The following is a 57,671-nucleotide window of genomic DNA, read 5'->3' on the forward strand; positions in this document are numbered from 1 at the left end:
GATCTGCCGGGAACCGGCAGCAAGACCTGTGCATGCAGGGTGTCAGGCAGAATCGAGTCGCCTGGTTTTGCTACCGCTGCGCGGTAGATCGCGGGGCAAGCCACGCTCCTACAGGGACTGTGTCAGCCTGATGGATCTGCTTTTGATTTTGCTTTTCGACATCGATATTCCGGACACCGCAAATCGCGACTTGGGTGCAGGCTGAACGCAGGCGATGCGCAGTGGGCCGAGCGGCATGGATGCCGCGAGAGTGCCGTCAGGACATGGATGTCCGTTCGGCGCGGGCCCACGGAGCGTCGCCGGAGTGAAGGGACCCGACGCAGGAGGGCCAAACCGGGAGCCAGACACTTGGTGACTTGGTGTCTTTTCAAGTCACTCGCCGAAGGCGAAACAGGTCTGGCGTTAGCCAGACTCTAGTAGCGCCGCCGCAAGATACGGATACACTCCGAATCCAATCCAGCCCCAGCCCCAGCCCCAGCCCCAGCCAGAGAACGCTGATTACAGCGTCGGGTAATCGATATACCCCACAGCCCCTTTCCCATAGAACGTCTCGGGATGCGGCTCGTTCAGCGGTGCATCCTTGGCCAGGCGTGCAGGCAGATCAGGGTTCGCGATGAACGGCACACCGAAGGCCACCGCATCCGCTTTACCGCTGGCCAGCCATTCATTGGCGCTCTGCTTGGTGAATTTTTCGTTGGCGATGAACGCTCCGCCAAACGCCTCTTTCAGGCGTGGGCCCAGACTGTCGTCCTGCTCACGCTCACGGGCACAGATGAACGCGATGCCGCGCTTGCCCAGTTCCCGGGCGACGTAGGTGAAGGTTTCAGCCAGGTTGTCGTCACCCATGTCATGGCTATCAGCGCGAGGCGCCAGGTGCACGCCGACACGGCCCGCGCCCCAAACCTCAACGGCTGCGTCGGTCACTTCCAGCAGTAGACGTGCGCGGTTTTCCAGCGAGCCGCCGTAGCGGTCGGTGCGCGTGTTCGTGCTGCTTTGCAGGAACTGATCGAGCAGGTAACCGTTGGCGCCATGGATTTCCACGCCATCGAAACCCGCGGCCTTGGCGTTCTCGGCACCCACGCGGTAGGCGTCGACGATGTCTTCGATCTCAGCCAGTTCCAGGGCACGCGGCGTCACGTAATCGGACAGCGGGCGCACCAGGCTCACGTGGCCTTTTGGCTGAATCGCGCTCGGGGCAACGGGTGTCTCGCCGTTCAGGTAGGTCGGGTGGGAAATACGTCCGACATGCCACAGTTGCAGCACCATTTTACCGCCCGCGGCGTGCACGGCCTTGGTGATGTTGCTCCAGCCGCGAACCTGATCGTTGGACCAGATACCGGGAGTGTCCGGGTAACCGACGCCCATCGGAGTGACCGACGTCGCCTCGCTGATGATCAGGCCAGCGGAAGCGCGCTGGACGTAATACTCGGCCATCATCGCGTTCGGAACACGGCCTTCATCCGCGCGGCACCGGGTCAGCGGCGCCATGATGATACGGTTGGCCAGTTCGAGCTCGCCCATCTTGATCGGGTCAAAAATTGTAGCCATCGGGAATATCCTCAATGCATGAGTGAGTAGGTGAATCCGCAGTGTTCAAATCGTTCACGAATCAGTTCGTTGCAGCGGCCAGTTCGCCATCGCCGCGTTGACGGAAATTAATCAGGGTCACCAACAGGGCCAGTATTGCCAGGCCGCCAGCAGCGAGGGGCACGCTGGTCAGGCCGTAGCCGTGGGCAATGACACTGCCGCCCACCCATGCGCCCAAGGCGTTGCCGACGTTGAAGGCACCGATGTTCAGCGTCGACACCAGATTCGGTGCGTCCTTGCCGAAGGTCACCACGTTGATCTGCAACGCAGGCACAGCGGCGAAACAGGCAGTGGCCCAGAGGAAGAGGGTGATTTCAGCCGGAATCAGCGCAACGCTGGTCCAGGTGAAGACGGTCGAGGTCACGGCCATGGCGATGAACACGCCAATCAGCGTGGCGGCCAGACGTCGATCAGCCAGCTTGCCGCCAATGATGTTGCCGGCGGTCAGCCCCAGGCCGATCAGCATCAAGGTCCAGGTCACGCCCAGCGGCGACACGCCGGTGATTTCACCCAGCAACGGCGCGACGTAGGTGAACAGGGCGAACACGGAGGCGGCAAACAGTGCGGTCATGCTCAGCGACAGCCAGATCCCGGCACCTTTGAGGGCACCGAGTTCAGCGCGCATGTCGAGCTTCTCTTCATCGCGCTTGGCCGGCAGGAAACGGATCAGGCCGATGAAGGCAATAACGCCGATCACGGTGACTGCGAAGAAGGTCGAGCGCCAGCCCGCCTGTTGTCCGAGTGCGGTGCCCAAGGGCACGCCCAGTACGTTGGCAAGCGTCAGGCCGGTGAACATCAGCGCAACGGCCGAGGCTCGGCGGTTGGCCGGAACCAGACCGGCCGCAACGACCGAACCGATGCCGAAGAATGCGCCATGGCACAGTGCCGTAATCACGCGGGCAAACATCAGAATGTTGTAATCGGCGGCGACGGCGCAGAGCAGGTTGCCGATGATGAAAATCCCCATCAGCGTGACCAGTGCTGCTTTGCGCGGCAGTCTGGCGGTGGCCATGGCCATGAACGGTGCACCAATGGCAACGCCCAGCGCGTAACCGGTCACCAGCCAGCCGGCTCCGGGAATGCTGACGCCCAGGTCGGTGGCCACGTCGGGCAGCAGGCCCATGATCACGAACTCGGTCGTTCCGATGGCAAAGGCGCTCAGGGCCAGAATGAGTAGCGAAAGGGGCACGGTGCGTCTCCTGAAAAATCGGTGTTTGAGTGCTGCCAGCTCAAAGCTGCTGGGTCAGCTCCCGCAAAAACGCCTGAATGACGTCTTCATTACGTTTGAAAAAATGCCACTGCCCGTACTTCTTGCTGGTGATCAGGCCAGCACGTTGCAGCGTGGCAAGGTGAGCGGAAACGGTCGATTGCGACAGCCCCGCGCGTTGATCGATCTGACCGGCACACACGCCATGTTCGAGCGAGTGTTCCTGATCGGGAAAACAGGCATGAGGGGTCTTCAGCCAGACCAGGATCTGACGGCGAACCGGGTGGGCCAGCGCTTTTATTATTTCGTCGAGGTCGATAGGCATGTCGTTCTCAATCTGCGTGCAGCGTTATATCGCGATGGAACGAACTTTATATTGGTAAATCGCGATATACAAATATGAAAGGGTGCTAAGCATGGATCGAATCGGTATATCGGGTTATATCGATATGAGCGTTCCATTTTGTAGGAGCGCGCTTGCCCGCGATTGCGGTGGGGCAGTCAGTGAAAAAATATCTGACAGGTCACCATCGCGGGCAAGCGCGCTCCTACAGTCTTCGGTGTCTGCTACATTGCGGCGACTTGCAAACGAGCAACTGTTTTCATGAATTACCTCGCACACCTTCATCTGGGCGGTCAGACGCCTTCACAATTGCTGGGCAGCCTGTACGGCGACTTCGTCAAAGGCTTGCTACCGGGTCGCTTCCCTCTGGAGATCGAGCAGGCGATCCGTCTGCACCGGCGCATCGACGCGTTCACCGATGCCCACCCCGTGACCAAACGGGCAATGGGGCGCTTTCCGGCCGAGCGTCGGCGCTATGTCGGCATCGTGCTGGACGTGTTTTTCGATCACTGTCTGGCGCGGGACTGGTCGCAGTATTCGGACGTCCCGCTGGATGCCTTCACCGACAGGGTGTATCGCGTGCTGGCGAACGAGCCTGAATTGCCGGAGCGCCTGGCAGTGATCGCGCCGCGCATGGCGGCGCATGACTGGCTGGGTTCGTATCGGGAATTCGACGTGGTGGGCGATGCGTTGGCCGGGATTGCCCGACGGCTGTCTCGCCCCGAGGGACTGGCCGGCGCCATGCAGGAACTGCAGGCGCTTTATCGACCGTTAAGCGATGATTTCAGCGAGTTTTATCCGCAGCTTCAAGCGTTCGCTCAGGCAGCCCTGGCGGTTGACGCTCGTAGCTCGTCAGGCTGAGCCACCTGGCCAAACAACGCAGTCTGGACCGCGGTCTGTGCTTCGAACGCCAGTGCCGCGCGTTCTTTGCCCTGGGACGCGATCGGCTCCAGCAACTGAATGTGCACGTCGCTCACCTCGTTGGCGAACAGGCGGCGCAGGTGTGACAGCAAATCGTCATCGCCAATGAATGGCGCGATGTGATCAGGGTTGCCGTCGCGCACATAGCGGATGGCAACCGGTTGCACAGGAACCCCGGTTTCAATGGCGCTGGACAGCAGGCGACCGTGGAATGTCCGCAAATGGGTGCCGTCCGTGGTGGTGCCTTCAGGGAAGATCACCAGCGAATGGTTCCCGAGCAAGTGCTGACCCATTTGCTTTTGAATCAGCTTGCTGTCGCCCGAGCCGCGACGAATGAACAACGTACCCGCCTTCAGTGCCAGCCAACCGGCCACCGGCCAGGTGCGCACCTCGGCCTTGGACAGAAAGGAGAGCGGGGCGAGCATGCCCAGCAGAGGAATATCGGTCCAGGACACATGGTTGCTGACCCACAAGGCGGGCTGGACGGGCAAGGTGCCGCTGACCGTGACGCGGAACGGCAGCGCGGCCGTCAGGCGGGCCATGAACCAGCTCGTCCAGCGCTGACGGCGGGCCATGGAGTGGCCGACGCGCACCCGTTCCATCAGGGCGAACGTACCGGCAATGGTGAGTCCCAGACCGATGACCCACAGCACGCGGATGACGCGCGCATGACTGCGCAGCGAGCTCATCACACCGCTGCCTTGAAGTGACGAGCGTAGCGCGGGCATAACTCGTCGCGTTTGAGCAGGATGAACACGTCGGCAACCTGAAAGTCTTCATCCCAGCACGGCTCGCCGCAAATCTTGGCGCCCAGGCGCATGTAGGCCTTGAGCAGCGGTGGCATTTCGCAGATCACGTTGTTCGGAATGGCCAGGGTCGGCAGCGGATTCTTCGGCTCGGCGCGCAAGTGTTCGGTGCACAAATAGCGTTCACGCAAGCGCTGCATGATGGCGTGAGCCTGAATGCCACCGTCCTGCATCGGGATGCTGGCGCAGCCCATCAGGTAGCTGTAGCCGCCTTCGTTGAGCACTTCGGCCAGCTCGCTCCACAGCACGGCGATGGTCCCGCCGTTGCGATAAGCCGGGTCGACGCAGGTACGGCCCAGCTCAAGGATCGGACCCTGCAGATGGCCCAGGCCATGAAGGCTGAATTCTTCTTCGCTGTAGAAGCGGCCCAGGGTGTTGGCTGCCTTGTGGTCCAGCAAACGCGTGGTGGCGACAAGTCGACCGCTGCTGAGGTCACGCACGCCGATGTGCATGCAGTGAACGTCGTAATCGTCGATGTCCAGACCCCGTTCGGCACCTTTTAGTCTGGCGTTGAATTCGCCGCTGAACACGCTGAAGCGCAACGCCTGCGCTTCTTGCAGAGCGTGAGGTCCGACCAGGCGCTCGGCCTGCAGGCGGCGGTCTACGCGGGTGTCTCGAATACTGGCGATCTGAGTCATAAGGCGTCTCCGTGGGCCAGCCCTGGTCCAAGGCCGGTCGACTGAATGATTCGAAGCATTGCTGTACGAATGCAGGCTAGGCAGAGCCGATGTCACCACCATTAAGCTTTGGTGATGGTTGCGTGACAGGCGGGGCGCAGTCGCCAGAGAGGGATTCCACGGGCTGTCATCATTGCCTGCCAGGATGGGCGGAGTCCGAGCATGAGGTCAGTTCATGAGCCGTTGGCTGTTAGCACTTATCGTCTTGTCGATGGCAGGTTCGGCAGTCGCCGATACATGGCCGGACGCGCAATGGTCCGTCCGACCCCTCGTCTCCAGTCCAGCGTTGAAGGACCTCGAAACCTACGCCTTCCCGCCTCGCGACGAGCAGACCCGCAAGGGCATCCGCACCGATGCGCTGTTGATCGTCCACAACGGCGAAGTGATCTACGAACGCTATGCCGGCGTGACCCGGGCCGAGACACCGCACCTCACCTGGTCGGTCAGCAAAAGCATTCTGGCAACGGTACTGGGCGTGGCTTTTTCAGAAGGGCGGTTCAAGCTGGATGACCCGGTTGCGCGCTTTTATCCACCGTTCAGTGTGCATCCCGACATCAGGATTCAGGACCTGCTGCACTGGGCGTCGGGCCTGGACTGGCAAGAGGATTACGAATACGCGCCGCTCAACTCCTCGGTCGTCGCCATGCTCTACACCCGAGGCCGCGGTGACATGGCGCGCTTCACCGCTGAGCACCCTGTGGCGAGCGCGCCCGGCACGACTTATCGCTATTCCAGTGGCGACAGCATGGTATTGGCCGCTGCGCTGAGGGGCATGGTGGGCGAGACGGCGTACGCCGATTACCCGTGGACCGCGGTGTTCAACCCACTGGGCATCAAGAGCGCGGTCTGGGAAACGGATGGCACGGGCACCTTTGTCGGCTCGTCCTATGCCTACATGAGCGCGCGGGACCTGGCCCGTATCGGCTTGCTCATGCAGCGTGGCGGACGTTGGTGGGATGGCCGGTTGCTGGCGCAGGCCTGGGTCGATTTCAACCTCACGCCGTTCAGCGCCCAAACGGCCACAGATGAAGCGCCCGGTGGACAGTGGTGGCTTAACAGGACGGCGGATAACGCAACCGGCCCCTGGCCTGACGCGCCGCCGGACACGTTTGCAGGCCTGGGGCATTGGGGGCAGGCGTTGTATGTGATCCCCAGTGCGGGTCTGGTGATTGTGCGATACGCCGATGACCGGGACGGGAGCTACGATCATAACCAGTTGCTCAAGCGAGCGTTGAAAGCCGTGGCCGGGGAGCGTTCGCAATGACGGCAAGTAAAGGCTTTATTCGCCGTCGCCCGTTCAGCAGTGTCGCGATTCTGACGTTGCTGTTTCTACTCGCCGTGACCTGGAGCTGGCGTGTCCCGCTGCAGGCGTTCCCGAGCATCATCAGCGCCTACACCGCGAAGGAATATTGTTCCTGCCGTTATGTGATGAACAACCCGGTGGACTACTGTCAGGGCTATGTGAAGCAGTGGCTGCCGAGCACATTGACGGAAAGCCGGGCCGACAAGCGCGTCACCGCCACCGGCATGGGCCGTGAAAGCCGCGCACAATGGCAGGGGCCGCGCCAGGGCTGTCGATTATTGCCTCCCGCGCCCTAAGGGCGAACGTACCCGTTTGCCAGCGGTCTGACAGCCGGATAAGGTTGCCTCAATCGCGCCGCTGGAGTTCTCATGCCCTCTCTCACCCGTCTGCTGCTGGCCTCGCTCGCCGTGATGGCGCTGCCTGCTCAGGCGAACTGGTATCTGGATAACGAGTCCTCGCGACTGTCGTTCATTTCTACGAAGAACGCCGACATCTCCGAAGTCCATCGCTTCCTCAACCTGCACGGCAAGGTCGATCCCAAAGGCGTGGCCGAGCTGGAAGTCGAACTGGACTCCGTGAGCACCGGCATCCCGTTGCGCGACGAGCGCTTGCGCAAGCAGTTGTTTGACATAAAGCAATTCCCTGAAGCACGCATCACGGCGCAACTGGACATGCGTCCGATCAATGCGCTGGCGCCCGGCGCGCAGCTGGAGTTGCGGCTGCCGTTGAACGTGCAGATGCACGGCCAGTCGCAGAGCTACGACGCCGAACTGCTGGCAACGCGACTCGATGACCGGCGTTTCCAGGTGGTGACGCTGGAACCTTTGGTGTTGCACGCTGAGGACTTTGGACTGTTGCCGGGCCTGGAAGGGTTGCGCAAAGTCGCCGATCTGTCGGCGATTGGATTCTCGGTGCCGGTGGGTGCCGTGCTGATCTTTTCGGCGCGCTGATCATGAGAGGCGCGATTTTTCCGTGGCGTGACGACAACCGGTTCAACCTGCTCATCGACGGCCCTGCCTTTTTCCCGCGCATGATTGCCGCCATCGACGGCGCGCAGCAGCAAGTCGAACTCGAACTGTATCTGGTGGAAGCGGGCGCGTGCGCCGAGGCCGTGGTGCAAGCGCTGGTCGATGCCGCCAAGCGTGGCGTGATCGTGCGGTGCCTGTTCGACGACTTCGGTTCTCTGGCGTTCACCCTGAGCCTGCGCACGCGCTTGACCGAGGCGGGGGTGATTCTGCGCTTTTACAACCGCGTCCACTGGCGTCGCGGGATACGCAATTTCTACCGCGATCATCGCAAGCTGCTGCTGGTCGACAAGGCGCTGGCGGTGGTAGGCGGGACGGGCGTGACGGACGAGTTCTGGCGGCCCGATCAGGACACCAGCGAATGGCACGAAGTGATGGTCGAGATTCGCGGCCCGCTGGTGCTCGACTGGCAAGCGCTGTTTGACCGCCAGTTTCACGCCAACCCCCGACGCCGCGCATGGCGCCCCGCGGAAAACTTCGGTCTGCCGCGTCTGCCCAAAGCCCCCGTCAGCGGCAGTGGATTCGGCCGCGTCGCCTATGCCGACTCACGCCAGCACCGCGACATTCTGCAGTCACTGATTCGCTCGCTGAACACCAGCAGGACACGTATCTGGCTGGCCACGCCTTACTTTCTGCCGACCTGGAAAGTCCGCCGCGCCCTCAGGCGTGCCGCGTCCCGAGGCGTCGATGTGCGCCTGCTGCTCACCGGCCCGCGCACCGACCATCCCTCCGTGCGCTACGCCGGTCACCGCTATTACCCGCGCCTGCTCCGGGCCGGCGTGAAAATCTTCGAGTACCAGCCGTGTTTCCTGCACCTGAAGATGGTGCTGGTGGACGACTGGGTGAGCATCGGCTCCTGCAACTTCGATCATTGGAACCTGCGCTTCAATCTGGAAGCCAATCTCGAGGCCATTGATCCGGCGCTGACGCTGGCCGTGACGCAGAGCTTCGAAAGGGATTTTCGGGTCAGCAACGAAGTGAGCCTGGAAGACTGGAAAGCCCGCCCCCTCTGGCGCCGTGTCAAACAGCGCCTGTGGGGGTGGGTGGATCGGTTGGTGGTCAATGCGCTGGACCGTCGGGGTTGAGTTTCCTGGGCTTGCCACGACGCTGCTTCCGGGCCGCCGAGGTGCTAGAAAAACGTCAGAAAATTCCCGATAGGTCTGGCGGGTTTCATGCCCCGTGATCCAACCCTTAATGTGTTAACCCTTAACAGGTGGTTACCGGACTCATCAAGCACGCCGAGCGTAGAGGAATCTCCTCCATCGAGGTTCCATGATGACGCCGGATGGAATTTTTCCTCGTTCGCCGTGTTGAGGTGGTCTAGCCGGCTCATCACGGTCGTCCATTCAAACATCGTAAAACCGGGTTCGTCGGTTCTATTATTTGCGAACGTCCCCCTGCCTGGATTAAGCCCTATTGCCAAGCGGGTTTTTGCGGCAGGATCATCCTCTGCCAAACTGATACCCGACCGTGCGTTGGGATCACTCGCGTGGCCTAATGCGCCTACATGGGACGTTTCTTCACCGTATATATTATGCGCCTTAAGACTGTCCCTTCTCGAGAACTGAGGTAAACCTTGTATCGTCAGTCGCGGCGCGACATGGATGAATGAACCGTCATGCAATGTCAATCTTGAATAATTCGCAGCATATCGTTCGGGCAATGGAATCGATGGTTTAGCTTGACCATCTATCAAATTTTCACCCACCGAAGCAAAGTCTGGCGAACTTTGATTGGGTGCGTTTCTACCCATATTGAAGTAGCTGCCATTTATATAGGCGCTAGGTCGCACATGGCTGGCAGCTGATATCTCGGGACCCTCTGCTGTACCAAGCTTGATTGATATGTCGCCTCCAGACACTTTCCCTTTGAAGCGATTGTCCAAGGCGACATAGGTGAGTTCTCTTGCTGCTTTTGGGGAACGATCAAACATCATGCCTGCCCGCGAAAAAACAGAGTTGTCTCCTTTGAGTGTGACGCTGATAACGCCTTGCCTTAATGTCTTGACCCTAACCGGGTTAAGGAACCGTCTGACATAGCTTTGGACCTTCGTCACTGCTGCAGCGTCCTTCTGAGTAGTGCCATCGGGATCGAGCTTGTTGATGGGCGAATTGCTAACGAAGCGGTAAATATTTAAACCGTCTATGTTTCCGGATGGGTCCGGGTTGATCCAACGCATCAACCATGGCGCGTAATACCTGAACCCATAGTAATAAAGCCCCGAGACGTCACGTTCCTTGCCTGAATAGCGCACCGTCTTGTACTTCGCCTCCACCGCACTGCGCGCTGCCCACCATGCCGTGCCACCGAACGGGTAATAGCCTTCCTGGCTGATCAGGGCGCTCTGATGATCCAGTTCAAGTGCGCTCGATCCCAGGTGGTCCTGAAGGGTGTAACGCACTTGATCGTTGTCGATACCCTCAGGCTTCTCTGCGTGCCAGTGCAGGATCCTGACGCTGCTGTGTCCGGCCTGAACCGAGACGACATGTAACAGCTCACCATCAGGTTCGCTGCGAATCTCCAGGCCCGGCAGGTAACGTACTTCAGCATTAAGTGTTCGAGCGTTTGTCTGTGTCCGACGGATCTTGCGGCAGCGTTGCCCATACCCGTCGTATACGTACAGCTCATCGTCGTGAGAGCCGTCCTCGCGCTGCACGTTCGTGACCTGACGCAGCTGATTGCGCGCGTCCCATAGCAGGGGCTGGCCCCGTACGAGCTCCTGAAGATTGCCATTGGCATCGAAGCCGTTTTCGAGATCGGTCTCGAGTTCGCCTTCCGGCAGGCTGCGGTTGCTGTCGGATGCCACCTGCATGGTGCGGGTGAACGAATGATCGCCGACATGCCGCATCTGAAGCAGGTTGGCGCCGGCGTCATAGGTGTAGGTCTGGGTGTAGTTCGTCAATTGATTGGGGTCGGGCAGCAGCGGCTGCTGGTCGGGCAACGCAGGCCCATGACTGAAGCCGGTTTTCACCTCACGACCGGTCGCCTCCACCAACTGGTACAGGCTGTCATAGCGGTACAGACTGGCCGGGTCGGCGTTGATGTTTCTGGCAGTAGAGGAGGTCGCCAAGTCTTCGACCCTGACGATATTGCCCACGGGGTCATATTCATACGTCAGGTTTTGCAGCACGGTGCCGTTGGACGTCTGCGCCTTGATCCCGATGAGTCGCCCGGTTTCAGGCTCGTAGATATTTTCTGTACGCACGCCATTACCCAGGCATTCGCTGATGACTTGACCAAACGGGTTGTAGCGAATGTCGTCTATCAGCGTCTGAGGCGTCGCGCTACCGGCCAACTGAATGCTGGTTTCCCACAACAGGCCGTCAACGGTCAGTTGATGCGTCTGCTGGTTTCCCAGCGCATCGATCTGACCGATAAGGGTCGCCGTAGCATTGAAGCAGTAGGTGGTGGTGTGACCCTCTCCGGGCTCCAGTAACGCATCGCGCGCTGACGGTTCCGCCGGCCAGTCTGGCATCTGCGGGTCTAGAAGGTATCTGCGGTTATCCATCAGCACGCCGCCCGTCAGGCTGAAGGCCGAGGCTCGCCAGGTGCCCGCCGGATCATCATGGCGGATCAGTCGGCCACGCTGATTGGACGGCGCCGAAGCATCGCCGTACGTCAGTCGTTCAACCACTGTAGCGTCCGCATCCGGCGTCTGCTGCGTGATCGAAACCGGCCGCAGCAGCTCATCACACTCGGTCAGGCTGTAACGTCCTCGTCCATCCCAGCCTTTCTGCGTTTGTTCGTTTGCACCCGACAGATTCAGCCTCCACCCTGCATCGACGCTGTCTTCCAGCAATGTGCGGCCCGAGAGTGAGCGGATGACCGAGGTATTGGCGCGAGACGCCTCGGCCCACAATCGTGGGTCCCAATCGGCCACGTGCCGCCCCGCCACGTCCCAAATGCGCCGGGCCACGCGTTCTTCCGCAGGGGTGCCTGCATCGGAGCGGCAATAAGCGACCTCGCGGATCAGAAATGCCCGAGGGTCGATGACCAGCAATTGAGGCGTGTGGGTATGGAGGCTCATGGCTGACGTCCTTGTCTTGCATGGTTTAAGCGTAGGGGTTCCAACTGACGATGTGGCGATGCCTGATCAACGGTGCTGCACCTGTCCCATATGTCCGGTAAGCGAGTCACCTTTGGGCCGTAGTACTAGGCTGTTACCCATGTCGCCGATGCAGGCCCGATACTCATCGGCATTACAACGCATGACTTACTGATGAGGACCGAAAATGGCTGCCAAGAAAATTCTCATGCTGGTCGGCGATTACGTCGAAGATTACGAAGTGATGGTGCCTTTTCAGGCGCTGCAAATGGTCGGACACACCGTGCATGCCGTCTGCCCGGGTAAGAAGAAGGGCGATGTGATTCGCACGGCCATTCATGATTTCGAGGGCGATCAGACCTACAGCGAAAAGCGCGGCCACAACTTCGGCCTGAATTTCGATTTCGACAGTGTGAAGTCCTCGGACTACGACGCATTGTTGGTGCCTGGTGGCCGCTCGCCTGAATACCTGCGCCTCAACGAGAAGGTGCTGGAACTGGTGCGCGAGTTCGCACGCGATGACAAGCCGATTGCCGCTGTCTGTCACGGTCCGCAGTTGCTGGCCGAAACCGGCGTGCTCAAAGGCAAGTCGCTCAGCGCCTATCCAGCCTGCGCGCCCGAGGTCAGGCTCGCAGGTGGCGAGTACGTCGAGATCGGCATGGATCAGGCGCACACCGATGGCAAGCTGGTCACCGGGCCGGCGTGGCCCGCGCATCCGGCCTGGCTGGCGGCGTTTCTCAAGGTGTTGGGTACGCAGATCATTCTTTAAAACGGAGGGACGATGCATGTGCGAACTTTACGTAAAAGCCGACCCCATTCTGTACGAGTCCCGCTCGCGCTCATTGCGCATTTGCGGCGTGGTCACGACGCTGCGCCTGGAAAATCAGTTCTGGGACATCCTCGCCGAGATCGCTTCCCATGATGGTCTGACCACCAACCAACTCATCAGCAAACTCTACGAAGAGGTCATGGATTATCGGGGCGAGGTGGTGAATTTTGCCTCGTTCCTGCGCGTCAGTTGCATGCGCTACCTCAGTCAACACCGGGCTCAGGCGACGCCCTTGAGTCTGGTACGGGGTAATCCTGCAGGGGCAGAGAGCGTGTGGGCTGGCAAATAATCGTGACCCGCGCTCAGTGAAACCGGCCAAGCCCCAATATCGCGGCGTGTGCTAACCCCTATCGCGAGACGTTCTAATACAGCGTTAGCCAATCTCCTAGCCTGAAATCAGTCCGGTGTTAATCGGGGTTCCAGGAGAGGGATTGTCATGGCCGACGCAGATAAAAAATCGCTGATCTCGAAACTGCTCAGCGACCCTGACGCAGGGGGCGTAAAGAAAACCAGGCGAACACCCAAAAGCGCCAAGGTCAGTTTTGCAGCGGCGATGGGCGAGCTTGGTTACACCTCGGTGTTCGATATCGTCAGGGAGTCCAAAAGCAGCTTCGTCAGTCGGCTGGCCGAGCGCACCGACGCCGATGGCGATCTGGCGTATGACAACGCTCAATGTTATGCCGCGCAAATCGCGCGCTCCTGGCGCGAGCATCAAGTGTCGTCAGGACGTAAGCAATTCGCCACGGCGCGAACCGGGGTCCGCTCGCTGGTAGACGTCGGCCCGAGCTTTCCCAATCTCTTCAAGGAAAACTGGGATCAATTCTGCAAAGTCGGGGCCATCGCGGCGGTGGATTCCCCTGTGGCTTATCTGAACTCCCTGTACAGCTTCATCAAACGTGAGATCGAGCCAGGCGCCGGTACGGGGGCGATCTTGCTGGATACCCGCCGACCCGACCTAGCGGGTTTAGTGCTGGATCAGCAAAGCACGTTTACGCCGCGTCCCATGCTCGACATCGTTCATCAAGTGCTGAGCAGCGGCATCAAGGATTACCTCAGTGCCGGCGACCACCCGGACAAAGACAAGTCGATTTATGAGGTGCTCAAGGACAAACGCCATCCGTTTATCTTTCCTTATGACTTTCACCATCAGCAGATCATGTTGGGGTTGTCGGGGAAAAAACAACCGAAGTTGGGGGAGTTGAGTTATCGGGCGAGCCAACTTTTGCCGGTCTATAGTGATGTGGTAAATGTTTCGTATGGTGCCACTGTGTTGCCCGCAGTTCCTTCGTCAAACGCGCAAACCCTATTGAGCGGCTTAAGTGCAGAGCAGCAACAGATTGTTGTTTCTGAGTCATTGTTTGCGAACTTTCATTTATGCCTGAAAGACATCAAGAATGACTTTCGCGCGTCAACTTCCCATGTATTAACGCCTTGGCAATTGACGGAGCCGCGCACGGGTTTCGTCTTGCTTTCGCAGTCGGGCATTACAAAAATCAACCCTTCGGCAGCAATTATTTCAGCCGGGCAGTCGGGATATAACCATGTAACATTCGCTGCCACGGCTGATAGGGCTGAGTTTGAAGTCGGTGCCTGCACATATGTGAAGCATAACGATACCCAATGGAAAACAATCCCGACTGCCAGATACGGTGAGGAATGTCTGTCGCTATGCATACTAGAGAGCGACAAAACATTGCCTGAATCAGGTTCCGCATATTTTCAAGCCATCTATGAGGCAGAGCACTCGATCGATGGTGTAAGCGGACGGACCAAGGTCGCTGCCCTTTCGTTTGCGCTCAGTATTCGTCAGGACATGACAGACGACTATCCGCTTACCGACCTTCAACGCGCTTATTTCCTCGAACACTACGGTGTCGATGTTCCTAGCTGCACAGCTAACCCTCTGATCAGCGCCAAGACGTTCATGGCGCAAACCGGTGTAACGTCAGAACAACTGTCAGCCCTTCTTTCGATATACGACCATTACCCTAAATTCTCGCCTAATGTCTCTCGATCCCCTCATTGGGGCGATCATTTCCCTTATTCCATGAGTTATGGCGCTTGCTATGTCAATGGCACCGGTGGCTGGGAAGTGGGCGCTTTGCCGGCAGTGCGTACTCAGTTGAGTGATGCATCCATGGGCATCGAAGTCGACAGAGAGGCAACAAGCGGCGTCGTGACCAGCTATTTGACCAATACGTCGTTGAACCGCTTTGACCGGTTGCAACGCATGATTCGCCTGCAACGCTGGATGAACATCCCTTTCGCCGAATTGGATACGTTGATCATGGCGGTCATTCATTCGGAGGGTGAAAGCAATCTGGCGTGGGAACTGAACCGCAACACCCTGCGGGCCTTGGGTGTTTATCGTCACCTGAACCACCGCTACGACATTGGGCCGGAGGAGTTTGCGGCGTTTACGCACTTTCTCACTGCGTTTGCCTCGGGGGATCGTACGCCGCTGTTTGACAAGGTCTTCAACAGCCCGGCGTTGTTCGACACGCCGTTGATACTGGACGGTGAGGCCTTCAGCGCTGTTGAACCGGACGCCGACTCCCAGAAAACCATTGCGCAACTGTGCATAGGTCTGGGGCTTGCAGCCACGGACGACGAGTTCGGACAAATGGCGCGTGACACCGCGCTGCTGCTGGGGCCACCTGATGCTGAGGGAAAACCGGTGGTGGTGGAACTGAAGCGAACCCAGGCGTTCGTGTCCTCGTTCTACCGGCAGGCGCGCATTGCGCGGTTGTTCGGATTGAGTTTTCGGGACAGCCGGGCGTTGATCGACCTGCTGGGCGGGGAGGCGTATCTGAAGCGGGTGGTCACAGGGTATGTCCGTAGCATTGGGGACGAGACAGAGCAGTCCGATATCCTCGACATCCTCATGCAACTGGACTGGGCCGTGAGCTGGCTGAACGAGACCGGCCGGGATGTCAGTACATTGCGGGTTCAGTTGGGGCTTGATCCGGATCCGGTGTCCGTAACGCAGGCACTGCTTGATCAGGTCAATCAGATGAGGAAAGAGCTCGACGACGCCTTGCTCACGCGCGAGCAAATGAATGCCCTCAACCTTCCCGACGCAACCAAAGGCAGTCCGGCGGTGGCGGTCGATTGGTGGGAAGGGGTCTTGAGTACTGACGATATTTGCGATGCGAACGGTCTACTGGCAACGGTACCCGATGACAGTCTGAGCGATCCAGCCTCTTACTTTGCAACCAAACTAAACGGGCACATGACCGGTATCAGGTTCTCCGGCGATGTTGATCAACAAGTCGTATTCGAACGGGTACAGGCTCAATTGCTCGGATTCGTGACGAAGGGACGTATCGCACAACTGCGTCTCTTCGAAGGTTTTTTTCAGTCACTGTCCGGCTTGGCCATGGACCGTACCGAAGCCGTAATGCGTCTGGCGGGCACTTCGGGGGCTGCCTACATGCTACGCATGTTGATGGATCTGACCCCAGATGGAGCAAGCCTCTCGCCGCCGGTGACGGGCACCGCAAAGGCGTTCATCGAGAGAATTCAACGGGTCAATCGCTGTGCAGGTGTTGTTCAGCCACTAGGGTTATCCGCCAGTGCACTGCTGACGTTTTTGACCCACCCAGGTTGGTTAGTACCCAGTGTTCTTGATCTCACTCTGACGCTGAGCACGCTCTACATGCTTGACCGGTACAGCCAGTGGGTCAAGCAGGCTCCATTCGTCGAAGAGAAATTACTGGCGTACTTACGCGATGCGAACTGCTGGACGGGCAAAGACTGTTTTGCTCAAGAGTTGGCACTTTTGATCGGGTGGTCCGCTGGAGAGGTATTGGCCGTCATCGGTGCGTTCATGGACGGTGTCGCCAGAACCATGGCGGATGTGGACTGGGTGCGTCGCGTGAAAGCGACCTGCGAGCAAAGCAGGTTGTCAGCGGCTGCGCTGATGAAAGCTACACAGTTGTCCCCCGACAGCCCGCCTGAAGACTGGCAAGCCGTCGGCGAGGCGGCCATGGCCGCGAATCGTTGAGAGACACCAACACCACACGGTTCAGGGATGAGCAGTCGAGCCAGTGGCCGAGAATCCTTCAGGGAAGAATGCTGTCATGTCGAGCGCTATCGAGAGTCAACTCAACGAATCTTTTCGCGACGCCCTGGTGGGCTATTACCTGAGCGAAGTGGTGCCCAATCACACGCCGATTCAGGATATGGGCCTCAGCGACAAGTTGAAAACCGCCAATGATCTGTTCGAGTTTCTGCTGCTGGATGTTCAGGTCGCTCAACGCGTTGACACCAGCTATGTGGCATCGGCCATCAGCAGCCTGCAGCAATACGTCAATGCGGTGTTGATGGGCATGGAGCCCGGTTATTCGAGCCAGGTGCTCAACGCCAATCAACTGAGCGAGTGGCGTGACCAGCGCAGCCAGTACCCGATCTGGGCCGCCAATCAGAAGTTGCTTTACTACCCCGAGCTGTATATCGATCCGACGCTGCGGCTGGCCAAGTCCGGGTACTTCCAACAGTTGGAAACGGATATCAACCAGAACAAGATTGAGGTCGATACGGTGCAGGAGGCGGTCAAGGCCTATCTGGCCAGTTTCGAGGAAGTGGCCAACCTCTCTATCATCAACGGCTATATCGACAGCAATGATTTCAGCACAGGCACGTACTACTTCATCGGCAAGTCACGCGCCGAGCAGCAGTATTACTGGCGCAGCGTGAACATGAATGACCGCGCCTACCTGTCAGGCATGGACGGGCCAAAATCCGATTACCCCAACCCCGGTGCGTGGTCGGACTGGAAAAAGGCCAATATCGGGATTACGCCCCACACGCTGGAAAACACCATACGCCCGGTGTACTTCAATAACCGACTGTTCGTAACCTGGGTGGATCGCTCGGAAGTTGAACAAACGGAGGCATCAGGAAGTGGGGGCAACCTGGTCGTGAATGCTGCGCCCAAGGTGAAGCTGGTGATGAATGCAGCCTATAAAAAGTACGACGATAGCTGGAGTGCGCCTCACGCGTATATCGAGGAAATGGTCGAGGCCACCCAACTTAAGGATGACATGGGGTCGATCGCGGTATTTGATAACTCGCACTCTCCGGAAGGTTTATTTTTGGCGATTTATGCCAGTGGGAATCAGGGGAAGTACGACTTCTGGCGCATGTGCTTGGTTGATAAAAACTTCAATTCGCGGATATTGGAAAATGATCCGCCCACTGAGCCGATAAAAGTTGTCAGGGATATTTTTTCTTTGGTGAATGCTAATGCGGTGCAGTTTCAAGTTGATGCTGCTCTGAACGTAAGTCTGGTGGAAAAATATGAGACGCCAAGTGATAGTGCTATAGATTTTCTTGGTTACAAGTCCGCTGTCAATGATTCGACGTTATCGAGCGTTAAGTACGACTCTGCAAGAGGTGAGATTGAATTTACGATGGGTACAAAGCCAGTTCCCATTATAGGCGAGAAGTTTGATTTTGAGCTCCAGTTTTTTCATGGCCCTTTTATTGTGTATATTGAATTTGTGGTCTGTTTGACGCGAAGCCCGGAGCAAGATTGGTGTGAATTGGATGAGCGATCATATATAAAGAAAATCATCAACGGCGACTCGCTCGATGACCGACCTTTCGACATGTGTTGGGATATCTTTAGACCCGTTGAAACTTCTTTTTTCTTGTGGGATTACGAAGGTTATCCTGGCCCGTTAAGCGCTCATGAAGGCGCGTCTTTTAAAGGGCGTAGACTGAATCTTGAGTATTTTCGTCACGGGCCCTCATATTCTTCTTTAGTCGCTGTCATTGGGGCGGCAACCTGCCTAACTCTTTCTTCCAGAGTGCTAGAAAGAACTGCTTTGCGAATGGTGCTAGGGTTTTCCTCGGAGCCTGAAAAGCTGACAGATTCCAATATTGATATTGCCGATAGGTCAATGCCGCTTTCCGTCATAGTCGACCTAAAACGCTCGATAAAGATTCGTATTAACACACAGACGGGGCTGCCCTACTCAGGATACGTATCGTCAGCGGGAATGTTTCATGTGCTTTACGGGGTTGAGTTTGAAGATGAGGATGGTTTGGTTGTGGGGCGCGCACTTAATTGTGTAAAAATTGAATTAGCTGCAGCCCCTCCAAGTGTTGATCATTACAAATCTCCTCGTATTTTGTTAAGCGCGGAAAATGGCTTTGGCATCGCCGAATACATCGACTTCACCGGCTCAACCATCGAGTACAGCGACGGAGGCACCACCTCCAAACGCAAACCCATCCGAATGAACACCCTCTTCGCCCGGGAGCTTATAAACAAAGCCAATCTCGCTCTCGAAAACTTACTCTCCTGGGAAACCCAGCAGCTCAAGGAGCCACCACTGGGTACCGAGATGGCGCCCCCCATGGACTTCCACGGCGCCAACGGTCTGTACTTCTGGGAGCTGTTCTTCCATCTGCCGTTGATGGTCGCCCAACGCTTGAATCTCGAGCGTCAATTCGACGGCTCCGATCAGTGGCTCGGCTTCATTTTTGACCCAAGCCGTAAAGCCGATCCAACGGGGCGTCCTGATTACTGGAACGTGCGGCCGCTGGAGGAAGCGTCTGTGCGCGATTACGCCATGCGCAGACCGATTGATCCGGACGGGCTGGCGAGCAGTAATCCGGTGATCTACAAGAAGGCCACGTACGGCTATTACATCAAAAACCTGCTTGATCGCGGGGATGCCGCGTACCGGCAACTGACCCCTGACAGCCTGACGGAAGCCAAGCTCTGGTACGTGCGGGTACTGGATCTGTTGGGGCCACGCCCGGACACCCTGCTGATCAACGACTGGACCCCGGTCACGCTGGACGAGTTGCACGGGGCGACGAACACCGAGTTGCGTACGTACGAACAGACACTCATCGAGCAGGATGAGCGCTATCACGCCAGCGCAGCCGCGAACCCGGGCTACGCGCAGATTGGGTTCCGCGAGCCGCCCTTGTGCCTGAGCACCTTTGCCGTGGATCCGATGCTGGCTGAAGTCGACAATCCGCATTTTCGAGTGCCGCTCAATGCTGAGCTGGTCAGGCACTGGGACGTGGCCGAATCACGGTTGTACAACCTCAGGCACAACCTGACCCTAGACGGCAAACCCATGAACCTGCCGCTGTTCGCCGCGCCGCTCGACCCCAGAGCCCTGCTCGCGGCGTTTGCCAATGGAAACGCGGGTGGCGGGTTGGGCAGCCTGCTGGGTCAGGATGTGGGGCATTACCGGTTTGCGGTCATGCACGGTCACGCCAGTGCAGCGGTGGAGACGCTGATTCAGTTCGGCAGTAACGTTCTGTCGATGATCGAGCGCAAGGAGATGAATGAACTGCAGGAGGTTCAGCAGCATCAGGCTTGGGAATTCGCGCAATTTGCCATCGAGCTTCAGGAGCAAACTCAGAAGCTTGAATCTGAAAGTCGCCAGGCGCTGTTGGCCAGTCAGAAAATAGTTGATCAGCGTGCGGTTTATTACCATCAACTCGCCGATGAGGGTGTCAGCGCGGGTGAAAGGGCTGCGTCTGCAAGCCATTCACTGGCACGTGCGCTGGAAGGGGTGACGGCGATCAGCAGAGGCCTTGCGGCAGGCGCGCAGGCGGCAGAATTCATCGTTGGTTTTTCCAACGGCGATTTCAAAGCGCTGCGGGTGCCAGCCCAGATGGCGGCCACGTTTGGGGACTCAGCCGCGGAGGTAGCGACCCTCACCTCGGAAATACTTGAGCGCTCGGAAATGTACCGCCGTCGGCAAGAGGAGTGGGAGCACAGCCGCGATCAGGCCCGACTCGAATCCGAGCAGATCGACGCCCAGCTCAAAGTGTTCGATGAGCAGGTCCGCCTGACCGCCATTCAGTTGCGTCAGGCCAAAATCGCCTATGAACAGGCGCGGATCAACTACGAGTTTCTGTCCCGTCGCTTCACGCAATCCCAGCTCTACCAGTGGATCACGGGGCAATTGTCGAGCTTTTACTACCAGGCTTATGACGCCACGTTGTCGTTGTGCCTGGCCGCCGAAGCGTGCTGGCAGTTCGAGCGTGCCGATTTCAGTACCCGTTTCATTCGTCCCTCGGCATGGAATGACACCTACCGTGGCTTGATGGCCGGCGAGTCGCTGAAGCTGGACTTGTTGAAAATGAACGCTGCTTACCTGATGCGCAATGAGCGCCTGCTGGAGATCGTCAAGACCGTGTCGGTCAGGCAGTTGCCGGCCTCGACGGATGAAGAGCCTACGCTTAACAAAGGCTGGGATGAGGTCGTCAAAAGGCTCGAAGAAGAGGGCGTCGTCGAGTTCGAAATCACCCGGACCATGCTTGATGACGACTATCCCGGTCACTACCTGCGCCGGATCAAGCGCATCAGCGTGTCGCTGCCAGTGACGGTCGGCCCCTATCAGGACATCCGGGCGGTGCTGACGCAAACCTACAACGCCGTACACCTCACGGCTGGCGCCGAGGTCGCGCCCCGCGAAAACCTGCGAGCCAGCCAGCAGATTGCCGTTTCGACCGGCGTGGACGACGACGGGTTGTTCGTCTTCAACTTCGATGACGAGCGCTACCTGCCGTTCGAAGGCACGGGCGTCGTCTCCCGCTGGACATTGGCCTTTCCTAACCCCGAGTCGCAGCGGGACATGCTCGACTCGATCACCGACATCATCGTTCACATCCGCTACACGGCCAGAAGCGGCGGCAGTCCGTTGAGTCGCACGGTGCCCGTCGCCAAAAAGCCTCGCGGCAAAAAAATCTGAGGGATCGCTACACAGCAGGGAGCACCGATCATGGCTGATCAAGAGCAAAGCGTCGGTATCGCCGCGCCTTTGTTGCCCAAGGGGGGAGGCGCGATTCAAAGCATTGGCAAAGGCTGGGGCGCTGTCGGAACGACAGGGGCGGCGTCCCTGGAAATACCGCTGCCGATTACTGCGGGTCGGGGTTACGCGCCTCCGTTGATGCTCAATTACCAGAGCTCGGTAGGTAACGGTTTGTTCGGGCTGGGTTGGAATCTGAATCTGGGTTGCGTGGCCAGGCGCGCGAGCAAAGGCGTGCCGCTTTACACCGACGATGACGTAATCCTCGGCCCGGGCGGTGAGATCTGGCTGCCCGAGCGCGATGCGCAGGGTGTCATCCAGTACACCACTGTCAGTGCGTACAACGGCTTGACGCTCGATGCGAGCTATCAGGTGATCCGCTATTTCGCCAGTGTCGAAGGTGCGTTCGAACGCATTGAACATTGGCGCCAGGATGAGGCGGATCCGGGCTTCTGGCTGGTTCACGGGGCGGACGGCAGTCTCGCTTTTTATGGGCGCAATCCCGGTTCGCGCAGTACCGATCCAGCGGATTCGAACCACGTGGCCGAATGGTTACTGGAGGAAACCATGAACGCCCACGGCGAGCACATCCTCTACGAGTACAAAGCCGAGGATAACGATGGCCTGCCTGCTGACCATCCCCGGGACTTCATCGCGCAGTGTTACCTGTGGCGTGTGCGCTACGGCAACTTCAAGGCGCATGCACATTTGTACCTGTGGCAGCCCGATCAGTTGCCGTCGCTGCAGTGGCACTTCGATCTGCTGTTCGATTATGGCGAGCGCCGCGATAGAGAAGAGGGACCGGGCTATGAGGAGGACGTACCGTGGGAGGTGCGTGCCGATGCTCACTCTTCATTCGCCTACGGCTTTGAGCTGGGCAATCTGCGTTTTGTGCACAAGGTGCTGATGTTTCATTACGTCCCCGATGAGCTGGGCACAATGCCTGTGCTCGTCGCAGGGCTCACGTTGAACTACCTCGACCTGGAACAGCGATACAAGGTGTTGAGCTCAGTGCAGAGCTTCGGTTGCAGCCCGTCCATGACGCAGCCCGTGGAATACCGTCCGCCCGTTGACTTCCATTATCAGGATTTCACCAGCACGGGCGGTCGGTTCACCGTGTTCGATGCCATGCCGGGCCTGGATGACGGCCAGCGTTATCAACTGGTGGACCTGTACGGTGAAGGATTACCCGGCATGCTCTACCACGACGACCGGGGCTGGTTGTACCGCGAACCGCTGAGGGACACCGACAAGGGCGAAGATGCTGTGCTATACGGGCCTTGGCAGTTGTTGCCGACGATTCCGGTGGCCGACTCACGGACCGGTGTTCGGCAGTCGTTGGCCGACCTCACCGGCGACGGTCGACTCGACTGGATCATGGCGCAGCCTGGCATGGCCGGTTTTTTTACCCTCAATCCTGATCGCACGTGGTCGACGTTCGCGCCGTTCGCTGCGTTTCCCGCAGAGTTTTTTCATCCACAAGGTCAACTGGCCGATCTGGTGGGTGATGGCCTGGCTGATCTGGCCCTCATCGGCCCGCGAAGCGTGCGCCTGTATGCCAGCCGGAGGGCGGGTGGCTTTGCACCTGCCAGCGAGATTGCCCACGATGCAGACGGTGATCGACTGCCGCTGTTGAGCGACAGCCCGTCCGAGCTGGTCGCGTTCACCGACATCCTGGGCACAGGTCAGCAACACCTGGTGCGTATACGCCATGACGAGGTCAGGTTCTGGCCGAACCTGGGCAGAGGGCGGTTCGGCGAAGGTAAGCGTTTCGCCTCGCTGCCGTTCAGCTACGGCGAGTTTGATGCAAGCCGCATCCGACTGGCCGATCTGGACGGCTCCGGCGCCGCTGACCTGCTCTATCTGGAGCCCGATGGCTTCAGGGTTTTCATGAACCAGTCGGGTAACGGGTTTGCCACGCCGGTGCTCAAAACATGGCCAGACGGCGTGCGCTATGACCGTTTCTGTCAGGTCAGCCTGGCCGATCTCAACGGGTTGGGATGTTCAAGCCTGGTCTTGACCGTGCCACACATGAAGCCTGCTCACTGGCGGTTCGATTTTTCGCCGGTCAAACCCTACCTGCTGGACGAGACCAATAACCATATGGGCGCCATAGCCTCGGTGGGTTATCGCAGTTCGGCCCAGGAGTGGCTGGATGAAAAAGCAGAGTTACTCGATGCGGGCCTGCCGGCCGTGTCGCTATTGCCTTTTCCGTTGCACGTGGTTGTTTGGCAAACGCAGCTGGATGAGGTGACGGGCAATCTGCTGACGCAGCGCATGCGTTATCGCCACGGTTATTACGATGGACATGAACGGGAGTTTCGCGGGTTCGGTCTGGTGCTGCAAACCGACACCGAAATCCAGGGCGATGAGCCCGAAGGTTTTACCGCACCCGTTTTGAGCAAAACCTGGTTTCACACCGGCTGCCAGGCCACCTCGTTGCACCTCGACTTCAATGCCTGCGATCAGGGGGCGGTCGATTTGGGCGCTGATCTGTTGACGACCTATGTGAGCGGGCGCGATCACGTCATCGAGAACGCCGACGAGGTTGATCAGCGAGAGATGGCCCGTGTGCTCTCGGGGTCTGTGCGGCGGGTCGAAGTGTTTGGCCTTGACGGAGAGATCCCGCATGCGGTGCCTTATTCAGTGCAAGCGTCACGCTATCTCGTCCGTCGGCTCGAAGCGGCAGGCCCCCATCAGCCGTACGCACGGATGATGCCGCAGGTGCTGGAGTCAATCGCGTATCAATACGAAGGGCAGGCGGATGATCCCATGTGTCAGCACGCGATCAACCTGACATGGGATGCCTACGGTGTGTTGACCCATGGCGTGAGCGTGAATTACGCGCGGCGCAAGACCTCCGCCGATACGCCACCCTTTGACGACGAACACCAGCAACGTTGGTGGCAAGCGGCTCATGATGAGGCTCAGCAGCGCTACTACCTCAGCGAGGCCAAAGCCGAGGCCATTCATCTGGAGGCAGCGCAGACCTGGCGGCTGGGATTGCCTTACTTGAGCCGGACCAACGCGATGATGGTAGAGGCCAGCGCGATCGGCCTTGAAAGGATCAGCTACGAGCAATTGAGTGATCCGGCTGGCTGGTTCTCAGCCCTGCCACGGACGTTGGTGTCGCTCGCCAGGCAGCGCTACGTCAATGCGGGGGACGGCGAGGGCACCTTCGAAGCCCTCCCGGATGCCGTGGAAATCGCTGAGCTGGACGACCATGCCTTAACGGCTTACGATCGTCTGTATGAGCCGCCTTTTTCCATGACACCCGAGCAACTGCTCGCCAGGCTGGTCGAGGTGGGTTACCAGCGCATGACCAGCTTCCTGCCGGCCGACCCGCCGCTGAACCTGTGGTCGGTCAGGCGCGGGTTCAACACCTACGCCAATGCGGATGACTTCTACCGAGTCGAGGCATTCAGACCCACCAGCAGTCATGGCCTGAGCACGGTCGCCTACGACCCCTACAACCTGATGGTGACGTCGGTCACGGCGCCGGACGGTTGCACGACCTCGGCGTCCTATGACTATCACTGCCTGCAACCGCGTCAGGTGGTCGATCCCAACCAGAACACGCAGGAGGCGCTCTACGACGGCTTTGGCGTGTTGAGAATGACCAGCTTCTACGGCACGGAGCTGGGTGAAGCGGTAGGGTTCGACCCGTTGGCCGAGGTCACCGTGGCGCCGCTGACGCCGACCGAAGCCATCACCACAACCGTTGCCGCGAACTACGCCACCGCCCATTACTACGATGCCTTCAGTTGGCAGGATCATGCACAGCCGGTACACAGCATCGCTATGCAGTGGGATCGCTACCCGGATGACCCCGATCGTCAGCAGCGGATGGTACTGACCTCGGTGGACGGTTTCGGGCGTGTCCTGCAAACCCGGCAGAAAGTCGAGAGCGGTACGGCGTACGAAGTGGTGGAGGGGCGCTTGAGGGATGTAGCCAGCCAGTTGCCTGAGGTGACAACCGAGGCTGTCGTGAGCCTGATGTCGATCGACGGTTTCAGTGACATTGTGCTGCCCCTGCGCAAGGTCGGCAGCGATGAGGCTGATCACGTGGTTGACCAGTGGTTGTCGGAGACGGGCCTGGGATGGAGGGGATTCAACGCCCGACTCATCGTCAAGATGATGTCGCTGCAAGGGTTCTGGTCAGTGGTGAAACGCGTGCAAGCGATTCAAGCCAACGTCGTGGACCCATCCGAACGCGCCTGGGTCGAGCCGCGTAGCAAGACAGAACGTCTTGAAGAGGCGATCGGTGCATGGCTGGGCGGTTTGCTTGAAGTGGATGCCGAGGACCGCTGGCGGGTCAGTGAAAGTGTCGAATACAACAACAAAGGACTGCCCATCCGCATCTATCGTCCTTACTTCACCAACACCCACGAGTATGTCGACGATCGCTCGGTACGCGCGCTCAGGTACCACGACAAACAGTTCTACGACCCGCTCGGACGGCCCACTGAAACCTGGACGGCCAAAGGCTGGCTGCGCCGCACGACGTACCTGACCTGGTACACCATCAGTGAAGATGAGAACGACACTGCCGAAGAAGTAAACGCCAGGCGAGTAGCAGCCGGGTTACCTTTGCTGGACGATGGCTCGCAGGCCGGAAAAAGGAAAAAGAACCCGTTCGGGTTTTAAGGTGCAAGTTGATCCTGTTGTTGAGTGAACTCGCGTGCCGGGATCCGCACGACGGTGAGTCTGCTTCAACATTTGGAATGAAAAAAAGCCCGGCACTCAGGCCGGGCTCTCTCATGACAGCACTAAGTGCTTATTGCACTTCCACCGCCAGGCTCTCACTGATCTTCTTCTGCCAGATGGCAGGACCTGTGATGTGAACCGACTCACCCTTGCTGTCGACCGCGACAGTGACCGGCATGTCTTTCACTTCGAACTCGTAGATCGCTTCCATGCCCAGTTCAGGGAAGGCCAGAACCTGCGACTTCTTGATCGCCTGGGCGACGAGGTAGGCAGCACCGCCGACGGCCATCAGGTACACGGCTTTGTTGTCCTTGATTGCGTCGATGGCGGTCGGGCCGCGCTCGGATTTGCCGATCATGCCCAGAAGGCCGGTCTGTTCGAGGATCTGACGGGTGAACTTGTCCATCCGCGTGGCCGTGGTCGGGCCGGCAGGGCCGACGACTTCATCACCGACCGGATCGACCGGACCGACGTAATAGATGAAGCGACCTTTCAGGTCCACCGGCAGGGTCTCGCCCTTGTTCAGCATCTCGACCATGCGCTTGTGCGCCGCGTCGCGGCCAGTCAGCATTTTGCCGTTGAGCAGGACGGTCTCGCCCGGCTTCCAGCTTTGCACGTCTTCCGGAGTCAGGGTGTCGAGGTTGACGCGGCGAGCGGACGGGCCGGCTTCCCAGACAATTTCCGGATAGGCATCCAGCGGTGGGGCTTCCAGCGAGGCCGGGCCGGTGCCGTCGAGCACGAAGTGCGCGTGACGGGTGGCGGCGCAGTTGGGGATCATGCACACCGGCAGCGAGGCGGCGTGAGTCGGGTAATCCATGATCTTGACGTCGAGCACGGTGGTCAGACCGCCCAGGCCCTGGGCGCCGATGCCCAGTTGGTTGACCTTCTCGAACAGTTCCAGACGCATTTCTTCCAGACGGTTCGACGGGCCGCGAGCCTTGAGCTCGTGGATGTCGATGGATTCCATCAGGACTTCCTTGGCCATGACCGCCGCTTTCTCGGCGGTGCCGCCGATGCCGATACCCAGCATGCCCGGTGGGCACCAGCCCGCGCCCATGGTCGGAACGGTTTTCAGCACCCAGTCCACGATCGAGTCGGACGGGTTGAGCATCGCCATCTTCGATTTGTTTTCCGAGCCGCCGCCCTTGGCCGCGACGTCCACTTCCACGGAGTTACCCGGAACGATGGAGTAGTGGATGACGGCCGGGGTGTTGTCCTTGGTGTTTTTACGAGCGCCCGCCGGGTCGGCAAGGATCGAGGCACGCAGGACGTTTTCCGGCAGGTTGTAGGCGCGGCGCACGCCCTCGTTGATCATGTCGTCCAGGCTCATCGTCGCGCCATCCCAACGCACATCCATGCCGACGCGTACGAATACGGTGACGATGCCGGTGTCCTGGCAGATCGGACGGTGACCGGTGGCGCACATGCGCGAGTTGATCAGAATCTGGGCCATGGAGTCGCGTGCGGCAGGCGACTCTTCACGCAGGTAGGCCTCGTGCATGGCCTGGATGAAATCCACGGGATGGTAGTAGGAAATGAACTGCAAGGCGTCAGCGACACTCTGGATCAGGTCATCTTGCTTGATCACGGTCATGGGGCGCGCTCCTCTGATTTGTCGGGAACATTCGATTTGCTGTTGGCGACAGTACCGCTAAGGTCTGACGAAAGCATCTTGATTAAGCGTCAGGTGGCCGAGTAACAGCATCGGCAGGTCGACGTAAAAAAGGCGCGGCAGTATAACCCGTGGTCGATTCCGATACAGTAGCGTTCGGGTAAACGATGGTCGAACATCGCCACCTGCGTCAGTGGCAATGAGCAAGGTGCCATCATACGGCCGTCTGGAACTCTACAATTGATTGGTGAATTTCCAGCGTAACCACTACAGTGGCAAGCTGCCTGCATCGTTGATTTCGCCGTCAGTTTTTTCGTCAGAGACGTGGCCGAACTCCAGTGCGGGGCATCTTGCCGGTACGGGATGGACCCTTTTTTCGCATGATGAGTCATCGAGTGACTGACCAAGCCATACAACGGCTGTTGTTGAAGCGTTTTGCCCTGGCGGCCGGCACCTACGTGTTGCTGACCGCGCTCATGTGGGTGGCGTACTGCGCGGGTTACTACCACGGGACGTTCTTCGGCGTCTGGTTGACCACCGTGGTCGTGCTCTTCTCTCAGGGTGCGTTGAGCCTGGTCTTTTTCGGCGGGTTCAACAACCGGTTCAAAGACCCCAGCCTTACCGAATTTCAGGTGCTGATGGGGCTTGGCTGGGAAACCTTTCTTCTGGCTCACCTGGACACGGCGCGGGGCACTTTCCTGGTGCTGTATGTGCTGGTGCTGCTGTTCGGCCTGTTCCATCTTCCGCCCAAGGTCTTCACGCGCTGCGCCGTGCTCGCCCTGGTGGGGTTTACTGGCCTCAACCTGTGGGATGCGTTCGCCGGGCACCTTGATGACCCCGGCCTGGCCGCGCTCCAGTCCTGCTCATTGTTCATCGTGCTGGCCTGGCTGTGCCTCTACGCGCGCTTCGTGCAGAGCTCCCGCCAGCGCATGCATCAACGCCGGATTACCCTGCAGGCGCATCAGGAAACCTTGCGCGGCATGATGTTCCAGCTTGAAGAGCTGGCGTCCACCGATGAGCTGACCAATCTGTACAATCGCCGGCATTTCCTGCGTCTGGCCACCCGTGAGCTCGAGACCATGGATGGCAATTACACCGAAGGTCTTGCTCTGATCGACCTTGACCACTTCAAGCGGGTCAACGATCTGTTGGGCCATGCGGCGGGCGATCGGGTGTTGCAGGTCTTCGCGGCAACCGCCAGCGAGTGCCTGCGCTCGGACGACATTCTGGCGCGTTACGGCGGAGAGGAATTTGTTTTGCTGATCCCGCGTTGCACCCGCGCTCAACTGGTCGAATGCTGCGAGCGTGTTCGCGAAGCCTTCTCGCGGGTGGTGATTCCCGACCTGCCGGGTCTGGAACTCAGTCTCTCGGTCGGCATGACCCTCATCGAGCGTGACGATGACATGGATCGTGCCTTGCAGCGTGCCGACCATGCGTTATATCGAGCCAAGCACCATGGCCGAAACTGCTGCCATGGCGCCTGGGATTACGTCGATGCCTGAATTGCGCGCAGGCGGCCGGCAGTGGTCAATCGCTCCCGGTTCCAACCTCCTCGATGCGTTGAACAGCGCTGGTCTGTCGGTCCCGTACAGTTGCCGGGCGGGCAGTTGTCATGCGTGTCTGGTGCGGTGCGTTGACGGTGAACCGCTGGACGCCCTTCCTGAAGCACTCGACGCCGGCAAGCGTGAGCAAGGCTGGCGCTTGTCGTGTCAGTGCCGCGTGGTCGATGACCTGCGTGTCGAAATCTTCGACCCGTTGCACGATGGATTACCGGCCAGCGTCAGTGGTTGCGACTGGGTCAGTCCGTCTGTGTTGCGCCTGCGGCTGGCGCCCGAGCGTCCACTGCGCTATCGCGCGGGCCAGCACCTGGTGCTCTGGACCCCGACCGGCGTCGCCCGCCCGTATTCATTGGCGAGCCTGCCGGGTGAGGATGCGTTTCTCGAGTTTCATATCGACTGCCGCCGCCCCGGCGCCTTTGTCGACGTTGCGCGAACGCTCAAGTCCGGAGATCAGTTGCGACTGGGCGAACTAAGTGGCGGGGCGCTGCATTACGACCCGGACTGGCAGGATCGACCGCTGTGGCTGCTCGCCAGTGGAACCGGACTGGGGCCGTTATGGGGATTATTGAGAGAGGCCTTACGCCAGGACCACAACGGTCCCATTCGTCTCATCCACCTGGCACAGGAGGATAATGAACATTATCTGAAGGCCGCGCTGAGCGATCTGGCTTCACAGCATGAGAACCTGCAGGTGGAGCTGATCACCGCGCAAGCGTTTCACAGCACGCTGTCCAGCTTGCGCCTCACCTCGCGCCAGACCCTGGCGCTGGTCTGTGGATCCCCGGCAAGCGTCGAGGCTTACGCCAAAAGGCTGTATATCGCCGGTTTGCCGAGGAGCCAGCTGTTGGCGGACGTGTTTCTGGAGAGGCGCTGACTGTCTGGTTTCATCCTGGTGGGACCGAACTGTCAGTTTTGACAGTAGATCGTCCCTTTTAAAGGGTGTATCAAGGCAGGAACGCGGCGGATCCTGGGTGTGTGATGCCTACGCGCGCCATTTCACCAGGGAGGTCGAGATGCCCGCTTCGATCATGTCGGTGCACACTGCGACGCCAAAAGTGATCGCCCACGATTCGCGTGGACGGATTGTCAGGGAGATCGAGTGTTATCGGTCGTTGCCACAGGACGCCACCGAGTTGCGTATCAGCCGTCAGCGTTTTGATGACGCCGGGCGTCTGGTGGCTTCTCAGGATCCTCGACTGGGAGTGACGGCCGGAAGCGACGCCAATCTGGCCAATCGCTGCAGCTTGTCAGGTAACGTCCTTTGCTCGGAAAGTGTCGATGCTGGCTGGCGCGTCAGACTCCTGGGTGAGGCGGGAGAGACCCGCGCGACATGGGATGCGCTGGGTCAAACCCGTTCTAACGGGTTTGATGCGTCGCTCAGGCTGACGACAGTGACCGAGCGCGGGGCCGATGGCCTCTCGAGAGTCGTCGAGCGACTCACATACGGAGCAGCCGACCAAAGCGCCCATAATCTCTGCGGGTTGCTTGTGCGACACGACGACACGGCGATAACGCGAGGGCTGCCTGAATATGACGTTCGCGGTACACCTGTCGTCGAGCAGCAGTATTTTCTCCTTGACCTCGACACCCCCGACTGGCCAGAGGAAGTTGATCAGCGTGATGCGCTGCTTGAACCCGACCCGGCGATCACTCGCGTGTTCCACAACGCCTTGGGCGAGGTCTTGCAGCAGACCGACGCAAAACAGACCACGCGACGTTTTGCGTATGACGTCGCCGGTCACCTGAAAGCGGTGTCCTTGCAACGGGTGGATGCCGAGCCGGAGGTCGTCATCCGTGACGTGTCGTTCAATGCGCTTGATGAGGTAGAGCGTGAAACGGCCGGTAACGGCGTGGTGACCTCAATCCAGTACTGCGCTGAGGGCGGGCGGCTGCTTCATCTCGAATCCGGCCTGCCGGGGCAGGCCGCGTTGCAACGTCTGGCTTACCAGTACGATCCGGTCGGTAACGTGACGGCTATTGAGGACACCGCCCAGCCCACGGTTTTTTTTCGTAACCAGGTCATCGACCACACCAACAGCTACCGCTATGACTCGCTGTACCAGTTGTGTGAAGCCTCGGGCTATGAAGCGCTGCGGGTGGAGCCGTGGCGTGGGGTCATCGGGCAATACCGCGTGGCAGCCGATACGGGTCAACTGGCCAATTACCGAGAAAACTACGAATACGATGCGGCTGGTAATTTACTGACGCTGACACACAGCGGTGGACATTCATTTACTCAGCGCATGATCGTTTCTGCGTTCAGCAACCGCAGCCTGCAGGTTCAAGGGGATTGGGTTCCCGATGAAACGGACATCACCCAGGGCTTCGATGCCCACGGTAACCAACGGGAGTTGCTTCGTGGACAGATGATGAGCTGGGATGCGCGCAATCAACTGGAAAAGTTGTCTCCGGTGAGTCGGGCCATGGAGCCGAGCGACAGTGAGCGATATTTCTACGACGGTGCCGGTCAGCGCGTCCGAAAAGTGCAGGTCGCACAAGCGCGGGGCTGTCTGCGTACGCGGGAAGTCCGTTATCTTCCGGGGCTGCAACCGCATTCGGATTCCGTCAACGACAAGGCGTGGCAGATCGTGGAGGTGCAAGCGGGGCTTAACCGGGTGCGCTGGACCGAATGGGGCAGCGGCACTCCCAGCGGAATGCGTGAAGTCTTCGGCCGCTATTCGGTGAGTGATCATCTGGGATCGGTCACCCTTGAGCTTGACGAGGTGGGCAACGTACTCAGTCAGGAAAGCTATTACCCGTTCGGCGGTACCGCGTGGTGGGTACACAGCGACAGCGAAGAGGGCAGCCTCAAAACCAGGCGATACGCCGGCAAAGAGAAGGATGCCAGCGGTCTGTATTACTACGGCATGCGCTACTACGCACCCTGGTTGTCACGCTGGATCAATGCCGACCCTTGGGGAAACATAGACGGATTGAACCTCTACCGTTTTGTCAGAAACAACCCCATCACGTTGAACGATCCGGTTGGACTGTCGCCGGCAGTGACGCTGCTTTACGGTTTTGATGATGCGCGCAACCTGTATTTTAAATCCCTGAGTAAAACGCCACCGGCTCCGGGGACAGGAACGGGCGATGCCGGGGTTCGCAGTGTCGTGACCATCGACGCGCTTAACATCGGAATCGGCATCACCGGTGAGACGTTCAGGACAGATTACGCCTTGATGTTCGAACGTCTCAGAGACGGTTATAAGGTTGAAGACGCGGGGGTGAATGCCTTCCTCAATGAGGCCGGTCCCCATTACAAGGGCAGCAGGGATGAGGCCAGAGTCATGTTGCAGAACTGGTTTGACTTTTTGAGGACGAACCGCCCGTGGCTGGATATAAGGATGAAAATCAATCGATATAAAGCAGCTAATCAACCTGACAAAATTCGTGCCTTCTGGAATAAGAATATCGACGTCGCCTTTTCCGACCGTTCAATAGAGCGCTTTAGCGATGTCCTGGTGACAGACCCGGGTGCTCTGTATTTTGGAGAGGATGAGAACAGCCATCTCGCGAAAACGGGGTTGAATAACTGGTTGTTCAGAAGGACCTCAAAACTGGGGCTTGAGTGGATCGCTCGCCGCAGCCAAGGCCATCCGGGCAGCGTTACATTTCTGGATGTTGTCCCTGTGAGTCTTTCGAATCCAGGCGAGGGTTGGCTGAATTTAACAAGAGAGCAATACGAGGCTCAGCGATATAAAAGCTGGCGCCGCGGTGTAGACCTGTATGAACCCATCACCTTTTCGGAAAGAAGGTACATTGATCGTGAGATGCAGACATCCAGGGCGGTCCGCCTCATAAAAGCAGACGAGTTTCGCCGTTCTCTGCATTGAATGCAGTAAGAAAGCCGGAGCTGCACCCGAGCAGCGTAAAGCGAGCGTCTCGATGGCGTCGGCACCAAGGCCGCTGAAAACACAAAAGCCCCGGCCTCTCTTGAGAACCAAGGCTTTCACGTTTTAGTGTCTCTTCAGTTAATTGAATGCGCTGGGAGATCGCATCGTTCAAGAAACAGTACGGCTATTGCTACGGCCGCGATAAATTTTTCTTTTCATTTTGCTGACCTCAACCCACTCAATGGCCACCCCGTGGCGGGATCGAGTTGTTTTTCCTTGCACATCCTCGCGATCAGTTCTTCGCTGGGCGGTGAAGGTGGGACGGCGGCGTCTCGATTGCGCTTCCATTCGAATGTTTCGTCCCAATCCGGAAGTTTTGCGGGGGGCAGGGGGACGATTTGGTCGATGTCAGGCACTTTGGCGCCGAGGTGCCCATATTTTCGTAGAAAATCACCAATCAGCTCGTAGCGCCGTGATCGTTCTAAGTCTTTATCAAGCGCAAGGTAATGAGTGCTGTCAGGGCTAGGGCCGGTAAAAGCCTTTTCAAGACTTTGAACACTTGGAGCATCTCCTGCTGCAGTTGCTTTTTGGTAGGCGATGACTGCGTCAGAAAATTCTTGCTGATCGTGCTTTGACACCGCATATTCACCAGCTGCTACAGCGTGACCCTGCTCCATTGCACAGCGTAGCATTACACCTGCAACCTCACCTGCACCTTTTATTCTTCTCAGAGTGTCGGCTACATAATATTGCGCTTCCGGATTGCCCAAGTCGGCTGCACGTCTAAAGTAAACCCTAGCCGCTGCGCTGTCCTGTTTTACGCCGTAGCCTAATTCAAGATAGTGCCCCATGTCGTAATAAGCGCCGGGTATCTTGCGTGCAAGAGATTCCTGAACCAAGTTGATAGTTTCTTTTGCCGCTTTGGGGGCGCTGGTAAGTCCCTGTGAAAGCAGTTCTTGCAGGTTCGTCGATGCCCGGTAATGCCCGAACGCAGCGGCAATTCGATAATAGCGAGCAGCTTGATCGAAATCCTTTGGGCCGGGTTTCTGAGTCAAGTGTAATCCGTAGAGGTATAACGTTTGTGCATCGGCATCCAGGGGTGGCAAAACATCGCCCTCATGGACACATTCAAACTCCAACCGCTTGAATGCGGCATCATAATCGGCTTTTTTAGGCAAGAAGGTTTTGTAGGTACTGCTCATCGGTTTTTCCTCAGCGTCGCAGGCCGTTATTCCTAGGGTAAAAATTAAAAGTGTCGCTGTTCTAATATTCATATTCAATCCAGGTTTTTGCGGCTTTTGGAAAGTTGCAAAAATTCAGTGAGCGAGGCTTTAGGTGGCTTTTCTAATGAAGCGGTTATTGGAAAGCGCCGCTCTTTATTTTTTCTCAATAGGCTCGCCCAGTTTTCAAATGATTTTTCAATGTTGTACTCTCCTTCTTCCTGCCCCGTATGCACCCCCCACAAATGCCTCCTCAACGGCCTCGCCACTGCCGGATCTTCCACGCAAATATTCAACTCACTGTCCACGACCATGCTTCGCTCATTGATATTGGCCGAACCCAGTGTGGTAAAGACGTCATCGACGATCATCAACTTGCTGTGGATGTACACTTCCTGCCAGTTGTCCGGCGGGGAGTCCGGAGCGACCAACGTACAGATATGGACTTTCAGGCCACATATCTCGGGTGCGGAAATTACTTTTTGTTCTTTGGCCGCATTGGTTTTCTCTTTCTGGATTTTTTCGAGCAGTAAGTCACATTCAACTTGCAGTTGCCCGATGGGACCTGCGAGGAATCCTGTGGCGGATTGACGTCTGTTGTAAGCGGCGAGTTTTCGCTGTGCGGCGTTGTATTGGGCACGCAGGACCTTCAAGCGCGCCTGGCTTTCCTCCCCGTACTCCAGCCGTGCCACTCCCGGCATGACGTCGGGTCGGCCCAATTGGCGGAGCATGCGAAAGGTGTTGAGGGCACCGTCGCCCATGCCTTCTTTGGACGAGTTGGTGACCACGAAGAGGTGCAGGTTGCCGTGTTCAGCCGGGTCGCGGCCGTTGATGGCGTAACGCTTTGCAAGCTCGGTAATGGCGTCGGCGAAAGGTTTGTAGCGGAAGTACTGGTTTTCGATGTAGAGGTACTGTGTGGCGTTATTGATGGCCTGCAGGTACATCTTCTCGATGTCTCGGGCGCCTTCCTGGATTTGCGTGCGCAGCACCTGCGCCATCATCGGCGGGCCAAAACCGAATCGGGGTTTCAGGTCCGCGGCTTTACCCATTCTCGGCGTGAGCAGGTCGACGCCGGTTTCCCTGCGCCAGGCCTGCGCGAAGTTGTGGTTCAGGTACTCGAGCACCGGGCCGGTCACGCGGCTGGAGATGTCCTGGCGAGGCGTCGCGCCATTGCGGCCTTGCCGTGCGGACATCCGTTCGTACTGGTGGTTGTCCTTGTCCCAATAGGCGTCCAGGGTGTTGTGGCCCATGACAAAACCCACCGCCTGTTCCGCGTGTTCGTAATCGATCAGCACCATCTTCTGGTGGTGCGTAGGGACCAGCGACATGGCCGTGGCCCGTGCGGCTTTAGAAGCGGTGCTCGTGTGTGGATCCCTGGTCTGGAACAGGATTTGCCAGGCGATTTCCGTCCGGTCTGTCAAGGTCAGGTCGCGGGTGGCAAATTCGATGTTTTCAAACGCCTTCTTGCCCAGGCTGAATGCTTGATGCGCCAGCTGTTCGAGCCGCTTGCGAGGGTCCAGTCCCGGAAACATTGTTTCGGTCGGCGAGCTCGCACTCATGAAGGTTTTCGAAGCACGTCGGTACCACTCCCAATCGAAGGCTCTCTGCGACGGATCGCGCAGGTCGGCTTTGAGTGGGGCAATCGAAGCCAGATTACGACCGGGGGTCATGTTTTCCGCGAACGCAGCGGTGACGTGCAGGCTGTCCGACCAGCACAGCAAGCGCACTTTCACGCCCTGTGAGGCTTTCACGCACAGCAGGTCGCCAATGCACAGCGTCGAGGCGTCGTCACGCTTGAAGTACATCGAGGGTTGGAACCCCCAGCAGATGATTTCGACGGTGTGCGTGGCCGCCATGATGGCGTCGTAAACCGCGCCGAATGCTCGCTCGCCGTTGACCAGAGGTTCGAACGTGGCTGGTCTGGGCGGGTACTCAGTGTTTTGCACGAACCACGGCAGCGTGAGTCGGGCCGAGGTCGTCTTGCTGAGGGCAATGGGGCAGGTGTGGGTGGGTGCGGTCATGCTCAGGCTTCCGTGTCTGGTGTGTTCAGGCGTGCGTACGCTTCGCGGAACTGGCGTGGCGCCGATGCGTCTGGAAGATCGGGATGAGGACGGCTTGCGTGGTGATGCAGGCCCTGATTGGCGCGTTCGGCGTTGTCCGGATCGCCTTGGTAGTCGCCGCTGACAGGGATGTCGTGGGTCACGCCATTGGCCAGTTCGACCCGATACCGCGAGCGCGTCACCGAATGGTCGATGCTGATTTCGCCACTGCTGGACATGACGCCTTGCTCGATCAGCACGCCATCGGCGAACAGTTTGTAGGGCATGCCCGTCCAGGCTTGGTGCTGGGCGGCATTGCTTTGCCCTGCCTGCAAGGTGAGCTTCTGGATGACGGCGCTCTGTGGCGAGTCTGGCAACTGACGGTCGAGCCGAGCGGCGCCGCCGAAGGTTTTCTTCACGGCTTTAATATCCACCGAGCCGGGGGCATGGATCTGGATATCGCCATCCTTGATGCGGATATAGGCACTGCCGCTGGTCAGCAGGATTTCGTCCTGCGCGGCGATTTCAACGGTTCGGGCCGTGGATGTGATGCGCACGCTGTTTTTGGCCGTCAGCTCGATGGCGTCGTCCTGCGCCTGGATTTCCACTTTGCCTTTGGCGGCGAATAGCCTGGCGCCTGCCTGTCGGGCGAAAAGACTGATGCTCTGGGCGACGCTGACCAGCAGCGATTGTCCGCTGGCCAGATTGGCGTCTTCGCCAGTGGAGATATTCAACTGCCTGCCGCTGTGCAGATGGATATTCTGCGGCGTTGTGCTGGCGATATCCGCAGGTCCGGAAGCCATGATCAATGGCGTTCCGTAAGCCTGTGTCGTGACATTGCCCTGCCGGTACGCTTGGCTGGCCGCCGCATGTAGCTGCGTCAGGCTTTCGACACCCTGGCTCAATGGCAGCGCGTTGTGCTGCTCTGCACTGTCGGAGAGCCCGGCCATGCGCTGTTCGGCATCCTTGAGCTGTTGCCCGGCTTCGCTGGCGTCCATTTGCCCGCTCTGGGCTTTGATGCGCTTCCAGGTGCTCAGGTACAGACCTTGTTGTGCCCGTAATGCGCCAAAGGCATCGGTGCGCAGTTCGAAACCGGTGCCGCGCAGGGCGCCGCGATCGTTGCCTTGCTGGTCCACCAGACAGCCGAGATTCAACTGGCTATGGCCGTGACTACTATGGATCTGGGTGCGCAGTTGGCCGGTGGTGTCATCCATGACCCACTGGTTGTAACCCAGGCCATTCAGCTCACGGCTTTTATAGCCGCTCATGCAGCCGTTGGAATGCCAGGCGGGTTTGTGACCGCCATACACCTGACCCAGGATCAGCGGGCGATCAATGTCGTTATCGAGAAACGTCACGATGACCTCCTCGCCTGCGCGGGGCACATGCACGCTTCCCCAACTGTCACCGCTGCTGCTCTGCATCATGCGGATCCAGCAACTGGGCGCCTCGCGTTCAAAGGCCCGCCGGTCCCAGTGAAACCGCACACACACGCGATTCAGGGCATCGGTGTGCACTTCTGCCCCGTTCGGTGCGACCACCACTGCGGTTTGCGGCCCTGGCTGAGCCGGTTTTTGATGTTCGAAAGGACTGCGATAGGGGATATCGAGACGTTGTGCCTCGAAGCGATTGCGGTAGAAGCCTTCGCCGTCATCGGTCAGCGGCTCTTCACTGAGCGTTTGCAGCTCGGGTTTCAGGCTGCCCGGCAGTTTGCGGCGTTGAAGGGTGACGGGCAGGTTGCTCTGCGCGAAGAACTCCACCTCGATCAACAGAAATTCCCGTTCATTCAGCGGGGTGCGAGCGTGCAGCGGATGCTGGGTCAGTTCGAAAGCATGACCCGGTTGCATGTGCCGGACGCCACCCTGACCCAGAATGCGTCGCGCGGCGGATTCGTCCTGCTCGATCTGCACCCGCGTCAGCCAATTGCCCCGGTCTTCGTCCTGCCAGGCGTACTGGCCGCGATATTCGTAGCGCTCCAGTGACGCGGGCGCAGAGGCTGCGCGAAGCGCCATTGCGTGGGCCGAAGGTGTTTGACGGTGCGCCTTGTAGTTGTTGGTGCCCCACTGCACTTTGCCGTTGAGCAACGCACCGCTTTGGCTCCAGTGCATGACGCTGTCGTGATCCAGCGTGGCCATTTGGGTATGGAAGGGCACGGCGCGTGGGCTTAGCGCCGGAAGGTCATCGGTGCCGTCGACGAAAACGATCCGGTGGCTGTCGGCCTCATGAGTCACGTACCAGTAAATGCCTTCTTGTTCGCACCATCGCTGGACGAAATGGGCATCGCTTTCATTGAACTGGGTGACGTAAGACAGCGCCGGATAGTCGCGGCGAAGGTCGAGTTGGTAGCGCCCGTCGGCCTGAACGTGTTGCTGAAAGATGTCGGCCAGAATGTCGGGCAACGTCAGGTCCTGCCAGATACGGCAATTGCGGCGGTACTCCAGAAACCCGAACCACGGTGCAAATTCGATCTGCCAGTCCTGCAGTCCTCCGTCACTTCCCAGATAGCGCACGCTTTGCACGAAGCCATGGCGGTGGCTGAGGGTCTCATTGGCCAGTTTGATGGCCAGGCTCACCGACTGGCCAATGAGGCTTTCGGGATCAAAGGCGTTTGATTCACTGACGACATCGACGCGGTAGCGCGGCACCCGACCGAGGCGTTCGAGGCCATGAGCCCGCAAGGCCAGCAGAGGTTGTGGAAGCGGTGTGGTCAGTTTGAGCAGCCGGCCTATCTGACTGATGCCGGCGATGTCGTCCATGGCGGAGGCGACAGGTTTCATGGTTGCTACTCCCTGTAAATGGCGTCGTTTCCAGACGCATATTCAAGCGATCACCCATCCATGGGTCGATTCGGGGTCGGTGAAATCCAGCACAAGGTGAGCGTGTTCAGGGGATGCGCGAGCACTGAGGCAGGCAAGCGCAATGTGCACCCACTGCGCAGCGGCCGGCGCTGTTTCTCCCACCAGTGAACGAGGGCGAATCGAATGTCTGTGGCCTGAGTGGGGCAGGTGTTGGAGGGCATATTGATGCAGGTCGTAGAGGTGGTTGCCGTACGCAGATTCCGCCATCACCAGCGTGGCTATCCGTTCTGGCTCAATCGCGGCCCGATCAATCAGCGCGTTGACCAGCGCCTCAAGAGGCGGGGGGCTGTCATGTGCCTCTGCTTTGGGCGGTAACTTGATGGAGTCAAACAGGCGGGGAGCGGTGCCGGAGCCATGCTCGGCTGCTGGCGACATTCTTCGCAAGGCGATCAGCGAGACGCTCTCACTCAAGAGACTGGAGTGGTCCATCTGCGTGTTAATCGCGCTGTTGACCCAACTGTCGATGCACAAACACAGTACCCGAGGGGCACTTGAGGGGCTGATGAGCAGGTTGGTAAACCAGTCTGACGGGGTTTGATCGCAGGTGTGAAATCCCCAGGCGGGTAACTGATGCTGGGGCCAACGGGCGACCACCGTTTCGAACCAGACCAGTTCGTCGACCTGTGAGGGTGCGCAGAGGTGGATCTCGGTCTGTGCCCAGTCCTGCACGCGATTGAGCAACGCGCATTGATCCAGGAATGCCTCCAGCAGCTCGATCGCTCGCTCGGTCGCGTCGATTGAAGGCGCGCGATCCGGGTCATCGATGATCCTGCGCAAAGGGCGGCGCAGCCCTTGATCCGTGACCAGCCTCGGATCGTGAGTCAGGTGCGTGCCTGTCAGCCGGGCAAGGTCAGCGGCCGTCATGTGGCTGTTCAGTTGATGACCCGGTAGCCAGACCCAAACGTCTTCAACCTGCGCGCCATCAGAACAGAAGTCGCTTTTTGGGCGATGTGATTCCACTAAGCGTTGAGCGGCCAGCTCGCGCGCTCGCTGTTCGGAAAGCCGGTCATAGATGCAGGGTCTTGCACGTGGGATGGGGGCCGGGCTCACTGGCCTGTCTGTTTGCCCAAACCGTCCAGTCAACGTGTTCCAGAGTGATATGCCCATAGCGACCTCTAGAGAATGCAGAGGTCATCATGGCTGGCGATGAGGCTTGCGCCACAGGCCAGCAGATGCCCATGCCGGGCAACCGGTCGATCATCGACGAGCACTGATTCGTCTCCCTGTGCAATCGAACAGGGGCCGTGAGGACAGAGCACTTGATCACCCTTGCGGGCGATATTGAGGCCGTTGAGCAGGGTGGAGGGAGAGCCTTCGATGACTTGCCCGCCCTGATGGGTCGGGTCGTTCAGTACAACAATGGGAAGCATTGTGGGACGTCCTTGACGGATGACTGAAATAAGCTTCCATGCTCTGATTGTTCAAATGACGGTCGACGCTAACACGCAATCCTCCAGAAAATTCAACACCCCGTATTTCAAGAAGCGTCCTATTTGGTTCCTTCACTAATTCCTACGTTACAGAGAGAAACTTCCCGTCGGTGACCATGCGGATTGGCCATTGGCAGGTTGCAGCGAGGGTGAAACCAAGGCCGTGGAAAACAGAAAAGCCCCGGCCTCTCTCGAGAGCCGGGGCTTTCACTTTCACCGTCGCTGTAGCGTCTTAAACCAGCGGGTCGCCGACGTGCAGGATCTTCATGCCATTGGTGCCACCGATGGTGTGGTAGCTGTCACCCTTGGTCAGGATGACCCAGTCGCCTTGCTCGACCAGCCCGCGCTTGAGCAGCTCGTCCACGGCGGACTGGCTGACCTGGCCGGCTGGCAGCGAAGCCGGGTCGAACGGGATGGTGTAAACGCCACGAAACATGGCGGCACGGGCCTGGGTGGCGCGGTGCGGGGAGAAGGCGTAGATCGGCACCGAGGAGCGGATGCGCGACATGATCAGCGGGGTGTAGCCGCTTTCAGTCAGTGCGATGATCGCCTTCACGCCCGGGAAGTGGTTGGCGGTGTACATCGCGGCCAGCGCAATGCTCTCGTCACAACGGGTGAACGAGTGACCGATGCGGTGGCTGGAGGTCTTGCCGGTCGGGTGACGTTCGGCGCCGACGCAGATGCGCGCCATGGCTTCAACGGCCTCGACGGGGTAAGAGCCAGCAGCACTCTCAGCGGACAGCATCACGGCGTCGGTGTAGTCAAGCACGGCGTTGGCCACGTCGGACACTTCGGCGCGGGTTGGCATCGGACTGGAAATCATCGACTCCATCATCTGCGTGGCCACGATGACCGCCTTGTTATGGCGACGTGCGTGCAGGATGATTTTTTTCTGGATGCCGACCAGCTCGGCATCGCCGATTTCCACGCCCAGGTCGCCACGGGCAACCATGACCGCATCACTGGCGCGGATCAGCGCATCGAGCGTTTCGTCATTGGCCACGGCCTCGGCGCGTTCGACTTTCGCCACCAGCCAGGCAGTGCCACCGGATTCGTCGCGCAGCTTGCGGGCGTATTCCATGTCGGCGGCGTCGCGGGGGAAGGAAACGGCCAGGTAGTCCAGGTCCATTTCGGCGGCGAGCTTGATGTCTTGCTTGTCTTTTTCGGTCAGGGCCGGTGCAGTCAGGCCACCACCGCGGCGGTTGATGCCTTTGTGGTCGGACAGCGGGCCGCCGATCGTCACGGTGCAGTGCAGGGCGTCAGCGGTTTGCGTGTCTACGCGCATGACCACGCGTCCGTCGTCGAGCAGCAGTTCGTCGCCTACGCCACAATCCTTGACCAGATCGGGATAGTCGATGCCGACGATGTCCTGAGTACCTTCCGTCAGAGGATGGCTGGTGGAGAAGGTGAATTTGTCACCGACTTTCAGCTCGATCTTCTTGTTGGCGAATTTGGCGATACGGATTTTCGGGCCTTGCAGGTCACCCAGCAATGCGACGAAGCGGCCGTTCTTGGCGGCGATGTCGCGGATCAGCTTCGCGCGAGCCTTGTGCTCGTCGGGCGTGCCGTGGGAGAAATTCAGGCGGGCAACGTCCAGCCCGGCAAGGATCAGCTTCTCGATGACTTCGGGCGAATTACTTGCAGGGCCAAGTGTGGCTACGATTTTGGTGCGACGAACGGACATGCACAAACTCCTTAAATGAAGCGCAGCGAGAGGCTACTACTGTATTGGCCTGTAGTCATTGTTCCTTTGCACTACCTTGCCGCGTGACCACTGGGCAATCGGCAGTCCCAAAGCCCACAAATCGACCTTGAAGAATTGCCGCGACGCGCCGATACAATGCAGAGCACAGGAGACTCTCATGCGAATCGTGATGATATTAGTGGCGCTGGCGGCGCTGAGCGGTTGCACCCGCTGGGCCATGAACAGCCATCTGGACAATGCCAACCGCGCGTATGCCAAGGGCGACTGCGATGCGGTGATGTACAACCTGTCGAAAGTGGACCGGGAAAGCCGTTCGCGTCGCTATGTACAGCCGGAAGTGTCCATGTTGCGTGGCCAGTGTCTGGAACGCCAGAAGCTGTACGTGGACGCGGTGCAGACCTACCAGTTCATCATTTCCAACTACCCCTCCAGCGAATACGCCTATCGGGCGCGGGCCCGTCTGGATACGCTGCATCAATTGGGACATGACAATCTGGCACCGCCCGCCGTCCCTCGACCTGCTTCACTTTAGTTACACCCGAATGGATAGACGGTCTCGTTTTCGGGTGGAGGTTGTCTTAGCTTGAGCTAATCTAAAAAAAAACATAGGGACCTAAGCTTTCTTCACAGGGATGAGCGAAGGGCGCTCTGGTTATAGAAGCGCAGGCTTTATCGCGAATTCGAATAACAGGAGGAGTGACTTCGGTTATGGCGGGTGAGTCAGATGACGTTCCTGTTGTAATGAACAGGCGGGTTCGATCGTTCACGTCGTCTTGGCAGTTTCGCGTGCGACCGAATCTCAATGCACTAGCGCGACCATGCTCAATGGTCATTCCGGGGCGTGTCCAGCAATGCTCAACGAAAGACGAATCGAGCGTCACCAGTTACCGTATTACCTGCAGGTGTTTAACCGGTATACCGACAAACCAATGGGTTGCCTGGGCAACGTCTCGGAACAGGGCCTGATGCTGATCAGCGACCTGCCCGTTCTCGTCGGCGCTGATTTTCAATTACGTTTGAAAGTGCCGGACGGGAAGGGCGGCCTCTATAACATCGACATCAATGCCAGTTGCCTGTGGTGCCAGGAAGACGAAACGCCGCGCATTTACGACTCGGGTTTCAGACTGCAGGCGGCGCCTCCCGAGTATTTTCATCTGATCCAGGCCTTGCAACGGTACTTCAGTTTTTACCCGCTGGAGGCCTCGGCCTGATCGCGGCACCTTTCACAAGGTGCCGGCTTTCTTCCAACCCAGATAGCGGCTCACCAACTGCGGCCCCAGTTCGCCGGGACGCACATCCAGTACCGGTACCCCATGAGCGTTCAGACGCTCATGCAGGCCTGCCCTTGCGTTGAGAAAATCCACCGTCCCGCAGTAATCGAGCGCCTCTTGCCAGGTCTGCACCGGCGTCCGGCGCCGTTCATCCAGGACCTCTTCGCGAAGGCTGGCGATCAACACCCGGTGATGGCGGCTCAGTTGTTTGACGGCACCGAGTAGCTCTTCATCGTCTTCGTCGCGCAGGTTCGTGACCAGCACCACCAGCGCGCGACGTTTTTGTCTGATCAACAGTTGGCGGATGGCCGCGCCGTAGTCGGCAGGGTGCTGAGTGCTGTCCAGGTCATAAACGTGGTTGAGCAGCACATTCAAGTGCGCCGTGCCTTTAACAGGGGACAAGTGGCGGTTCTGCTCGGCGGCAAAGGTCGACATGCCCACCGCATCGCCTTGGCGCAGCGCCACGTAACCCAGTAGCAGACAGGCATTGAGGGCGTGATCGAAATGCGTCAGCTCGCCATCCTGGCTGCGCATCCGGCGTCCGCAGTCGAGCAGGAAAACGATTTGCTGGTCACGCTCATCCTGATATTCCCTGGCGATCGGCGTACGTTGACGCGCCGTGGCTTTCCAGTCGATCTGTCGCAGGCTGTCGCCTTCGCGAAACTCTCGCAGCTGATTGAATTCAAGACCCAGCCCCCGGCGCTGGCGCTGACGAATGCCGATCTGGCTCAGCCAGTTATCCACCGCCAGTAATTGACCGTTGTGCAATCGTGCGAAGTCCGGGTAGACCCGCGCCGAGCTTGTGACCGGCAGGTAACGTCGCGAGTGCCATAAGCGCAACGGGCTTCGAAGCACGATTTCGATCCGTTCGAAAGTGAACGGCCCCCGACTCGTCGGTCGCAGCCGATAGGTCAGATGGGCCTTGCGCTGGGCGCGCAGCACGATCTCCTGCGGCAGATTGTCGACCTCGAAACGATTGCCTGGCGCTTGAGGTCCGTGATCGAACACCGTCATCGGCACCGCACGCCGTGACCCGTGCTCAATCTCGATGCGCACATCGCTCCAGCGGCCGAGCGCCAGACTTCCGGGCAGGTGCCGGCTCAGGCGTGGCGACGGCAGACGCCCGATCCAGAACGCGTCCACCGCGGCCAAGGCGCCGATCATGCACAGCAGCGCCCAGAACAGACCGTCCAGTTTAGCCGTCGGCCCCCGCCCCAACGCCTGAAGAATCCCCAGCAACACGGCAAAGCCTGCCAGCACGGCGAGCCACCCGAGCAGCCGGGTCGACGGCTTGAGCAGTTGTTTCATTGGCGCGGCGCCGGAACCTGATCGAGCAATTGCTTGAGCACCTGATCCACCGACATGCCCTCGATGTCGAGTTCGGGCGATAGCCTCACGCGGTGGCGCAGGACTGCCAGCGCACAGCCCTTGATGTCGTCAGGGATCACAAACTCGCCACCGCGCAACAGCGCCCGGGCCCGTCCGCCACGGACCAGTGCAATCGAGGCGCGAGGGCCGGCGCCGAGGGTCAGCCCTGGCCATGTTCGGGTAGCGCGGGCCAGACGTACCGCGTAGTCCATCACCTGGTCGTCCACCGGCAGGTCGCTGGCGATGCGTTGCAACGCCTGCACGTCCCTGGCCTGCATCAAAGTGCGCAGAGGCTGGACGTCCAGCATGTCCGAGCGGGTCGAACGGGTTACTTGACGGACCATGTGCAGTTCCTGCTCGGCCTCTGGATAGTCCATGCGCAGCTTGAGCATGAAGCGGTCCAGCTCGGCTTCAGGCAACGGGTAAGTGCCTTCCTGTTCGATGGGGTTCTGCGTCGCCAACACCATGAACGGCTGCGGCACGGGCAGCGCGCGACCTTCAAGGGTCACCTGGCGCTCCTGCATCGCTTCGAGCAGCGCCGCCTGGGTTTTGGCCGGGGCTCGGTTGATTTCGTCAGCCAGCAGCAGGTGAGTGAACAACGGGCCTTTGCGCAGTTTGAATTGTTCGGTCTGCATGTCGTAGACGGCATGGCCGGTGACATCGCTGGGCATTAAGTCAGGCGTGAACTGAATGCGTGCGAAGTCGCCGCCGAAGCAGCGGGCGAGGGCGCGCACCAACAAGGTTTTTCCAAGGCCGGGAACGCCCTCGAGCAAGACATGGCCGCCACCGATCAACGCGGTCAGCACATCGTCGATGACCGCGTTCTGACCGATCACCGCCTTCTGCAATTCGTGACGCACGGCTTGAGCCAGGTGAATGGCACGCTGGCGTTGCTGCGCAGGGTTGCTCGGGTGCGCGGGGTGAGGCGTTGCGTCTTTGGGTTCACCTTCGTTCTGTTCGGTGGCTTGGGTGTCGATGCCGCCCTGCTCAAGGCTTTCTATCGGGTTCGCCACGCTGCTCGACGGTTCGGTCGGCTGATCGCTCGCGCTTTCCGGGGCCTTACCCACCTTTAAATTCGTTTTATCTTCCATAAATCAATGACTTACCTGATTTGGCTGTTTTGTGAGAGCCGCTACGAACCGCTTTCATTGATGTCGAGCGCTGAACCTGCCCATTCTCGGGAAGGCCACGCCCCTTACGCCAGACCGTCGCGGCTTTCTGATGCAGATCAATACCGCCCATCCGTAGCGTATCAGACTGTCGTCACTTGATTCGTCTTGATCCGGACCACGCCCAGATGGATCTCAAGCCATGACCGGCGCGCTGCATGAACGATCAATCGCCGGCTTTGCTTCTGGTCCTCAATGCGGGTTCATCCAGCATCAAGTTCTCGTTTACAACGCAGCCGAGGCTAGAGCACGAAGGGGCTGATCCGACTGAACGGGCGGGACGCCTGTCGTCGGTGGGCAGCGGTGTCTCGGCTTGGGCCATTCCTACGGATGAAAACGCCGTCATCGCCCGGCATGCCTTGGCAATACTGCACGGCGGCACTCGAAAGCATCGTTCGCTGAGCCCGCAAAGGGCAGGGCTCATGCATTTACAGATGCCTGAGGCTAGCGCCTTCCTGCCGGACGTCTTGTTTCTACAAAAAGGATCATCGCAATGAACAGACTGAAAATCGCCGCAAGCCCTGGCGCACGAAGCAGCTTTCTCACGGACCGCGACGTCGTGGCCTTTAGCGCCACCGATTTGACTGACATTGCTGCAGTGGTGATCACGGCAGCTGACTGGCGTGAGGGGCGGGTGGACGATATCAGTCGGTCAGGCTTCGACATCCCGGTCTTTTTTGCTGTGGACGAACACGACGAGTTGACCCGCGAAGCCATCGTCGACATCGAAAAGGTGTTGCTGCAGATCAGCGGGGTATTTGATCTGGGGGCTGATAACGCCGAGTTTTATGGCCATAAGCTGGAGCGGGCGGCGACGTTATACGAAGAGGCCTTGTTACCCCCGTTTTTCGGCGCGCTTAAACACTATGTCGAACGTGGCAACTCAACCTTTGCCTGCCCGGGACACCAGGGTGGGCAGTTCTTTCGCAAGCATCCGGCGGGTCGACAGTTTTTCGATTTTTTTGGCGAAACGCTGTTTCGAGCCGATCGCTGCAATGCGGACGTTGAAATGGGCGATCTGCTGATTCATGAGGGCGCGCCACTGGAGGCGCAAAAGCGTGCCGCGCGGGTTTATAACGCCGACAAGACGTACTTCGTGCTCAACGGTACGTCGACCTCCAACAAGGTGGTCACTCAAGCGCTGCTCACCCCGGGGGACGTGGTCCTGTTTGATCGAAACAACCATAAATCCATTCACCAGGGCGCCTTGTTTCAGGCAGGGGCGACGCCGATTTACCTGGAGACCGCGCGCAATCCCTACGGCCTGATCGGGGGTATCGACTCGCACTGTTTCGAAGAGGCTTACCTGCGTGAGCAACTTCAACGGGTCGCGCCCGCCAAGGCCGATGACGCGCGGCCGTTCCGACTGGCGATCATCCAGTTGGGCACCTACGACGGTACGGTCTACAACGCGCGCCAGGTCGTCGACCGCATTGGTCATTTGTGTGACTACATCCTGTTTGACTCAGCCTGGCTGGGCTATGAGCAGTTCATTCCGATGATGAGAGATTGTTCGCCGCTGCTGTTGGAGTTGGGCGCTGACGATCCCGGTATCTTTGTGACCCAGTCGATTCACAAGCAGCAGGCCGGTTTCTCCCAAGCCTCGCAGATTCACAAGAAGGATCGCCACATCAAGGGGCAGGCGCGGTACTGCAACCACTTACGCCTGAACAACGCCTTCATGGCCCAGGCATCGACCAGCCCGTTCTATCCTCTGTTCGCATCCCTGGATGTCAATGCCCGTATGCACAGTGGCCGTAGCGGCCACCGATTGTGGGATGAATGTGTTCGTGCCGGGATCGAGGCGCGCAAGCTGATGCTGGACAACTGCACCCTGGTCAAACCCTTCGTCCCGCCCACCATCGATGGCCGCGACTGGCAGGACTACCCCACCGACGAAATCGCCAAAGACCTGAAGTTTTTCCGTTTCCACCCGGGCGAGCGTTGGCACGCGTTCGAAGGCTACATCGAGAATCAATATTTCATCGACCCCTGCAAGCTGCTGTTCACCACGCCAGGCATCGACGCAGAGACAGGCCAGTACATGGACTTCGGCATTCCCGCTGGCGTGCTTGCGACGTTCCTGCGCCAGTACGAAATCATTCCGGAGAAGAACGACCTCAACACCATCCTGTTTCTGCTGACGCCTGCCGAAGGCAAGGCAAAGATGGAGCATCTGGTGGCGCAGATCGGACGCTTCGAACGCTTCATCAAGGAGGACGCACCCTTGGCGGACGTGCTCCCGGGCGTCTACAACGCGCATCTGTCGCGCTATCGCGATTACAGCATTCGTCAGCTGTGCCAGGAAATGCATTCGTTGTACGCACGTCATGACGTCAAGCAATTGCAGAAAGACATGTTCCGTAAGGCAGGCATGCCCGCAGTCGCCATGGACCCGCGCGAAGCGAGCCTTGAGTTTGTGCGGGGCAGGGTAGAGCTGATTCCCCTGGAGGACGCACGTGGCCGCATGGCTGCGGAAGGGGCACTGCCTTATCCGCCAGGGGTGCTGTGTGTCGTGCCGGGCGAAATATGGGACGGCGCGGTGCTGGAATACTTCCTCGCGCTGCAGGATGCGATAAACCGTTTCCCGGGATTCAATCCCGAGCTTCAGGGTGTGTACCTGCGCACTGAGACAGATGGCCGCATCCGCGCGTATGGCCATGTCATCAAGTCGTGAGCATTACCCGCCGACGAAGCGTCACGGAAGAACGAGCCACTCCCAGTGCGCGGCCTTCGCACGAGTAAGGTTTTGTCGCCAAGGTAGCAGGGGTCCGCAGCAACCGATCAGATAAGTTGCCGTTCCCAGTCCCCACAATCACGATGCCCGCGCTTCCACTTTCGTAAGCAACCTGAAAACCCATTAGACCAGCGTCTGCTGTTGGCCGGTTGCGGTCAGTCCGTACGCATCGCCAAAGAGGCATGCCATACCCTTGGGCGTCTTCGCGGAGCGGTCCAGTCCCTGTTGAACCCGTTAAGCGGAATGAGTCCAGGGATTGGTGTTGGCCGATAGCTGCCTTTTGCTGGATTTGATATTCGGTATGTCCAACGGTTAAGCGCCATGGTTTGCTTGAGTGAATCGTTATAGTGATGACTCAAACTAGAAGCCGGCCACGACGACGGATTAGTCGCCATGGCCGCCTCGACAATTGTCACTGGACGGAATATCCGCCATCAACCATGAGCATATGGCCTACTACAAACGAAGACGCGTCAGAGCAGAGCCATAGAACTGCATCAGCGACTTCCTCGGGACGTCCTGTACGTCCTATGGGATGCGCTGCTCGGATCGGTGCCATGACGTCTTCGCTACCGGCCAATTCGATAAATCGCTGAATCATGGGCGTATCAATCGTGCCAGGGCCTACTGCATTCACGCGTATCCCTTGCTTGGCGTAGTCCAACGCTGCGCCTCGGGTGAGCCCGAGCACTGCATGCTTTGAGCTTGAATACGTCGAAAGTCCCGGGATACCGACGACGCTCGACATGGAGCCCATGTTCACGATCGCGCCACCGCCCTGTTTGAGCATCTGATCGATTTCGTGGCGCATGCACAGCCACATCCCTCTGACGCTTACATCGAATATTTTGTCGTAGGTCTCAACAGGCTGCTCGGCGAGTTTCTGTGAGTTCTGAGTCACGCCGGCATTATTGAGTGCGTAATCAATTCGACCGTATTTGGCCACAGAATGTGCGACCAAGTGACCGACCTGAGCATCATCACTGACGTCAGTTTTGATGAAAATCGCTTTCCCTCCCAACTCAGTAATCAGGGTGACAGTCTGTTCTCCTGCTTGAGTATTAATATCGGAGACGACAACGCGGGCGCCTTGTTTTGCGAACGCCAGCGCGACCGCTTGGCCAATCCCAGACCCAGCTCCTGTAACCAGAGCAACTTTGTCTTGCATTTCCAGATAACGAGGCATTTTGGATTCCTGATGCTTTAAGTCGATTAAAAATGGATCGTTCAGACTCAACGCCCGAGGCGATACGGCGGATAATCGATATAACCCTTTGCTCCGCCGGTGTAGTAGGTTGGCCTGTCTGCTTGCGCGAGCGGGCGATCAAAGCGCAGTCTTTCGACCAGATCGGGATTGGCGATGTACGGTTGACCGAACCCTGCCAGATCGATGAGCCCATCATTGATCAATTGCTCGGCACGGGCCTTAGTCAATCCGCCGTCAAGCATGAGTGCGACATTTGGTGCAATTTTTCGCCATTGCCTCAGGATGTCATGGATGGCTTCACTGGTCGGCTTTTGGCCCTCAGGCGTGTTGAAAAAGCCGGTCTGGTCCATCACGTGAATGTACGCAATCTTTCTCTCTTGTAATGCCTTGCCCAAAGCAAAATATGTTTGGGCTGTTTCATCGAAGAGCGGGACCGAATTGATAACGCCATAAGGTGTCAGCCGGATACCCACACGTTCGGCACCAATCGTCTGCGCTACTGCATCAACCACTTCCAGAGTGAATCTCAGGCGGCCTTCCATAGTCTGCGCCGAATACTTGTCGGTCCGATCGTTGATGAGAGGATTCATAAATTGATCGAACAGGTAGCCATTGGCAGCATGCAGCTCTATGCCGTCGAACCCCGCTTCAATGGCATTTCTGGCCGCTTGGGCGAAATCTGAAACGACGCGGGATACTTCGTCCGTTTCAAGCGCGCGGGGAGCTGAAGATTGCAAGAACGCCACGTTTCCTTCTTCATCACGGCCAAACGCCATCGAGCCCTCAGCGATCTGCTGGGTGGAACTTACCGGTGCACGCCCTTCGTGTTGAATGGAAGTGTGCGAAATACGTCCTACGTGCCAGATCTGGAGGAACATCCGCCCGCCCACACTGTGAACCGAGTCGGTGACCAACCGCCAACCGGCGATCTGTTCAGGCGTAAAGATGCCTGGGTTGAACAGGTATCCTTGGCCCTCATTGGAAATCGGCGAACCTTCAGCAATGATTAAACCGGCGGTGGCACGCTGTGTGTAATACAGCGCAACCTGTTCGGTAGCTGCGTCCTCAGGACCCCGAGATCGGGTAAGAGGCGGCATGATGATGCGATTGGGCAGAACCAGGCCGGACAAGTTAAATTCAGAGAATAAAGCGCTCATTTGTTGGCTCGCTTTTGAGTATCAGTTGGATGGAAAATCGGTCGAGAGCGACAGTTCGCGCCACGCCTGTGCCTCTAGACGTTGCTGCTCCGAACGCTTGATCAGCACCGCGTAGGCATCAGAGCCCAAAGGCAAACGGGTGGGCGGGGATTTGGCATCGACCAAGGCCAGGACAGCCGCTCCGAGTTTCTCGGGATGCCCCAATTGTTGGTGACTGACGGCGTCAAGACGACTGCGCTGGGCCTGCGCGTAATCGGCATATTCGTCCATCCACGTGTCTGCATACTGAACAGACGTTTTATCAAGAAAATCGGTTCTGAACTGTCCAGGTTCAACCAGGCTTACTTTAATGCCGAATTGATCAACCTCTTCCCTAAGCGCCTCAGACCAACCCTCTACGGCAAACTTGGACGCGCAGTAGATTGACGATCCGCCCATTCCTTTCAGCCCGGCCAGAGAAGTAATGGAGATAATGTGTCCGCTGCGCTGGCTGCGCATGATGGGTAGCACCGCCCGGGTCACAGCGAAGACACCAAACACGTTGGTCTGGAACTGCCGCTCTACGGCCTGTTCCGAAATCTGTTCGAATGGACCCAGCTGCCCGAAGCCCGCGTTATTGACCAATATGTCGATTTGTCCGAATTGCTTCACACCTTTGTCAATAGCCAAAGAGATCGATGTACTGTCAGTCACATCTAAAGAAAGGGTGAGTACACGTGGGTGAAAACCTTCGAACTTTTCATGAAGATGTTTTACATTACGAGCAGTCGCTATTACCTGATCACCCTGGAGTAGCGCAGACTTTGCTATTTCATAGCCCAGGCCACGGTTTGCACCGGTGATTAGCCAAGTCCTCATTTAAACCTCCTAGATATACTCATTTTTTAATTCAATCGCTGGTGTCGTTGCAATCAACGATTTATTGATGCGATACAGTTATTTCATAATATTTCGGAAGCGATACAAGGGTTAGCCGAATCCTTCCTGTTGATTGCCTGATCCTCTCGCGCTGCAGTGAAAGACCGTCGAGGCCGACAGGTGAGCTGCGATTGAGCTACCCTAGCAACGTGTAAAAGCGTCATAGACACAAGCGGTGGACCTTTCGCATGGAATGCCCGATTATCTGGTCGGCCGCGGCTTTGGGCTAGGCTCAAGCTCCTTCAGCGCTTCAGTAAAGTGAGGAATTCATGAAACACGAAATGAGTGAAGCGGATTTGAATCTCTTGCGTCTCACCTCTCCGATCCGGAGTTCTTTGGCAAAAAGAGTTTTGGCGCTTATTGCGAAACACCCTTCCGACGCCGAACTACTACCGGGTGTCGGGCTGCACTTTCGGGATCAGCCTTTACCGCCAACCGGTTACTTTTATGAGCCCAGTTTTGCGGTTATTCTCCAAGGTGCGAAACGAATTAAGCTGGGCGATTCGGTTTTTCACTATGACGCCTCAAGGTTTTTGCTGACGTCCATGAACTTGCCTACAACGACCGAAGTCTTGGGAGCCACGGAAGATGATCCTTATGTGTCGGTGTTGATAAAGCTCAACCTTGATATCGCGCGCGAAGTGTTAGCCGATCTGGAGCTGAACAACTATGGAGAGATCTGTTCAGACTCCGGGATGGCGACCGGGCCAGCCACAAACGAAATGTTGGAGTTGGTCTCTAAAACCCTGGATCTGTGCGACTACTCGGGTAACCCCGCTTATTTATGGGGAATCTTGCAGCGAGAGATCATTTATCGACTGCTGGTCGGCCCCATGGGCGCTCGGTTGCGCCAGACCGTTTTGACAGGCACGCAAAGTAACCGTATTGCGAAAGCTATCAATTGGCTTAAAGACAATTTCTCTCTTCCCATTAAAGTAGAAGACCTGGCGGGAAAAGCAGGCATGGGCGTTTCAACGTTTCATCATCATTTCCGGGCGATGACATCGATGAGTCCCCTGCAATATCAGAAACAGCTGCGCTTGCATGAAGCCAGGCGGCTTTTGCTTGCAGAACAGGCAGATGCATCCACCGTTGCATTCAGAGTGGGTTACGAGAGCAGTACCCAGTTCAGTCGTGAGTACCGCCGACAATTTGGCCAGCCCCCGATTCGAGACATGCGATCAATCATGGATATGTCATAGCTCTGGGCAGTTTGGCTGGCTTGGCTCAGCCTGCTGCCAAGGCGCTATTCATGGCTTATTGCGCACAAGAGTAATAGGCAATCATCACAGAGAAACAGGCTCTCAAGGTACTCGTTGTCGCCCCTATAGTCTGGAAAGGAGCCAGCGCTAACCAAGGCTCAAGTACGTTGGGCTTGCGAATGAAAAACGTCGAAACCATTACGCTGCATATCAACGGATCGGATCGTTCATTGGCTATCGATCCCCGTACCACATTGCTTGATGCACTGCGTGAGCATCTAGGGCTGACTGGCACCAAAAAAGGTTGCGATCACGGCCAATGTGGCGCTTGTACGGTCCATGTGAACGGTGCACGCGTCCTGAGCTGTTTGACACTGGCCGTGCAGGCGGAGGGCCTGCCAGTCGCGACGATTGAGGGCCTGTCTCGGAGCGAGGATGAGCTGCACGTCGTGCAGGCTGCTTTCGTCAGACACGATGCCTTTCAGTGCGGCTACTGCACGCCGGGCCAAATCATGTCCGCAGTGGCGTGTATTCGTGAGGGGCATGCGGGCTCTGACAGCGACATTCGCGAATACATGAGCGGCAACATTTGTCGCTGCGGAGCCTATGCAAACATTCTCGAGGCGATCAAAGACGCGGCAGGATCGCTGGCCAAGGGGATCGAACATGAGACGCTTTGAGTACCAGCGTGCATCGGATATTGCCGAGTCCGTTCGCCTCGCAGGCCAACCCGGCACTCGACTGCTGGGTGGGGGGACGAATCTGGTCGATCTCATGAAGTGTGGCGTTGAGCGACCTGCAACACTCTTGGATCTCACCAGAATCAACGGCCTCGATCAAATTTACGTTGATTCCTCGCGGATGCTTATCGGCAGCCTCGCCAGGATGAGCGCAGTGGCCGATCACCCGGAAATAATGCGTCTCGCACCCGCCATCTCCGAAAGTCTCTGGCGGGCGGCCTCCGCGCAGATCCGGAATATGGCGACGCTTGGCGGTAACGTGCTGCAGAAGACACGTTGTTCGTATTTCCGAGATACTACTGGCAATGCGCAGTGCAACAAACGCAGCCCCGGCAGCGGGTGTGCGGCACTGCGTGGCATCAATCGCAATCACGCGGTACTGGGCACCAGCGAATCATGCATTGCCGTTTACCCAGGCGACTTTGCCGTCGCGTTAGCGGCCTTCGACGGACAGATTCATATCCAGGGTCAGCAGCTTCGGGTCGTTCGGGCAGAAGATTTTTTCAGAGCACCCGGCGGCACACCTGATGTTGAAAACGACCTCAGAGCCGGAGAGGTCATTACCGCCATCGAAATTCCTGTCACACCTGCGCTTCACAGCTCTCACTACTTGAAAGTCCGCGACCGCGCCTCTTATGAGTTTGCGGCGGCCAGTGCAGCCGCAGGCGTGGAACTGGAGAACGACGGTCAGACGATCAAAGAAGTGCGGATTGCGCTAGGCGGGGTGGCAACCAAGCCCTGGCGATTACGCGACGTCGAAACTTCGCTGATTGGGCAGCACTTTACTGAACAGGTCATCAGGCAAGCAGCTATCCGCGCAACCGATGGTGCTCAGGTCTACGAGCACAATGCATACAAAATTGCCCTCATCCCCCGCGTCGTGACGCGAGCCTTGCTCCAAGCCAGGAGATCTGCCTGATGGACCCGATTAATCTTGATCTCACCCGCCGCGAGATGCTTCAAGCGATGGCTGTCGGTGCCGCCGCAGGCGTATTGCCAGGCCAGGTGTCTGCCAGTGACGCGCCGAACGCACCGACTTCTGCATCGGCCAACTCACCGATGGAAAAAGCGGGCTTGGGCGCGCCCGTGCAGCGGGTGGACGGGAAACTGAAGGTAACAGGGCTCGCCCCCTACGCCATTGAACACCACGTAGAGGGTTTGGCTTTCGGCGTTCTCGTGCAATCCACGATCGCTTCAGGCCGAATCACCCGGATGGTCGTGAAAGAGGCCATGGCGGCGCCCGGGGTAATTGCGGTGTATTCCCACCTTAACGCACCCAAAATCCTGCCGGCACGGGTTTACAGCAAAGGTGGAGCAGCAACGGAAAATTTCCTTCCGCTGCAGGACGACCGCGTGCTCTGGAATGGCCAGCATATCGGCTTTGTCGTAGCTGAAACCCTGGAGCAGGCCACCGAGGCCGCACATCTGATTCAGGTCGAGTATGAGGCGTTCACACCGACTCTCCAGGCGCAAGCTGATGATTCACCCGAGCTGCCGGTTGAAGAACTGAGTGTTAGCTGGGGGGATGCCGCGCAAGCGATGAAGACAGCGCCGGTGCGTGTAGACGGGGTGTATACCACACCGAGGGAATACAACGTTCCGCTCGAATTGCACGCCTGCATCGCGGCGTGGGATGGGGACGAATTGACGGTATGGGAGCCCAGTCAGTGGGTCGGCGGGGCAGGCGGGGTTATCGCTGAATGGATGGGCATCGGGGTGGACAACGTTCACGTCTTATCGCCTTTTATTGGGGGCGGTTTCGGGAGCAAGGTGTCTCCACATCCACATGTCGCCATTACCTGCGCAGCTGCGCGAGCATTGGGGCGCCCCATCAAGACGTCGCTGACGCGTCAACAGACGTTCACAGGTTACGGGGGACGCCCCAAGACTCGACAGGCTCTGTCCCTCGGTGCCAGGCAGGACGGAACGCTAGTTGCGATCAGTCACACCAGCTGGAATGAGACGGCCATGGAGGATATCCATCAGGAACCTTGCAATGCCGTCACGCCCCTGATGTATGCGGTGCCCAACTTTTCTTCGACACATTCCCTTCGGCGGGTACATACCGTAAATCCCGGATGGCTGCGTGCGCCTGGAGAGAATCCCAGCGCCTATGCGCTTGAAACCGCGATGGACGAGTTGGCTTATGCGCTGGGCATGGATCCCCTCGAGCTGCGACTGAAGAACTATGCAGAATTCGATCATCAGGCCAACGCGCCCTGGACCACTCGCCGCCTCAAGGAAGCATACGCTGCCGGGGCGCAGGCCTTCGGGTGGGCAAAGCGCTCTCATCAGCCTCGTTCGATGCGAGAGGGTCGGGAGCTGATCGGCTGGGGAATGGCGTCAGGAACCTATCCGGTGCGCCGAACACCTGGCCAGGCCCAGATTACATTCCGCAAGGATGGACAATGGGTAGTTCGCAGTGCCGGGATCGATATGGGGACCGGAACGTACACCATCCTGGCGCAAACAGTCGCGGAAGTCTTCGGCGTACCGACCGATCGCGTTACTGTTCTATTGGGAGATACCAGCCTGCCACTCGCTCCTTTAGCGGGAGGCTCGCAGCTAGCGAATGTTCTGGTGGGTGCTGTGCACAAGGCCGCACTGAATCTGAAGAGCGCTTTGCTGAGACTGGCCACTGAGGCGAATCAATCGCCGCTTTTGCACACCAGGATCGAGGACCTGGCTATCCGGGAAGGCCAGATACGTCTCAAGCGCAGGCCAGCAAGTGGGCTCAACCTTGCGGCGCTGATGACCCTCTCCGGTCGTGAGACCGTCGAGGCGAGTGGCGATACCTTCGGCGAGAATGCCACCGCTCAAGATCGCTTTCAGGCAGGTCGAACCTTTAAGCAAATGGTCGCTCCGACCATGGGTGGATTATCGGCTCACGCGTGGAGCGCTCAATTCGTCGAGGTCCGGGTAGACGAGGATTTCGGTACCGTCCGAGTACGGCGCATGGTCGGCGCGTTCGACAGTGGTCAGGTTTTTAACCCGACACTTGCAAGAAGTCAGTGGATGGGGGGCATGATTATGGGGCTAGGACAGGCTCTTCTGGAGGATGGTGTTTTCGATCCCCAGACGGGTCGAGTTGTCAGCGCAAGTCTCGCCGACTATCTGGTTGCGGTGAACGCCGATGTGCCTGAAATAACGACGATTTCAGTGGGCGTACCAGACCTGCAGGCTACTGCTCTAGGCGGTAAAGCGGTGGGCGAACTGGGAATAGTCGGCGTGGCGGCGGCTATCAACAATGCTGTCTACCACGCCACCGGCAAGCGTGTGCGTGACCTCCCCATTACCATGGATAAGCTGCTAGTCGATAGCTGAGCAGCGTGCTTCATCGCTGCTGACTGCGCTACTGGCAGCTCGCTCACCGCTGTCGTAAGTTTGTTTAAAGCCGTTAAGACATC

At 58.4% G+C, this 57,671-nt stretch carries 40 protein-coding genes; 22 read left to right on the forward strand and 18 right to left on the reverse strand.

All coding sequences use genetic code 11. From position 1 onward, the window contains the following. The coding region (locus tag BMY73_RS28435; protein WP_218190165.1) for a hypothetical protein at window positions 1–205 on the forward strand (205 nt) is incomplete at its 5' end. A 293-nt stretch (window positions 206–498) separates the two neighbouring features. Here BMY73_RS28435 and BMY73_RS20980 read toward each other — a convergent pair. The 3 genes from BMY73_RS20980 to BMY73_RS20990 all read right to left on the reverse strand — a co-directional run bounded on the left by BMY73_RS20980 (window position 499) and on the right by BMY73_RS20990 (window position 3,119). Next, window positions 499–1,548, reverse strand: coding sequence for an alkene reductase (locus BMY73_RS20980; protein ID WP_062384022.1), 1,050 nt, complete (start codon window positions 1,546–1,548; stop codon window positions 499–501). A 61-nt stretch (window positions 1,549–1,609) separates the two neighbouring features. Then, complete coding sequence (locus tag BMY73_RS20985) at window positions 1,610–2,776, reverse strand: MFS transporter (protein ID WP_062384019.1); 1,167 nt, start codon at window positions 2,774–2,776, stop codon at window positions 1,610–1,612. 40 nt (window positions 2,777–2,816) lie between these two features. Continuing rightward, window positions 2,817–3,119 (reverse strand): ArsR/SmtB family transcription factor, encoded by a 303-nt coding sequence (locus BMY73_RS20990; protein ID WP_062384015.1) that lies wholly within the window; start codon window positions 3,117–3,119, stop codon window positions 2,817–2,819. A gap of 279 nt (window positions 3,120–3,398) precedes the next feature. Between BMY73_RS20990 and BMY73_RS20995 the strand changes: the two genes are divergently transcribed. Beyond that, window positions 3,399–3,998 (forward strand): acyl carrier protein phosphodiesterase, encoded by a 600-nt coding sequence (locus BMY73_RS20995; protein WP_092409458.1) that lies wholly within the window; start codon window positions 3,399–3,401, stop codon window positions 3,996–3,998. Here BMY73_RS20995 and BMY73_RS21000 read toward each other — a convergent pair. Then, complete coding sequence (locus BMY73_RS21000; protein WP_092409460.1) at window positions 3,956–4,747, reverse strand: lysophospholipid acyltransferase family protein; 792 nt, start codon at window positions 4,745–4,747, stop codon at window positions 3,956–3,958. The two genes, BMY73_RS20995 and BMY73_RS21000, sit on opposite strands and share 43 nt — an antisense overlap. Beyond that, on the reverse strand, window positions 4,747–5,502 hold the full coding sequence (gene olsB, locus BMY73_RS21005) for an L-ornithine N(alpha)-acyltransferase (RefSeq protein WP_092409462.1): 756 nt from the start codon (window positions 5,500–5,502) through the stop codon (window positions 4,747–4,749). Before olsB ends, BMY73_RS21000 begins: the two co-directional genes overlap by 1 nt. 214 nt (window positions 5,503–5,716) lie before the next feature. Between olsB and BMY73_RS21010 the strand changes: the two genes are divergently transcribed. The 4 genes from BMY73_RS21010 to BMY73_RS21025 all read left to right on the forward strand — a co-directional run bounded on the left by BMY73_RS21010 (window position 5,717) and on the right by BMY73_RS21025 (window position 8,954). After that, window positions 5,717–6,805 (forward strand): serine hydrolase domain-containing protein, encoded by a 1,089-nt coding sequence (locus tag BMY73_RS21010; RefSeq protein WP_092409464.1) that lies wholly within the window; start codon window positions 5,717–5,719, stop codon window positions 6,803–6,805. Continuing rightward, window positions 6,802–7,140: an amidase gene (locus BMY73_RS21015; protein WP_092409466.1), complete on the forward strand. Its 339-nt coding sequence runs from the start codon at window positions 6,802–6,804 to the stop codon at window positions 7,138–7,140. The genes BMY73_RS21010 and BMY73_RS21015 overlap by 4 nt, the downstream gene beginning before the upstream one ends. Window positions 7,141–7,212: 72 nt before the next feature. Next, window positions 7,213–7,794, forward strand: a complete 582-nt coding sequence (locus BMY73_RS21020; protein ID WP_062383998.1) for a YceI family protein — start codon at window positions 7,213–7,215, stop codon at window positions 7,792–7,794. A gap of 2 nt (window positions 7,795–7,796) precedes the next feature. Next, window positions 7,797–8,954: a phospholipase D-like domain-containing protein gene (locus tag BMY73_RS21025; protein ID WP_092409468.1), complete on the forward strand. Its 1,158-nt coding sequence runs from the start codon at window positions 7,797–7,799 to the stop codon at window positions 8,952–8,954. A 44-nt stretch (window positions 8,955–8,998) separates the two neighbouring features. Here the strand turns inward: BMY73_RS21025 and BMY73_RS21030 are convergent, their stop codons facing one another. Then, window positions 8,999–11,896 (reverse strand): RHS repeat-associated core domain-containing protein, encoded by a 2,898-nt coding sequence (locus tag BMY73_RS21030; protein ID WP_092409470.1) that lies wholly within the window; start codon window positions 11,894–11,896, stop codon window positions 8,999–9,001. Between the two features lie 205 nt (window positions 11,897–12,101). Between BMY73_RS21030 and BMY73_RS21035 the strand changes: the two genes are divergently transcribed. The 5 genes from BMY73_RS21035 to BMY73_RS21055 all read left to right on the forward strand — a co-directional run bounded on the left by BMY73_RS21035 (window position 12,102) and on the right by BMY73_RS21055 (window position 26,176). Then, window positions 12,102–12,683 (forward strand): DJ-1/PfpI family protein, encoded by a 582-nt coding sequence (locus BMY73_RS21035; RefSeq protein ID WP_062383989.1) that lies wholly within the window; start codon window positions 12,102–12,104, stop codon window positions 12,681–12,683. A gap of 16 nt (window positions 12,684–12,699) precedes the next feature. Then, window positions 12,700–13,032 (forward strand): ribbon-helix-helix domain-containing protein, encoded by a 333-nt coding sequence (locus tag BMY73_RS21040; RefSeq protein ID WP_062383987.1) that lies wholly within the window; start codon window positions 12,700–12,702, stop codon window positions 13,030–13,032. Window positions 13,033–13,179: 147 nt separating this feature from the next. Beyond that, a complete protein-coding gene (locus BMY73_RS21045; RefSeq protein WP_092409472.1) occupies window positions 13,180–16,749 on the forward strand; it encodes a Tc toxin subunit A in 3,570 nt (1,189 codons plus the stop codon). Window positions 16,750–16,825: 76 nt separating this feature from the next. Beyond that, window positions 16,826–21,472: a Tc toxin subunit A-related protein gene (locus BMY73_RS28440; RefSeq protein WP_092409474.1), complete on the forward strand. Its 4,647-nt coding sequence runs from the start codon at window positions 16,826–16,828 to the stop codon at window positions 21,470–21,472. A gap of 30 nt (window positions 21,473–21,502) precedes the next feature. Beyond that, window positions 21,503–26,176: a SpvB/TcaC N-terminal domain-containing protein gene (locus BMY73_RS21055; RefSeq protein WP_092409476.1), complete on the forward strand. Its 4,674-nt coding sequence runs from the start codon at window positions 21,503–21,505 to the stop codon at window positions 26,174–26,176. 130 nt (window positions 26,177–26,306) lie between these two features. Here BMY73_RS21055 and BMY73_RS21060 read toward each other — a convergent pair whose 3' ends face one another. Beyond that, window positions 26,307–27,830, reverse strand: a complete 1,524-nt coding sequence (locus tag BMY73_RS21060) for a fumarate hydratase (protein WP_092409478.1) — start codon at window positions 27,828–27,830, stop codon at window positions 26,307–26,309. A 413-nt stretch (window positions 27,831–28,243) separates the two neighbouring features. Between BMY73_RS21060 and BMY73_RS21065 the strand changes: the two genes are divergently transcribed. The 3 genes from BMY73_RS21065 (at window position 28,244) to BMY73_RS21075 (ending at window position 33,243) form a co-directional block, all read left to right on the forward strand. Continuing rightward, window positions 28,244–29,350, forward strand: coding sequence for a GGDEF domain-containing protein (locus BMY73_RS21065; RefSeq protein ID WP_062384137.1), 1,107 nt, complete (start codon window positions 28,244–28,246; stop codon window positions 29,348–29,350). Continuing rightward, window positions 29,343–30,281, forward strand: a complete 939-nt coding sequence (locus tag BMY73_RS21070) for an iron-sulfur-binding ferredoxin reductase (RefSeq protein ID WP_092409480.1) — start codon at window positions 29,343–29,345, stop codon at window positions 30,279–30,281. Before BMY73_RS21065 ends, BMY73_RS21070 begins: the two co-directional genes overlap by 8 nt. Before the next feature lie 139 nt (window positions 30,282–30,420). Next, window positions 30,421–33,243: an RHS repeat domain-containing protein gene (locus BMY73_RS21075; RefSeq protein ID WP_092409482.1), complete on the forward strand. Its 2,823-nt coding sequence runs from the start codon at window positions 30,421–30,423 to the stop codon at window positions 33,241–33,243. Between the two features lie 215 nt (window positions 33,244–33,458). Here the strand turns inward: BMY73_RS21075 and BMY73_RS21080 are convergent, their stop codons facing one another. The 6 genes from BMY73_RS21080 to pyk form a co-directional block, all read right to left on the reverse strand. Beyond that, window positions 33,459–34,445 (reverse strand): SEL1-like repeat protein, encoded by a 987-nt coding sequence (locus BMY73_RS21080; protein WP_238591753.1) that lies wholly within the window; start codon window positions 34,443–34,445, stop codon window positions 33,459–33,461. 74 nt (window positions 34,446–34,519) lie between these two features. Continuing rightward, a complete protein-coding gene (locus BMY73_RS21085; RefSeq protein WP_092409484.1) occupies window positions 34,520–36,484 on the reverse strand; it encodes a phospholipase D-like domain-containing protein in 1,965 nt (654 codons plus the stop codon). A gap of 2 nt (window positions 36,485–36,486) precedes the next feature. After that, window positions 36,487–39,279: a type VI secretion system Vgr family protein gene (locus BMY73_RS21090; RefSeq protein ID WP_092409486.1), complete on the reverse strand. Its 2,793-nt coding sequence runs from the start codon at window positions 39,277–39,279 to the stop codon at window positions 36,487–36,489. 42 nt (window positions 39,280–39,321) lie between these two features. Continuing rightward, window positions 39,322–40,224, reverse strand: coding sequence for a hypothetical protein (locus BMY73_RS21095; RefSeq protein ID WP_062383963.1), 903 nt, complete (start codon window positions 40,222–40,224; stop codon window positions 39,322–39,324). Between the two features lie 251 nt (window positions 40,225–40,475). Beyond that, a complete protein-coding gene (locus tag BMY73_RS21100) occupies window positions 40,476–40,730 on the reverse strand; it encodes a PAAR domain-containing protein (protein WP_062383960.1) in 255 nt (84 codons plus the stop codon). A gap of 292 nt (window positions 40,731–41,022) precedes the next feature. Then, window positions 41,023–42,474 (reverse strand): pyruvate kinase, encoded by a 1,452-nt coding sequence (pyk, locus tag BMY73_RS21105; protein WP_062383957.1) that lies wholly within the window; start codon window positions 42,472–42,474, stop codon window positions 41,023–41,025. Window positions 42,475–42,652: 178 nt separating this feature from the next. On the opposite strand from pyk, the gene BMY73_RS21110 reads away from it, so the two are divergent. Continuing rightward, window positions 42,653–43,027: a tetratricopeptide repeat protein gene (locus tag BMY73_RS21110; RefSeq protein WP_092409488.1), complete on the forward strand. Its 375-nt coding sequence runs from the start codon at window positions 42,653–42,655 to the stop codon at window positions 43,025–43,027. 319 nt (window positions 43,028–43,346) lie between these two features. Continuing rightward, window positions 43,347–43,706, forward strand: a complete 360-nt coding sequence (locus BMY73_RS21115) for a PilZ domain-containing protein (protein WP_062383952.1) — start codon at window positions 43,347–43,349, stop codon at window positions 43,704–43,706. Between the two features lie 12 nt (window positions 43,707–43,718). Here BMY73_RS21115 and BMY73_RS21120 read toward each other — a convergent pair whose 3' ends face one another. Next, window positions 43,719–45,074 carry a DUF58 domain-containing protein gene (locus BMY73_RS21120; RefSeq protein WP_092409490.1) on the reverse strand — a complete coding sequence of 452 codons (1,356 nt, stop codon included), beginning with the start codon at window positions 45,072–45,074 and terminating at the stop codon, window positions 43,719–43,721. Continuing rightward, window positions 45,071–46,225, reverse strand: a complete 1,155-nt coding sequence (locus BMY73_RS21125; RefSeq protein ID WP_175500224.1) for an AAA family ATPase — start codon at window positions 46,223–46,225, stop codon at window positions 45,071–45,073. The genes BMY73_RS21120 and BMY73_RS21125 overlap by 4 nt, the downstream gene beginning before the upstream one ends. Window positions 46,226–46,461: 236 nt before the next feature. Between BMY73_RS21125 and BMY73_RS21130 the strand changes: the two genes are divergently transcribed. After that, window positions 46,462–46,800: a hypothetical protein gene (locus BMY73_RS21130; protein ID WP_092409492.1), complete on the forward strand. Its 339-nt coding sequence runs from the start codon at window positions 46,462–46,464 to the stop codon at window positions 46,798–46,800. Then, on the forward strand, window positions 46,797–48,980 hold the full coding sequence (locus tag BMY73_RS21135; RefSeq protein WP_092409494.1) for an ornithine decarboxylase: 2,184 nt from the start codon (window positions 46,797–46,799) through the stop codon (window positions 48,978–48,980). The genes BMY73_RS21130 and BMY73_RS21135 overlap by 4 nt, the downstream gene beginning before the upstream one ends. Window positions 48,981–49,452: 472 nt before the next feature. Here BMY73_RS21135 and BMY73_RS21140 read toward each other — a convergent pair whose 3' ends face one another. Genes BMY73_RS21140 through BMY73_RS21150 form a run of 3 tightly spaced genes read right to left on the reverse strand, consistent with a single transcriptional unit; the run spans window position 49,453 to window position 52,262 of the window. Then, entirely contained in the window at window positions 49,453–50,226 is a 774-nt protein-coding gene (locus tag BMY73_RS21140) for an SDR family oxidoreductase (protein ID WP_092409496.1), read from the reverse strand. Between the two features lie 47 nt (window positions 50,227–50,273). Beyond that, on the reverse strand, window positions 50,274–51,404 hold the full coding sequence (locus tag BMY73_RS21145) for an alkene reductase (protein ID WP_062383937.1): 1,131 nt from the start codon (window positions 51,402–51,404) through the stop codon (window positions 50,274–50,276). 21 nt (window positions 51,405–51,425) lie between these two features. After that, on the reverse strand, window positions 51,426–52,262 hold the full coding sequence (locus tag BMY73_RS21150) for an oxidoreductase (protein ID WP_092409498.1): 837 nt from the start codon (window positions 52,260–52,262) through the stop codon (window positions 51,426–51,428). A gap of 329 nt (window positions 52,263–52,591) precedes the next feature. On the opposite strand from BMY73_RS21150, the gene BMY73_RS21155 reads away from it, so the two are divergent. The 4 genes from BMY73_RS21155 to BMY73_RS21170 all read left to right on the forward strand — a co-directional run bounded on the left by BMY73_RS21155 (window position 52,592) and on the right by BMY73_RS21170 (window position 57,588). Further along, window positions 52,592–53,524 carry an AraC family transcriptional regulator gene (locus tag BMY73_RS21155; protein WP_092409500.1) on the forward strand — a complete coding sequence of 311 codons (933 nt, stop codon included), beginning with the start codon at window positions 52,592–52,594 and terminating at the stop codon, window positions 53,522–53,524. 179 nt (window positions 53,525–53,703) lie between these two features. Continuing rightward, window positions 53,704–54,204 (forward strand): (2Fe-2S)-binding protein, encoded by a 501-nt coding sequence (locus tag BMY73_RS21160; protein ID WP_062384123.1) that lies wholly within the window; start codon window positions 53,704–53,706, stop codon window positions 54,202–54,204. Beyond that, window positions 54,191–55,183 carry an FAD binding domain-containing protein gene (locus tag BMY73_RS21165; protein ID WP_062383928.1) on the forward strand — a complete coding sequence of 331 codons (993 nt, stop codon included), beginning with the start codon at window positions 54,191–54,193 and terminating at the stop codon, window positions 55,181–55,183. Before BMY73_RS21160 ends, BMY73_RS21165 begins: the two co-directional genes overlap by 14 nt. Next, window positions 55,183–57,588: a xanthine dehydrogenase family protein molybdopterin-binding subunit gene (locus tag BMY73_RS21170; protein ID WP_082060876.1), complete on the forward strand. Its 2,406-nt coding sequence runs from the start codon at window positions 55,183–55,185 to the stop codon at window positions 57,586–57,588. The genes BMY73_RS21165 and BMY73_RS21170 overlap by 1 nt, the downstream gene beginning before the upstream one ends. Window positions 57,589–57,671 lie beyond the last annotated feature (83 nt).

This window comes from Pseudomonas sp. NFACC02, from assembly GCF_900110765.1.
Lineage (GTDB): Bacteria > Pseudomonadota > Gammaproteobacteria > Pseudomonadales > Pseudomonadaceae > Aquipseudomonas.

What these genes read in the sequence shown, in the direction of transcription:
- BMY73_RS21070 (WP_092409480.1), top strand. Translation starts at nt 29,343, where the DNA reads ATGCCTGAATTGCGCGCAGGCGGCCGGCAGTGGTCAATCGCTCCCGGT.
- BMY73_RS21035 (WP_062383989.1), top strand. Translation starts at nt 12,102, where the DNA reads ATGGCTGCCAAGAAAATTCTCATGCTGGTCGGCGATTACGTCGAAGAT.
- BMY73_RS21045 (WP_092409472.1), top strand. Translation starts at nt 13,180, where the DNA reads ATGGCCGACGCAGATAAAAAATCGCTGATCTCGAAACTGCTCAGCGAC.
- BMY73_RS21055 (WP_092409476.1), top strand. Translation starts at nt 21,503, where the DNA reads ATGGCTGATCAAGAGCAAAGCGTCGGTATCGCCGCGCCTTTGTTGCCC.
- BMY73_RS21115 (WP_062383952.1), top strand. Translation starts at nt 43,347, where the DNA reads ATGCTCAACGAAAGACGAATCGAGCGTCACCAGTTACCGTATTACCTG.
- olsB (WP_092409462.1), bottom strand. Translation starts at nt 5,502, where the DNA reads ATGACTCAGATCGCCAGTATTCGAGACACCCGCGTAGACCGCCGCCTG.
- BMY73_RS21100 (WP_062383960.1), bottom strand. Translation starts at nt 40,730, where the DNA reads ATGCTTCCCATTGTTGTACTGAACGACCCGACCCATCAGGGCGGGCAA.
- BMY73_RS21010 (WP_092409464.1), top strand. Translation starts at nt 5,717, where the DNA reads ATGAGCCGTTGGCTGTTAGCACTTATCGTCTTGTCGATGGCAGGTTCG.
- BMY73_RS28440 (WP_092409474.1), top strand. Translation starts at nt 16,826, where the DNA reads ATGTCGAGCGCTATCGAGAGTCAACTCAACGAATCTTTTCGCGACGCC.
- BMY73_RS20990 (WP_062384015.1), bottom strand. Translation starts at nt 3,119, where the DNA reads ATGCCTATCGACCTCGACGAAATAATAAAAGCGCTGGCCCACCCGGTT.
- BMY73_RS21075 (WP_092409482.1), top strand. Translation starts at nt 30,421, where the DNA reads ATGCCCGCTTCGATCATGTCGGTGCACACTGCGACGCCAAAAGTGATC.
- BMY73_RS21165 (WP_062383928.1), top strand. Translation starts at nt 54,191, where the DNA reads ATGAGACGCTTTGAGTACCAGCGTGCATCGGATATTGCCGAGTCCGTT.
- BMY73_RS20995 (WP_092409458.1), top strand. Translation starts at nt 3,399, where the DNA reads ATGAATTACCTCGCACACCTTCATCTGGGCGGTCAGACGCCTTCACAA.
- BMY73_RS21025 (WP_092409468.1), top strand. Translation starts at nt 7,797, where the DNA reads ATGAGAGGCGCGATTTTTCCGTGGCGTGACGACAACCGGTTCAACCTG.
- BMY73_RS21155 (WP_092409500.1), top strand. Translation starts at nt 52,592, where the DNA reads ATGAAACACGAAATGAGTGAAGCGGATTTGAATCTCTTGCGTCTCACC.
- BMY73_RS21000 (WP_092409460.1), bottom strand. Translation starts at nt 4,747, where the DNA reads ATGAGCTCGCTGCGCAGTCATGCGCGCGTCATCCGCGTGCTGTGGGTC.
- BMY73_RS21140 (WP_092409496.1), bottom strand. Translation starts at nt 50,226, where the DNA reads ATGCCTCGTTATCTGGAAATGCAAGACAAAGTTGCTCTGGTTACAGGA.
- BMY73_RS21095 (WP_062383963.1), bottom strand. Translation starts at nt 40,224, where the DNA reads ATGACGGCCGCTGACCTTGCCCGGCTGACAGGCACGCACCTGACTCAC.
- BMY73_RS21085 (WP_092409484.1), bottom strand. Translation starts at nt 36,484, where the DNA reads ATGACCGCACCCACCCACACCTGCCCCATTGCCCTCAGCAAGACGACC.
- BMY73_RS21060 (WP_092409478.1), bottom strand. Translation starts at nt 27,830, where the DNA reads ATGACCGTGATCAAGCAAGATGACCTGATCCAGAGTGTCGCTGACGCC.
- BMY73_RS21130 (WP_092409492.1), top strand. Translation starts at nt 46,462, where the DNA reads ATGAACGATCAATCGCCGGCTTTGCTTCTGGTCCTCAATGCGGGTTCA.
- BMY73_RS21145 (WP_062383937.1), bottom strand. Translation starts at nt 51,404, where the DNA reads ATGAGCGCTTTATTCTCTGAATTTAACTTGTCCGGCCTGGTTCTGCCC.
- BMY73_RS21015 (WP_092409466.1), top strand. Translation starts at nt 6,802, where the DNA reads ATGACGGCAAGTAAAGGCTTTATTCGCCGTCGCCCGTTCAGCAGTGTC.
- BMY73_RS21125 (WP_175500224.1), bottom strand. Translation starts at nt 46,225, where the DNA reads ATGGAAGATAAAACGAATTTAAAGGTGGGTAAGGCCCCGGAAAGCGCG.
- BMY73_RS21120 (WP_092409490.1), bottom strand. Translation starts at nt 45,074, where the DNA reads ATGAAACAACTGCTCAAGCCGTCGACCCGGCTGCTCGGGTGGCTCGCC.
- BMY73_RS21040 (WP_062383987.1), top strand. Translation starts at nt 12,700, where the DNA reads ATGTGCGAACTTTACGTAAAAGCCGACCCCATTCTGTACGAGTCCCGC.
- BMY73_RS21135 (WP_092409494.1), top strand. Translation starts at nt 46,797, where the DNA reads ATGAACAGACTGAAAATCGCCGCAAGCCCTGGCGCACGAAGCAGCTTT.
- BMY73_RS21090 (WP_092409486.1), bottom strand. Translation starts at nt 39,279, where the DNA reads ATGAAACCTGTCGCCTCCGCCATGGACGACATCGCCGGCATCAGTCAG.
- BMY73_RS21160 (WP_062384123.1), top strand. Translation starts at nt 53,704, where the DNA reads ATGAAAAACGTCGAAACCATTACGCTGCATATCAACGGATCGGATCGT.
- BMY73_RS20980 (WP_062384022.1), bottom strand. Translation starts at nt 1,548, where the DNA reads ATGGCTACAATTTTTGACCCGATCAAGATGGGCGAGCTCGAACTGGCC.
- pyk (WP_062383957.1), bottom strand. Translation starts at nt 42,474, where the DNA reads ATGTCCGTTCGTCGCACCAAAATCGTAGCCACACTTGGCCCTGCAAGT.
- BMY73_RS21170 (WP_082060876.1), top strand. Translation starts at nt 55,183, where the DNA reads ATGGACCCGATTAATCTTGATCTCACCCGCCGCGAGATGCTTCAAGCG.
- BMY73_RS21030 (WP_092409470.1), bottom strand. Translation starts at nt 11,896, where the DNA reads ATGAGCCTCCATACCCACACGCCTCAATTGCTGGTCATCGACCCTCGG.
- BMY73_RS21150 (WP_092409498.1), bottom strand. Translation starts at nt 52,262, where the DNA reads ATGAGGACTTGGCTAATCACCGGTGCAAACCGTGGCCTGGGCTATGAA.
- BMY73_RS21080 (WP_238591753.1), bottom strand. Translation starts at nt 34,445, where the DNA reads ATGAGCAGTACCTACAAAACCTTCTTGCCTAAAAAAGCCGATTATGAT.
- BMY73_RS21020 (WP_062383998.1), top strand. Translation starts at nt 7,213, where the DNA reads ATGCCCTCTCTCACCCGTCTGCTGCTGGCCTCGCTCGCCGTGATGGCG.
- BMY73_RS21110 (WP_092409488.1), top strand. Translation starts at nt 42,653, where the DNA reads ATGCGAATCGTGATGATATTAGTGGCGCTGGCGGCGCTGAGCGGTTGC.